This window comes from Bacteroidota bacterium (genome assembly GCA_016183775.1).
GTDB lineage: Bacteria > Bacteroidota > Bacteroidia > JABDFU01 > JABDFU01 > JABDFU01.
In genome coordinates, this window is sequence record JACPDY010000002.1 from 1 (window position 1) to 57671 (window position 57671).

The 57671-nt window shown below is 40.0% G+C and carries 38 protein-coding genes, 1 tRNA gene and 2 pseudogenes (1 of these 41 running past the window's edge); 22 read left to right on the forward strand and 19 right to left on the reverse strand.

Translation table 11 applies throughout. From position 1 onward, the window contains the following. The first annotated feature begins 134 nt into the window (after nucleotides 1-134). The 9 genes and pseudogenes from HYU69_00280 to HYU69_00320 all read left to right on the forward strand — a co-directional run bounded on the left by HYU69_00280 (nucleotide 135) and on the right by HYU69_00320 (nucleotide 10488). Nucleotides 135-851, forward strand: a complete 717-nt coding sequence (locus tag HYU69_00280; GenBank protein MBI2268775.1) for a DUF4136 domain-containing protein — start codon at nucleotides 135-137, stop codon at nucleotides 849-851. Nucleotides 852-855: 4 nt separating this feature from the next. After that, on the forward strand, nucleotides 856-1416 hold the full coding sequence (locus tag HYU69_00285; GenBank protein MBI2268776.1) for a hypothetical protein: 561 nt from the start codon (nucleotides 856-858) through the stop codon (nucleotides 1414-1416). A gap of 50 nt (nucleotides 1417-1466) precedes the next feature. Continuing rightward, a complete protein-coding gene (locus tag HYU69_00290) occupies nucleotides 1467-2969 on the forward strand; it encodes a multicopper oxidase domain-containing protein (GenBank protein MBI2268777.1) in 1503 nt (500 codons plus the stop codon). Between the two features lie 13 nt (nucleotides 2970-2982). Then, nucleotides 2983-3669 (forward strand): hypothetical protein, encoded by a 687-nt coding sequence (locus tag HYU69_00295; protein ID MBI2268778.1) that lies wholly within the window; start codon nucleotides 2983-2985, stop codon nucleotides 3667-3669. Nucleotides 3670-3675: 6 nt separating this feature from the next. After that, nucleotides 3676-4532 (forward strand): annotated as a pseudogene (locus HYU69_00300) (restriction endonuclease). Further along, entirely contained in the window at nucleotides 4519-7149 is a 2631-nt protein-coding gene (locus HYU69_00305; GenBank protein MBI2268779.1) for a cation-translocating P-type ATPase, read from the forward strand. Before HYU69_00300 ends, HYU69_00305 begins: the two are co-directional and overlap by 14 nt. Next, nucleotides 7146-7763: an SRPBCC family protein gene (locus HYU69_00310; GenBank protein ID MBI2268780.1), complete on the forward strand. Its 618-nt coding sequence runs from the start codon at nucleotides 7146-7148 to the stop codon at nucleotides 7761-7763. The genes HYU69_00305 and HYU69_00310 overlap by 4 nt, the downstream gene beginning before the upstream one ends. A gap of 64 nt (nucleotides 7764-7827) precedes the next feature. Further along, the gene (locus tag HYU69_00315; GenBank protein ID MBI2268781.1) at nucleotides 7828-8607 is read left to right on the forward strand and encodes an RteC domain-containing protein; all 780 of its coding nucleotides are present in this window, start codon (nucleotides 7828-7830) and stop codon (nucleotides 8605-8607) included. 3 nt (nucleotides 8608-8610) lie between these two features. Continuing rightward, a complete protein-coding gene (locus HYU69_00320) occupies nucleotides 8611-10488 on the forward strand; it encodes a hypothetical protein (protein MBI2268782.1) in 1878 nt (625 codons plus the stop codon). A gap of 8 nt (nucleotides 10489-10496) precedes the next feature. Here the strand turns inward: HYU69_00320 and HYU69_00325 are convergent, their stop codons facing one another. Next, nucleotides 10497-12155, reverse strand: coding sequence for a DUF1016 domain-containing protein (locus HYU69_00325; GenBank protein ID MBI2268783.1), 1659 nt, complete (start codon nucleotides 12153-12155; stop codon nucleotides 10497-10499). 3 nt (nucleotides 12156-12158) lie between these two features. Further along, nucleotides 12159-14411, reverse strand: a complete 2253-nt coding sequence (locus tag HYU69_00330; protein MBI2268784.1) for a hypothetical protein — start codon at nucleotides 14409-14411, stop codon at nucleotides 12159-12161. 671 nt (nucleotides 14412-15082) lie between these two features. Here HYU69_00330 and HYU69_00335 point away from each other — a divergent pair. From HYU69_00335 to HYU69_00345, 3 genes are all read left to right on the forward strand, one after another. Then, nucleotides 15083-15328 carry a hypothetical protein gene (locus tag HYU69_00335; GenBank protein MBI2268785.1) on the forward strand — a complete coding sequence of 82 codons (246 nt, stop codon included), beginning with the start codon at nucleotides 15083-15085 and terminating at the stop codon, nucleotides 15326-15328. Nucleotides 15329-15346: 18 nt separating this feature from the next. Continuing rightward, a complete protein-coding gene (locus HYU69_00340) occupies nucleotides 15347-16414 on the forward strand; it encodes a hypothetical protein (protein ID MBI2268786.1) in 1068 nt (355 codons plus the stop codon). Nucleotides 16415-16600: 186 nt separating this feature from the next. After that, nucleotides 16601-16870 carry a hypothetical protein gene (locus HYU69_00345; protein MBI2268787.1) on the forward strand — a complete coding sequence of 90 codons (270 nt, stop codon included), beginning with the start codon at nucleotides 16601-16603 and terminating at the stop codon, nucleotides 16868-16870. Between the two features lie 8 nt (nucleotides 16871-16878). Here HYU69_00345 and HYU69_00350 read toward each other — a convergent pair whose 3' ends face one another. After that, complete coding sequence (locus tag HYU69_00350; protein ID MBI2268788.1) at nucleotides 16879-17265, reverse strand: hypothetical protein; 387 nt, start codon at nucleotides 17263-17265, stop codon at nucleotides 16879-16881. 105 nt (nucleotides 17266-17370) lie between these two features. On the opposite strand from HYU69_00350, the pseudogene HYU69_00355 reads away from it, so the two are divergent. After that, nucleotides 17371-17709: pseudogene (locus HYU69_00355) on the forward strand (recombinase family protein). Between the two features lie 745 nt (nucleotides 17710-18454). Here the strand turns inward: HYU69_00355 and HYU69_00360 are convergent. Continuing rightward, nucleotides 18455-18539: transfer RNA gene (locus tag HYU69_00360), tRNA-Ser, on the reverse strand. 1067 nt (nucleotides 18540-19606) lie between these two features. Between HYU69_00360 and HYU69_00365 the strand changes: the two genes are divergently transcribed. After that, nucleotides 19607-20053, forward strand: coding sequence for a hypothetical protein (locus HYU69_00365; protein MBI2268789.1), 447 nt, complete (start codon nucleotides 19607-19609; stop codon nucleotides 20051-20053). 20 nt (nucleotides 20054-20073) lie between these two features. On the opposite strand, the gene HYU69_00370 is transcribed toward HYU69_00365, so the two are convergent. Beyond that, nucleotides 20074-20955, reverse strand: a complete 882-nt coding sequence (locus tag HYU69_00370; GenBank protein ID MBI2268790.1) for a CPBP family intramembrane metalloprotease — start codon at nucleotides 20953-20955, stop codon at nucleotides 20074-20076. 109 nt (nucleotides 20956-21064) lie between these two features. On the opposite strand from HYU69_00370, the gene dusB reads away from it, so the two are divergent. Further along, a complete protein-coding gene (gene dusB / locus HYU69_00375; GenBank protein ID MBI2268791.1) occupies nucleotides 21065-22057 on the forward strand; it encodes a tRNA dihydrouridine synthase DusB in 993 nt (330 codons plus the stop codon). On the opposite strand, the gene HYU69_00380 is transcribed toward dusB, so the two are convergent. The 4 genes from HYU69_00380 to rbfA all read right to left on the reverse strand — a co-directional run bounded on the left by HYU69_00380 (nucleotide 22045) and on the right by rbfA (nucleotide 25772). Further along, nucleotides 22045-23271, reverse strand: a complete 1227-nt coding sequence (locus HYU69_00380) for an ABC transporter permease (protein MBI2268792.1) — start codon at nucleotides 23269-23271, stop codon at nucleotides 22045-22047. The genes dusB and HYU69_00380 overlap by 13 nt on opposite strands. A 349-nt stretch (nucleotides 23272-23620) precedes the next feature. Next, on the reverse strand, nucleotides 23621-24388 hold the full coding sequence (locus HYU69_00385; GenBank protein MBI2268793.1) for an outer membrane beta-barrel protein: 768 nt from the start codon (nucleotides 24386-24388) through the stop codon (nucleotides 23621-23623). Between the two features lie 109 nt (nucleotides 24389-24497). Continuing rightward, nucleotides 24498-25304 carry a class I SAM-dependent methyltransferase gene (locus tag HYU69_00390; GenBank protein MBI2268794.1) on the reverse strand — a complete coding sequence of 269 codons (807 nt, stop codon included), beginning with the start codon at nucleotides 25302-25304 and terminating at the stop codon, nucleotides 24498-24500. Nucleotides 25305-25433: 129 nt separating this feature from the next. Further along, on the reverse strand, nucleotides 25434-25772 hold the full coding sequence (gene rbfA, locus HYU69_00395) for a 30S ribosome-binding factor RbfA (protein MBI2268795.1): 339 nt from the start codon (nucleotides 25770-25772) through the stop codon (nucleotides 25434-25436). A 289-nt stretch (nucleotides 25773-26061) separates the two neighbouring features. Here rbfA and HYU69_00400 point away from each other — a divergent pair, with 289 nt between their 5' ends. Beyond that, complete coding sequence (locus HYU69_00400) at nucleotides 26062-27906, forward strand: ABC transporter ATP-binding protein (protein ID MBI2268796.1); 1845 nt, start codon at nucleotides 26062-26064, stop codon at nucleotides 27904-27906. Nucleotides 27907-27941: 35 nt separating this feature from the next. Here the strand turns inward: HYU69_00400 and HYU69_00405 are convergent, their stop codons facing one another. From HYU69_00405 to HYU69_00415, 3 genes are all read right to left on the reverse strand, one after another. After that, nucleotides 27942-28331 carry an XRE family transcriptional regulator gene (locus HYU69_00405; protein ID MBI2268797.1) on the reverse strand — a complete coding sequence of 130 codons (390 nt, stop codon included), beginning with the start codon at nucleotides 28329-28331 and terminating at the stop codon, nucleotides 27942-27944. Between the two features lie 3 nt (nucleotides 28332-28334). Further along, nucleotides 28335-28520 carry a type II toxin-antitoxin system HicA family toxin gene (locus HYU69_00410; GenBank protein MBI2268798.1) on the reverse strand — a complete coding sequence of 62 codons (186 nt, stop codon included), beginning with the start codon at nucleotides 28518-28520 and terminating at the stop codon, nucleotides 28335-28337. 131 nt (nucleotides 28521-28651) lie between these two features. Then, complete coding sequence (locus HYU69_00415) at nucleotides 28652-29815, reverse strand: ATP-binding protein (GenBank protein MBI2268799.1); 1164 nt, start codon at nucleotides 29813-29815, stop codon at nucleotides 28652-28654. A 158-nt stretch (nucleotides 29816-29973) separates the two neighbouring features. Here HYU69_00415 and HYU69_00420 point away from each other — a divergent pair, with 158 nt between their 5' ends. The 5 genes from HYU69_00420 to HYU69_00440 all read left to right on the forward strand — a co-directional run bounded on the left by HYU69_00420 (nucleotide 29974) and on the right by HYU69_00440 (nucleotide 39001). Next, complete coding sequence (locus HYU69_00420; GenBank protein ID MBI2268800.1) at nucleotides 29974-30912, forward strand: T9SS type A sorting domain-containing protein; 939 nt, start codon at nucleotides 29974-29976, stop codon at nucleotides 30910-30912. Between the two features lie 168 nt (nucleotides 30913-31080). Then, nucleotides 31081-32724, forward strand: a complete 1644-nt coding sequence (locus HYU69_00425) for a L,D-transpeptidase family protein (GenBank protein ID MBI2268801.1) — start codon at nucleotides 31081-31083, stop codon at nucleotides 32722-32724. A gap of 83 nt (nucleotides 32725-32807) precedes the next feature. Next, nucleotides 32808-34616: a DNA polymerase III subunit gamma/tau gene (locus HYU69_00430; GenBank protein MBI2268802.1), complete on the forward strand. Its 1809-nt coding sequence runs from the start codon at nucleotides 32808-32810 to the stop codon at nucleotides 34614-34616. 38 nt (nucleotides 34617-34654) lie between these two features. Continuing rightward, on the forward strand, nucleotides 34655-37660 hold the full coding sequence (locus HYU69_00435) for an insulinase family protein (protein ID MBI2268803.1): 3006 nt from the start codon (nucleotides 34655-34657) through the stop codon (nucleotides 37658-37660). Between the two features lie 111 nt (nucleotides 37661-37771). Beyond that, a complete protein-coding gene (locus HYU69_00440) occupies nucleotides 37772-39001 on the forward strand; it encodes an isocitrate dehydrogenase (NADP(+)) (protein ID MBI2268804.1) in 1230 nt (409 codons plus the stop codon). 176 nt (nucleotides 39002-39177) lie between these two features. Here the strand turns inward: HYU69_00440 and HYU69_00445 are convergent, their stop codons facing one another. Genes HYU69_00445 through HYU69_00455 form a run of 3 tightly spaced genes read right to left on the reverse strand, consistent with a single transcriptional unit; the run spans nucleotide 39178 to nucleotide 48499 of the window. Beyond that, entirely contained in the window at nucleotides 39178-42645 is a 3468-nt protein-coding gene (locus HYU69_00445) for a hypothetical protein (GenBank protein ID MBI2268805.1), read from the reverse strand. 27 nt (nucleotides 42646-42672) lie between these two features. Continuing rightward, nucleotides 42673-45651 (reverse strand): SBBP repeat-containing protein, encoded by a 2979-nt coding sequence (locus HYU69_00450; GenBank protein ID MBI2268806.1) that lies wholly within the window; start codon nucleotides 45649-45651, stop codon nucleotides 42673-42675. A gap of 28 nt (nucleotides 45652-45679) precedes the next feature. Further along, entirely contained in the window at nucleotides 45680-48499 is a 2820-nt protein-coding gene (locus HYU69_00455; GenBank protein ID MBI2268807.1) for an SBBP repeat-containing protein, read from the reverse strand. A gap of 614 nt (nucleotides 48500-49113) precedes the next feature. Here HYU69_00455 and HYU69_00460 point away from each other — a divergent pair. Further along, nucleotides 49114-50670 carry a hypothetical protein gene (locus tag HYU69_00460; GenBank protein ID MBI2268808.1) on the forward strand — a complete coding sequence of 519 codons (1557 nt, stop codon included), beginning with the start codon at nucleotides 49114-49116 and terminating at the stop codon, nucleotides 50668-50670. A gap of 6 nt (nucleotides 50671-50676) precedes the next feature. Here HYU69_00460 and HYU69_00465 read toward each other — a convergent pair whose 3' ends face one another. The 4 genes from HYU69_00465 to HYU69_00480 form a co-directional block, all read right to left on the reverse strand. Further along, nucleotides 50677-53463, reverse strand: a complete 2787-nt coding sequence (locus tag HYU69_00465; protein MBI2268809.1) for an SBBP repeat-containing protein — start codon at nucleotides 53461-53463, stop codon at nucleotides 50677-50679. 5 nt (nucleotides 53464-53468) lie between these two features. After that, nucleotides 53469-54827, reverse strand: a complete 1359-nt coding sequence (locus tag HYU69_00470; GenBank protein ID MBI2268810.1) for a PKD domain-containing protein — start codon at nucleotides 54825-54827, stop codon at nucleotides 53469-53471. Between the two features lie 398 nt (nucleotides 54828-55225). Further along, nucleotides 55226-56380 carry an SDR family oxidoreductase gene (locus HYU69_00475; protein MBI2268811.1) on the reverse strand — a complete coding sequence of 385 codons (1155 nt, stop codon included), beginning with the start codon at nucleotides 56378-56380 and terminating at the stop codon, nucleotides 55226-55228. Beyond that, on the reverse strand, nucleotides 56371-57671 hold the 3' portion of the coding sequence (locus tag HYU69_00480; GenBank protein MBI2268812.1) for an AMP-binding protein. The gene runs 415 nt beyond the window's last position; the window shows 1301 of its 1716 coding nt (coding positions 416-1716); its start codon lies off the right edge, out of view; the stop codon is at nucleotides 56371-56373. Before HYU69_00480 ends, HYU69_00475 begins: the two co-directional genes overlap by 10 nt.

Sequence of the window (57671 nt, forward strand, 5' to 3'; positions counted from 1 at the left end):
CGTTTACAGGTTAAGCACCAACCGTTGTTACCAAACATACAAGCAATTGTGTGTGGGAGTACGAAGATGAAAATTTACGCTCTTAACCTGTTCTTAAAAAATTGAATATCAATGCTTAACTAAATTATATACAGATGAAACTAATCGCAAAAATTATTACAGGGATTATCGCAGTGGCAATTGCTGGCTGCAACATTTACACTGCAACCTATTCCAATTATGACAGGAGTGTGGACTTCACAAAGTATAAAACCTTTGCCTGGCTGCCCGACAGCGGAATAGTCACAAAAAAAGATTCTTTCACAAATACTCCTTATGACAATGACATAATCCGCAACAACACAAAAAATTATATCATTCATTGTTTAGGTGAACGCGGATACCGCGTGCAGGTTGACACCCCGGATGTATTGGTACAGTTGGTCTTGCTCAATGAAAAAAAGGAACGCATCGTTTCGTACAATTATTCTCCTTCCTACTATTATTCATACTATCCCAACTATTATAATCACTATTACTACCCCTATTACTATCCCTATTATGACTATTATACTTATTACGGGTGGGGATTGCGTAGTAGTTATTACGGTTATACTTCTACATACAAAGAAACTTATGTAAAGGGGACGATTATCATTAACATGTTCGACAGGAAATTAAAAAAACTTGTATGGACGGGAAGCGCGGAGGGAGATATTTATGACCCTGCTTATATTATGGAAGAGGTGCATCCTGCTGTGCATAGCATTATGAAAAGTTTCCCCATCGAACCATTGAAGAAACCTAAAAAAGGAAAAGATAAAAATGGTGTAAAAAATGGAAATCTCCTATCGAAAAATCAAAGCAAATGAGCGTATGATTTTAAAAACTCTGCTTTTTTGTCCGGCATTGTTCTGCACATTCATTGCAATGAACCTTTCAGCGCAAACTTCAGCGCAGGTTTACAAAACAGTTGAAGGAAGCGTTGGAATAATCGGGGCATACAAGGGAGAAAAGATTCTGGCTTCGAGCCACCACTTGTTCGCACGAATAAATTATCAAACGGCAGAAATAGAACTCCAGCTCGACCCTCTTACGCTTCGCACCCAAACCGATTTGTTAAACGCCAAATTGCTGAATTCAAATGTCGGACTGGCAACGCTCAAAGGGAAAATGAATATTCCTTATGTAAACACACTCAGCCATCCACCTCATAATTTAAAGTTTGAAGCAGAGTTTCAATTGAACGGTGTTGTCAAAAAAATAATGATAACCGGATTGCTCAAGCATATTTCGAGCGGTGGAAATTATTCCTGTCTTCTTACGCTTGATTTCAAAATTTGTCTGAAGGATTTTGGCGTCACTGTTCCTGGAGGGTACTCGGATGAGATTTCAATTGCTGTTTCACAGGCTGTATTAAAACCGGACAATCAATAATCAACTATGGATATATGTCAATATTTGAATATATAGATAAATGAATGCTTATGAAGCGAAGAAATTTTATACGAGTAGGTGGAATGGCAACTGCTTATACGATGTTTGGAGGGGCTGTTTCATCCTTTATTTCATCATGCAGAAAAACCAATATGATGGATATGCAGGGAGAGCCCGTTACAGTCATAGAAGGAAATTTTGATTCGGTTTTATCCATTCCGCCAGCAGTCGGTAATTCTCCGCAATTAACAGCGCAACAAACTACGCATTCTATTTTTCAGAATAAATATTCTATCGTACTCGGCTACCAAGACAATAGTATTCTCGGCCCTACAATAAAAATAAATTCCGGGGAGACAGTAAATGCACTTCTTCAAAACAATCTTTCCGAGCCCACAAATATTCACTGGCATGGGTTAATGACACCCGCTTCGATGGACGGACATCCCGAAGATGTAATAAGTCCGGGTAGCTCATTCAATTACAATTTCCCTGTGTCGCAGCGGGCTGCAATGCATTGGTATCACCCCCATCCGCATTGTTTCACAGCAAAACAGGCATTCAAAGGACTGGCGGGTGTCTTTATCGTGAATGATACAGAGGAACAGATATTGAATCTTCCTTCAGGCAGTTTTGAAATACCTCTTGTCATCCAGGACAAACGTGTATTTCCTGATTACGCGTTGGATTATTCTCCGAATCAGGGAGAAATCATGTCTGGCTATATGGGGCCGTATGTTACCGTGAATGGTGTTTATTCCCCTTATCTGAACGTGAATAAGCGCAACTACCGGGTAAGAGTTCTGAACGGCTCTAATGCGCGAATTTATAATCTTGCTCTCAGTAACGGTGCTCCTTTCTCAGTGATTGGCTCGGATGGAGGATTGCTTACAACTCCGCAAGCGGTTTCATCTCTTTTACTCGGCCCTGGAGAACGGGCAGATCTGATAATAAATTTCGGAGCATTTTCTGTCGGCACAGATGTTCATCTTATCAACAAAACATTTTCTGGTGGTACAGCACAAGGTATGCAGGAATTCAAAATAATAAAGTTCACCATTTCGCAAAATGATACAGACACATTTGTTCTTCCGGGAACATTATCAGTAATTAATCTTATTCCGGCAACTTCTGCATCGCAAACAAGAGTATTCGAAATCGGAACCATGAACATGAATGGAATGGGAGGACACGGAGGAATAAATATGGGTGGAATGATGCATACGATAAATGGGAAGACATACGACCCGGACAGGATTGATGAAACGGTTCTGGCAGGTGCAACGGAAATATGGGTTTTTGACAATTCCTCTGGCGAAGAGCCGCACCCGATGCATATTCATGGAATACAATTTCAAGTCCTCGACCGCACGGGTGGAAGAAATTCTATTATTGCTACGGAATCAGGCTGGAAGGATACAGTTTTGGTTATGCCGAGAGAAAAGGTGCGGGTGATTATGACTTTTTCTCAGAATAAAGGAAAATATGTTTTGCACTGCCATAATCTTGAGCATGAAGATAACGGCATGATGCTTCAATTCGAAATCGCATAATAAAATAATAACCATGAAAAAAATATTTTTTACTTCCTCAATTATCTGTTTGGCAATTTCAGCCATCGCACAGAAAGAATTTTATTTCGGGCCGTCTTATACGGCAGGAATGTCGACTATCCTTAAATCCAATAATAATATGGATATGAATGGGGGTATGATGAACGGGAACGGAATGAATTCTGATCTGTCGTTTATGCCTGCTTTCGGAACAGGAATCCGCCTTGAGTATTTTCCCGCATGGAAGTGGGGATTGTTCTTTCAGTGCGGATATCAACAGCGCGGAGCAAGGTTTACGAATTACATGGATAATTTTAATCCCCGCTATAAATTTCAGCAATGCGATTTTAATCTTGGAGGACAGCTTCGAACCAAAGGATTGATCAAGAATCACCAGTTGCTTTTACAATTAGGAATAACCCAGCATTATCTGTCCTCCACAAGCCGCATTTACGACACGGGCAGCGATAATATTACGGATGATACGAGGGCCTATGATATGGGCATCTATCTTGGATTAGGCGGTAATATTCCGGTACGGCAAAAGGATTTATTCCAAATCATGGTTTTTGCTAACCAGGGTTTCACAGAGGTTTTTATGGGAAATATGGCTTCCAATAACATGACCGGACGAAACTTGCTTCTTGGGGTGCAATTAAGCTATTTGATCGGAAAAACCTGCGATAAAAAAGAAAACTAATGCCGGATGCCTTCTTTTGTAATTACAAAAGCCTCCGGTGAGCAGGCGGCTGTTCATCAAAAAAACTTATTGCCTCATTAAGCCATTCAGGGGCGGATGAAGCAACGATAAATTCTATCGTAAAAGATGTAAAAGACCGCCTTTATGATGGAATTTCCACTAAGGAGATTTACCATTTCGCTTTTGAACTCCTCAGAAAACATTCCAAGCCTGTTGCTGCCCGGTATAAACTGAAACAGGCTATTCTGGAACTGGGTCCTTCAGGTTATCCGTTCGAGAAATTCATCGCGGAGATTTTAAAACATCAGGGATTTTACACTGAGGTATCGAGAATTGTTAAAGGCCATTGTGTAAATCACGAAATAGACGTAATAGCCGAAAAAGACGAGAAGCACTTTATGGTTGAGTGTAAATACCACAACCATAGGGGTACGATCTGCGATGTCAAAGTTCCCCTTTATATACAAGCCCGATTCAAAGATGTGGAGCAGGAATGGAAAAATCTACCCGGCCACGGCACGAAATTTCATCAGGGCTGGGTAGTGACTAATACGCGATTTTCGGATGACGCGATACAATATGGAACATGTGCCGGATTAAATCTTATCGGCTGGAACTTTCCGCATCAGGCTGGGCTAAAGGATCAGATTGATACTCTGGGATTGTACCCGATCACCTGCCTTACCACTCTCACCAAAAGCGAAAAGCAGCAATTGTTAAAAAAAAAGATCGTATTGTGTAAGGAAATTTGTCGGGACACGAAGCATCTGAGCAATATTGGAATTTCCTCGTCAAGGATTGAATCCATACGTGAAGAAGGCCACCAGCTCTGCCACATACTGATTACTCATGGGAAGCATTAAGCAAAATATATCACCATACGCCACGGAAGCCGGGACAGTGATTTCGGTATTAGAATCAAATGTCGAAACCGGCCTCTCTGCTGATGAAGCGGCCAAGCGGTTAAAGGAGTATGGCGCGAATAAGATAGAAGAGAAAAAAGGGAAAAGTACCTGGTTAATTTTCTTCAGTCAGTTCAAAAGTCCTATTGTGTGGCTGCTCTGTTTTGCAGCGGGCTTATCTGGTTACTTTGGCGAATGGCTGGATGCCATAGCTATTCTCGTTGTAATACTTATCAATGCTTTCATCGGCTTTTACATGGAATATCAGGCCGATCGCTCCATGAATGCCTTGAGGAAATTATCTGCCATTCCTGCAAAAGTTCTTCGCAATAAGACATTGAACGAAATAAATTCAGAAGAAGTTGTACCGGGAGACGTTATTTATATCGAGGCAGGGGATATGATTCCCGCTGATGGAAGAATTTTTTCCGCCACCCAGATGCAGATAGACGAATCAGCATTAACAGGCGAATCTATTCCGGTTGAAAAACAGATCAGTGCAATTCAATCCGACACAACGCTGGCCGAAAGAAGTAATATGCTATATAAGGGCACCTATTCTACAAAAGGCAATGGATACATGGTGGTCACAGCAACAGGAATGGATACTGAACTTGGGAAGATTGCGAAAATGGTGCAATCGGCTGAGCAAGCAGCCACTCCACTCGAAAAAAAACTGGAAGATTTCAGCAGGAAATTGATCTGGATAACAGTGGCATTGGTTATTGTAATTTTTATTACAGGACTGTTGAACGGGCAAAAAGTACTCGAAATACTTGAGACCTCGATAGCACTTGCCGTAGCCGCTATACCGGAAGGATTGCCCATTGTGGCAACAATGGCCCTTGCCCAGGGAATGTTAAAGATGGCAAGGCAGCATGTAATTGTGAAAAAGCTCTCAGCGGTTGAAACATTAGGCGGGACAAATGTAATATGTACGGATAAGACCGGAACGCTGACTCAGAATAAAATAGAAGTTAATCAAGTCATAACGCCCGCTTCTAATTTAGAAGCATCTGAGATTATTAACCGGATTGCCGTTTTATGCAATACTGCTGAACTGCAAAATAACAATGGAACCCTTAAGGAGATCGGAGACCCGCTTGAAACCGGCCTTCTTAAATATGCAGTAAAGAATAATATTAACATACAGGAATCCCGCACCAAATTTCCTAAACTAAAGGAAGAACCTTTTTCTTCTGAAACTAAAATTATGGCTACCCTCCATAAAATCGGAGATAGTTATGGGGTTTACGCGAAAGGTGCTTCCGAAGAGTTACTGCTGTGCTGCTCCCAGATTTTGGATACAGATGGAATTAAAGAATTGGATGCCGGAAAGAAAAAATACTGGTCACAGAAAGCCGAGGAACTTGCCAATTCTGGATTGCGCGTTATCGCAGGCGCTTATAAACAAGCGGCATCACCGGATAAAAAATTATCAGATAACCTGGTATTTGCAGGATTGTATGGAATGATCGATCCTCCGCGGGAGGAAGTGTATCCCGCAATTGCAGAATGCAAATCGGCAGGCATCAATGTGATCATGATTACCGGGGATCACCCCTCCACTGCAAGAAATATTGCCCTGAAACTTGGGATTGCGGATGAAAAAAACACTGATGTAATTTCCGGCAAGACAATGAAAGGCTATGAACAACTCAGCGAGCTGGAGAAAAATAATTGGCTGAACACAAAAGTATTTGCAAGGGTAAGTCCCAAGCAGAAACTTGATCTTATAGCTGTTTTACAGGAAAGAAAAAACATAGTGGGCATGACCGGGGACGGAGTAAACGATGCTCCGGCACTTAAAAAAGCTGACATAGGCATTGCAATGGGATTAAGGGGAACTCAGGTCTCACAGGAAGTGGCGGATATGGTCCTGAAAGATGATTCTTTCACATCCATCGTGGTGGCTATCAAACAAGGCAGAATTATATTTGAGAATATCCGAAAATTCATCGTATTTCTTCTTTCCTGCAACTTGAGCGAGCTGATCGTAATCGCTACCGCCTCCGTATTAAATCTGCATTTTCAGCTTTTCCCGCTCCAGATACTTTTCATTAACCTGATCACGGATGTTTTACCAGCTCTCGCATTGGGAATAACCGAAGGAAGCCCGAACATCATGAAAAGGCCGCCAAGAAATGTAAACGAATCAATTATTGATAAAATGCGATGGAAGGCGATTTTCTTTTACTCAATTGTTATAGGTTCGATGAGCATCGGGGCTGTATTCTTCAGCCATTACACAGTCCATAAATCCGAATTATGGAACCCGGAACTATGCAACAATATTTTATTCTTTACATTGATTTTTTGCCAGCTCCTTCATGTATTTAATATGGGTGGCAGCGGATCCTCTTTTTTTCGTTCGGAGGTATTCAGGAATAAATATGTATGGAGGGCAATTATTGCTTCGCTGATTATTTTACTTGGAGTCTATGCGATTATACCGATCAGAGAAGTGTTGTCTCTTTATGAAATGTCGCTCTATGATTGGATAATTTCTGTAATGGCAGGTATAGGGTCTTTAGTCATCATTCAAACAGGAAAGAAATTTAAAATCGTTCAGCAATGACAAAGAAATTAAAAAAAATTATAATGATCTTGATAGGGACAGGAATATTCACCACCGGGCTTAGTGCACAGGATAGCTTAAGTAAGCCTGTAAAAGGCGACACCGTAAAAGGACGTAAAATAAGATATTACGAGAGAACAATGGAAATAAATGGCTCCCCGGAAGAAGTGTTCGCTTTTATGGATGATATTAAAAATACAGGCATGCATATGACTGAAAGCAGCGGGGCCATGATGGGCGGTAAGCTGCATATTCACTGGCTCACAGATCACCAGACAGGTTTGGGAACGAAATACCGGTGGACAGGCAAAGTGGTTGGAATGAAGATGGATTTTACCGTTGAAGTCAGCAAATGGATAAACGGGAAAGAAAAGGTATGGGGAACGGTTGGCGATGCAAAAATGATTGTGATTGACTGGTTTGAAATGTATCTCGCTATTTCCACTAAATCAAACGGCAAATCGGAGGTACAACTCAGCATTTATTACACAAAGCACAAGGGCTTTTTAGGCTTCCTGCTCGGAAAGAGCTATTCGAAATGGTGCGTAAAAAGTATGCTAAAGGATACCAGAAAACATTTTGAAAAAACTCAGGTTTTGCCCAAGAAAATATGAGTTAAGCCAGCTGATATAATATATTACGCCTATTATGTATTTTTACGCATAATTTGTAAAATACATGGGCAAACTCGATTCCTTGTTCAACACTATGCTGGAACGCTACATGAAGGCAATGGAGCGTGATATAAAGTATCGGCTAAGCCGGGCTAAAGACCGGGAATATGTGTATAACGAGATCAGGAAGGAACTGGACTTCATACTTGACTTGGTTAGAGCAGATGAACACCGGGAGGGATTTGTTGAAGCATTTCTAATCCATTACAGGCGGGGTGAACCGGTAGATAAGATTTTAAAGCTGCTCCGGGACTCTTATGGCGATAAGGAGGATATTCGACCCTTCAAATTACTGGAAGATGGCAAGGAGATCACACTGTATATAAGCGAGGAGGAAAAGAAATTACGTGCGCTTGCCCGGAATGACCGGGAAATGATCCGGTATTTTGTAAGGCACGTGGCTCAGATGGAGCTGAAAAGGCGGCTTCCCGCACTTCTGGAAGAAGTAAAAGCCGGAAGCAAAGTGTCTAAATCGTCTACTGCGTATAAGATACAATGGACTGGTAAAAAAGATAACCGGAATGAATTTGTGCAGTTGATTTATGGAATGCACGAAGCCGGATTTCTCAATAATGGGAAAGGCGAGATCACCAAGATCGTAGAAACCCTGGCTGAAGTATTTGACGTAAAACTCAGCAGTAACTGGCAGAGCAACCTGTCAAAAAGTATACATAACGCTACCTCCAACTACGAGCCGGAGATTTTTGATACAATAAAATCGGCCTATGCTGGATACTGCGCGAAGAAACGAAAGGAGAAGAGACAAAATAGGATGGAGCTTTAATTCATGAATTCATTAGTACACAATATTATTCCCTCAATTCGGATTCTAAAATTAATTAGTAATTCTCAAGATTATGAATTCTGGTTAAAAAAAGAATATCGCAAGCCAGTTGACGCAAAAATATTTCAAGGATATAAATTTTTTATTGAATGTGCGTTCAGCCAGCTTTTTGATCACGTGGCGGGAGAGGATTTTTTTAAGGCACAAGAAGATTTTTTGCTGCAATGTGCCAGTGGACAAAGTAAATTTATCGAAAAACTTCCAAATACGTGTGAGCGCATCATTTTTCTCAAAAACATTTACAACAGTTTCAAGCCCGTTCTAAAATCAAAAAACCTATCAGAGCTTAATAGTAATCTTCAATCTTTTTTAAATGAAATGGAGGTCTTTGAAAAGATTTTTGATGGTTACTTTAAATTTTCCCGTCGAAAAAATATAACAAGAGGGAATGCTATCGGTTTTTTACTGATGGAGAATCTGTATATTCAATTCACCCAGGTCAATAATAACGGACCGGTGGCTTATCATGGAACACTATTGAAGAACTACTGGATTGATGATAATAGACTGGAATTTTGTTTATACGGTTATAAGTATGCCCTTCAATATATCTGGCATAAAATCGTTGGTGAAAAAGTCTACAGAAAAACAAGTCTAAGGCTAATGCATCGTGCTCTTTCCTGGAGGAAATACGTTTATTTAAAACAACCCAAGGGACTTTCTCACATGGAGCAGATTTTAAACCAGCGATTCGACCTGAAGAGACAAACAAGCCTCGATAGTTATTTCTATCGAATCAAACATGAGATAATTACTCCAACTGAAAGAAAATATGACTTTGATATTTTAAGTGCAGAGAACTTTTTCAAGACCAACGACAAGCGGTTTCAAAAGAAAATTTTCAAAAAACTATTGTCTTCAAAAGGAATGGCTGATCCGTATAGCACCTTGAGCATGGAAGAGAAGATTGAAATGCTATTGTATTGGCACCCTCTATTGGTATTTGAGGAAGGAGCGGCAATGCATAATGGAATTCCTGCGTTTATTACCCTTCTTGCGGGAACAATCGCTCTTCGTAAAAATACCAGGACGTTCAGGAAGGTAATTGTTTGCAAGTTTGTTCATCCGTTAGATGAAAAGCGAAATGATTACAGTTATGGGATATTAATTGATTCCAAGGCTGCTGCTGGACACTATTACAATGGATGGCTATTGTATTACGATTGCTGCGGGGATCACTCAGGTTTTTCCGGTTCTGAACAAAAAAGGGCTGAAGAAATAATTCAGAAATACAAACGAAATGGTCGTCTGCAACTGCGGGAGATGTCAGTAGATAAAGGACTATTTAAAAAGTATGTCGCCAAGCATATGTACTCCCCCGATCAGGAGGCATTGACAGCTCAAAAGGTAAGGGAGGTAGAGGAAAGGCTTGAACAGGAATCGAGAAAGAGGAAACTTCTGGATGACGACATTCTTGGCAAAGCAAAAGCCATAATTTTGGAGCAACTTGCTTTTTATATCCACAGCAAAAACTATCATGACAAATACTCGGTTGATTTAAATATTAATAAATCTTCCGGAGAAATTGATGTAATTCTTCATAGCAATAGTGAGGTCAGGATTATTGAGTGCAAGGTTACTCCGGATAATAATAATTTGAAAATTGAAAGGAAGAAGCTTATAAAAAAATTAAAGGTATATAAGCAGAGAAAAAAGCAATACGAGTTTTGGTTCTGGCATCAGCCATCAAAGGAAAACACAAATTGGCTAAAGAAAAACAAAGTGAGATTTACTATTGTGAAAAACGGGTCAAGAGATAATCCTATACTGAAGGGGGTGGACCTGGACAATATAAAACACGTAATGGATTATTTGGTTTAGAGATGAATTTATTTGCCATTCTCCTTTTGTATCCGTTCAATCTGCCCGGCAATTTCATCCAAAATTTTTTCAGTCCATTGTTCCGCTATGCTTTCAATTTCCTGCCTGTCGAGGATTAGGTGATATAATCTTTCCGGTATTATTTTTTCCTGTTGGCCTTTTCCGTAACCGATGGCGTAATAATACAGTTGTGTTGTTATATTTATTTCCTGATTAATATAAAAGGCCTTTGTCCCGGCAGGCTTGAATCCGCCAAGCCGGATTTCGATCCTGAATTCATCAAATGTCTTGTATTTTTTTAGGTGCACCTGTGCCTGCTTGTCGGTTTTATGCCCCTGTCCGCCCGACCAGATTATTATTTCGGTACTCTCGAATTCCTTAAAGATTTTTGAAAGGGAATTTTTAACCGCATCCCGGAGCGGCAGCACGACCTGGTTAAAAATCCGTGCAGAAGTTTTTGGGCTGCGTTTTTCCTTTACCCTGGGTTGCTTGAGTCCCTTAATCAATTCCTTCACACGATCCAGTTTTTGCTCAACGGGTTTCTGAAATTCCTGGACTTCCTTTTCCATTTCCTGCTCCAGTTCCTCTACCGTAGGTAGATCACTTTGCAGGTTTTCAGGAAGAGCCTGCCCCAACGAATACTCGGCAATGCCAATCGGCCTTGAGGAATCGCGCAGGGCGTATTCCACCACGAGCCCGTCTTTTGTTTTGCAGAGAATGAGCCCGATAGATTTTTCGTCATCAACCTGTTTTAAATGTTCATCGGCAAGGCTGAGATAGAATTCCATCTTGCCTTTATATTCAGGCTTGAACTCATCAATCTTCAGGTCTATCACAATATATCTTTTCAGGCGGGTATGATAAAAAAGCAGATCGAGGAAATATTCTTTTTCCCCAGCTGTCAGCCTGTATTGCCTGCCCATGTAGGCGAAGTGCTGGCCGAGTTCAAGCAGGAACTTGGTCAGCTGGCTGGTAAGCGCGTCTTCAAGGTCTCGTTCTTTCGCCTCTTTTCCCAGGTATATGAAATCGAATTTATACGGGTCTTTAAATAACTGCTGCACTAATTCTGACTGGCCGGGCGTTATGGTATTTTTAAAATTGCTGGCGATCTTGCCCTGCCGTTTATGAAGCCCCGCTTCGATCTGGTGCACCATCACGTCCCTACTCCAGCCGTTTTGAATGGTCTCCTGGACGTAAAAAAGCCGTATTTCCGGGTCTTTGATCTTACCAAGCAGGGTGATGTGGTGGTACCAGCTCAATTGTGCAAGCGATGCCTGCACAAATTCGCCTGAGCCGGGCTTATCTAATTGTGCAAGGGACACTTGCACAATTTCAAGTGACTGATTATCAGTATTTTGATGTTTTTTAGGGGAATGCTGAAGGAATTTAGGGTATGCCTCGGCAAAGGACTTCATGTATTTCAGGTTCCTGACCGATAAGCCCTTCATATCCGGGAATTCGGTTTTCAGATCAACCGCCAGGCGGTCAATAATTTTTGCCCCCCATCCTTCCGATTCCTGCTGCTCCGATATAGCCTTGCCGATTTCCCAGTATATCCTGAGCAGTTCCACGTTCACCGAAAGCGTGGCCCTTAGCCGCGCATTCCGGATTTTTTCCTTTAGCTCATTTAAAATACCGATGTAGGAAGAAGGGGTTTTGGATTTCATGGTTTACTTTTTCCTGAATTTTTCACTTACTGGGATTACTTTGAAATCAAAAGGAACATATATGCTGAAGTTTTTTTCCTTGTATGAAGAAAATAACTGTTTGAATTCGGCAAGGTATTTCCATTTGCTTTCATCCTGCTGTAAAAGATATTCTTCAAACGCCTGCCAGCTTCCGAATAACACGCTGGGGAAATTGCTTACAGAAAAAGTAGTTTCCTTGAACACATCGAAATCAATCCATGAAAAAAGAAATCCATCTAAATCTTTTTTAATAAAATCCTTCATTATAGTTATTGCTTCTTCCGGTACGGATTCTTTAGAAGTGTGGGCGCTTCCTCCCGCTGGAACCCACTCTGTTTGTTTGCAACAATGAAATAATCGGTAAACAGAATTGTCCAGTTTGGGTACTTGGTCGCAGTAAGTTTTGAAATAATGAAGCGAAAGATTCCTTAATTCTTCTTTTGTAAGCGGAAATGAATCCGAAAACTGATGATTGAGGGAGCGAATTAAATCCGCCTCAAAGGAGTAAGGAGGTTTCGCATTATCAAATAAACCCTTTATAAAAGCTCTCAGAGATTCTTTGCCCCCATGTTGTTTATATAAATTATCACTAATCTTATTGTCATAATCACTTACCTTATGTTCCAAATCTTTGCCATCATAGCCAATCAAATTTCCATGAAAAAAATCCGTTTTGGTTCGCGGAATATTTGCCAAATGGAAAATAGCTTTTATTGTTTTTTCAAAATCGTCTTTATTATCGAACGCTTTTATTCTGGTAAAGCGATTTTTAACTTCTGATTCCAATCCCTTTTCAATCCACTCGGAAATTTTGGCATTTAAATCTTTTTGATTAAGCAATCTGGATTTGCTGAATTCAATTTCAGATAAATTTCCTTCCAGCAAATCGTAGGCGAAATACCGGTTGAATTTACTGGGATGTATAACTGATAGATGGGAGCGGTATGAATAGCCGTAATTCAATGAACCGTCAAAAATTCCATCAATAAAGTCAACTATATTTTCTATTTCATTTTGGGAAACAGAAAGTGCTTGGTGATTTTTCAGAAGAAATAATTGCAGATGGGAAGTTGCAAAACGGAATTTTTCATCCTGTATATCTTGCTGAGGATTTTTAAATCTTCTCAACTGATATGTATTGTCTCCGCTTCGCTGATTAAAATCTAAAAAATCTCCCGGATTTTTAAATAGCAATTCGTAAACAGAAGGAAATTTTAGCCTTAAAACTTCCAATCTGATAAAGTCATTAAGTTCTACCTCGCCATCTAATTTTCTTAAGTTTAATGCAAGAGAATTGGCAAGACGCGTAACATCACGCATACTTTCAAGCCAGTCATTCAGGTATTGCGGGGTAACGGAAGGCGAGCCAATTATTTCCTCATGTATTTTTTCATGTAGTGATTCGGGGAAAACCTTTTTTAACTTTTCAGCCAATTTATGCCTGAAAATGTCCTTTTTGAAATATGGTAATGTAACCTCAATTTGAAATATTTTTTCTAAAAATTGCTCGTGATTATATGGGTTATGCTGATGGAGAGCTTTTACAATATAATTTCTGTCATAAGCTACAACAAAAAATGTGTTGTGAAAATTTGCAGTATTCCGAATCAGTCGGATTACCTCTACAATTTCTTCCGTATCTAATCTATCGAGGTCATCAATAAAAATAATTATTTTTTTATTGATTTTTCGCAATGCACCGTTTATATCCTTGAATAAACTATTGAGTGATTCGTATCCTGTAAAGGCGGCAACAGATGTCTGAATGGATTTAGCGATTTTATTGTCGTTTAATGCGACAAGTTTATCTGCATAGAAAACCAACAACCGGGCGAGAGATGAATGATAGGGGCGAATCGCCTCTTGTATTGTTTCAAAAAAATCCTGAATTATTGCTTTGGGGGTATGACTATTCCAAGGATTAAAATCTACAATAATTAAATTTTCATTCCCAATCTGCCTTTTTAACAAATCAATAAACGAAGTTTTTCCTAATCCCCACTTCCCATTTACGCCTATGGCAAATGCCTTATCGAAATGACTTGCATTAATCTTATTAGCCAACATTTGTGAGTATTTTGAATACCCTAACTCATCCAATTTTGTTCTACCAAGTGGTTCATCATCAAAAAATGCTTCCTGGCCATTTTCGGGAAGTGGTTTACTTCGTATACTTTTGATCCATAAAAAAATATTACCTATAGCAGGAATGAAAAGTATATCTGTATACTTCACGTGCTCTAATTGAGCAAATGATCTAAAAACCCACAGGTCGGAGACGAACCTGTAATAAAAGTAAATTATGCAGCAAAAAATAAGCGATAGTGAAACATTCGTTGAGGGGACGTAATTATTTCGCTTAGGAAAATAAAATATAAGAATGCCTATTAAAAATACGCCAACAATAATATCATTGGGAATTGACGTGTCTACTTTAGAAAAAATATGCGCGACTAATAAATTATTTAAAAATAACTCAATTGGTTTATGAAAGAAAAAGAAACCTAATAGGGCGATAAGGAAAATAAATATGCGCTTGCCAAACATTTTATTGAAATTTCAAAGGTGGAAATTACGAAATTAAAATGGAGCTTTCCCCGCAGTAATCAGAATCTGTAACAATTCCTCCCACCCCCTCCAAGTAGGAGGGCTATGTGACCACCATTTTTTTTCTTCGCATTACGTATTTGACGGGACTACGTCTACCCCGCATGCCGCCCCTTGCGGTAGATGTAAAAGACGGCAATAAAAAAAATCCTCCCATCCCGCTCCCAGTAGGAGGTATATCTGAAAAATATGGGGGTACTTTGCATTATGTATTTTGACGGGACATCCGTCTATAACGGCACATACATAAAATACAGGCGAGAAAATAAAATTATGTCAAACCAATAAATAAAGATCAAATGAAAACACTTACAGTAGATGAAATCGAAGTGCCGGTGGACGTCATCGTGGAAGTATCCAATCTTCTGAATGAACACGGAATCACCAATGAACTCCGGGGCGGCAATGAAGAAGAAGAAACGGTTACCATACAAATACAGTACGACCGAAAGGACGTTGATGAGAAGGAAGCCGTAATGCAGATCGAGGAAATGATCAGCGACTATCACGGCTATGATGATGAAAAAGAAAATGAAGAAGACTAACCTTTAAAATAAAAAGCTATGAAAAGAAATTGTATTCGATGCGGAAAGGAATTTGAAGCAAAGCATCCAAGCCGTAAATATTGCCCCGGCTCCTGCAAGCAATATGCTTACTACGAGCGAAAGGGAATGACCTTTGGCAATGCCGTAAATGATGCCGGAGAAGAAAAAGTGGCAGAAGAGACTGAATCAGAGTTGAACGAAACCGCCATTGAAATTCCAGCTAAGGAAGAGATTAATCCGGTAAATGAAATACCTGTAAAAGACGAGCAGTCGTCCATTACGCCTGCTATCCAGGAAAAAAATCCTGGCGTCCTACCGGAGATCGAAAAACCGGAGAAAAAGTCAGCGCCTGAATCGCAAAAGCAGAATCCTGAGCCGACTATTACGCTTTCGATGAAACAGCTCGAAGAGCTATTGAAAAAAGTGGCAGTTCCCCAGCAGCCACAACAGGAAAAAGTAATTGTGATTGAGAAACAGGTTCCGGTTCAAACAGCCGTAAAAGAAGTAAAAGAGGAGATAAAGCCCCTGCCTGTTACACCTCAGCCGAGCCCGCAACTACAGGAACAAAAGCAGGAGCCCCCTCCCGAAAAAATAAGTGAACAGAAATCGGCAAGCATTTTCACAAAAGAAAATTACCCGAACTGGTATTATTCGCAATGGGAAAACGTAAATTACGTAAATGAGCGTGTAAAAAGTCATTTTAAAAAGCTGACTGAGTTCACGAAGCGGACGGTAGATATAAGTATGGTCAAATACATTTCAGAACAGATGATTGAGCTTGTAGACTCCCTTAACTTCCGACTATTGCCTTCTGATTATCCGCTCGCCAATTTTATAAAGGAAATGACCGGACGGATTAACAAATATGTCCGCTATCTGGAGGAAGAGGATTTTAAAAAAGTTAAGATCAGAATTGCTGAAGACACATTGGCTGAAATGAAATCCGTTATCGCCCGTATTGGAACCACTGCCCCGGATGTGGAGCATAGCACACCAAAAGCAGGAAATACCACGGGGCGCAAGTATAACTCCTACGAGCGCAGGGCTAAGATGCGGGAATACGGCATAATACCCAAACATAGCTGATATTCAGCTCATAAAAACTTTCAAACAAAGTTGAACATGTCAGGGTAAAGGATTATACTTGTAACACATTGATTATCAATGTAAACTGAGGTTATGGTGATCTGTTTAACACCCTGACCCCAGCATAAAAAATGGCAAAAACAGATGAGACATTTAACCTTAGTTGAACCAGCAAACACCTTTGCCATGAGTAAAGAATTACAAAACATAGTAAATGCAGAGATCAAAAGCATCAATCCGGCAAAAAAGCCGCTGACCATAGAAGTGCTTCGCACCTTTCCGGAATTCAGGAATGTAACTGATGCGGAGGCGGATGAAATTATTTTTTCGCTCCAGATTTTTACCGAGTTATTCCATGAGTTTTATGTAGAACTGGAAAAGATGAAACAGCGCGGAGAAATAAATGACATCATTGAGTATTTAATGAATCAGGAACCTTTAAAAATAGCAGCATGAGTACACTTTTAAAAAACACAGACCTCTTTGCACGGTTCGGACGGCAGAGCAAGAACAACATCAAACTCGTTACCACGAACGGGGATATTGTTTACACCCGCGTTTCCAGTAAAGAGCAGGCAGAAAAAAATCTTTCTCTTGAAACTCAAAAGAAGGCAATGGATGAATATGCCCGGAAATACAACCGGAATATCCTTGCCTATTTTGGCGGCACATACGAGAGCGCGAAAACAGACGGGCGAAAGGAATTTCAGCGGATGCTTGACTTTATCAAAAAGAACAAAGGTAAGGTCAGCCAGATTCTTGTTTATAGCATGGACCGCTTCAGCCGTACCGGAGGCGAGGCTATCAAACTGGCGGCTGACCTTCGCAGAAAATACGGTGTTACGGTTCATGCCGTAACCCAACCCACAGATACTACCAACCCAAGCGGTGTATTACACCAGAATATACAGCTCCTGTTTTCTGAATACGACAATCAATTACGTAAACAGAAAGCAATGGCCGGCATGAAAGAGAAATTTGAAAAGGGGATTTGGGTTGTAAAGCCACCGCAGGGCTATGATATTATACGTATAAACGGTGATAGGCGAATTGTCTTGAATGAACAGGGAAAGAAAATCAAAAAGGCATGGGACTGGAAGCTACGCGGCATGAAAAATGACGACATAGTTGCCAAACTCCGCTCAATGGGAGTGAATATGTACAAACAGCAGATTCATAAAATCTTTACGAATCCTTTTTACTGCGGCATGATCTCACACGGAATGCTGAACGGAAAAGTAGTGGAAGGAACCCATGAGCCAATGGTCAGCCGGGATGTTTTTCTGAAAGTGAATGGCTTCATTAGAACTTCTGCGAAATACGGGGTTCCGCATTGCAAGGAGAACGAGAATGTGCCCCTGAAGGTTTTCGTAAAGTGCTCGGATTGCGGTGAGCCGTTTACAGGATATATCGTAAAGGCAAAGGGGCTGTATTACTACAAATGCCGGACCAAGGGCTGCAAATGCAACCGGAGCGCCAAGCAGATGCACGAGCTGTTCCTGAAGCATCTGGCGCAGTATGCCGTAAAAAAGGAAGTAGCCAAAGCCCCCTTACTTTACCAACTGGAGCACACCTATGAAAAGTTAACCCAGGGCGACACCGACCAGGAACAACTCGTAAAATCCCAGCTTGCTGAGGTGGATAAGAAAATTGAAAGTATAGAGGAGGCTCACTATGTTCTCAAGCAAATGCCGAAAGATTCCTTCGACCGTTTTTACGTAAAATACGCCACCGAAAAGAAGCGAATCATCGAGCAATTGGAGAAGCTCGGCAGCAACATTTCGAACCCGCAGACCTATTTTAAGGCGGCAATTATTGTGAGCCAAAAGCTCGCTTCTCTATGGGGGAAATCAGGTATTTCCATCAAGGAGCGACTACAAAAGCTGGTATTCCCTGAAGGATTGGCGTATGATCGGGAAAAGGGGGCATTTCGAACCCCAAAAGTCAACCTGATTTTTGAATTAATCAGCTATTTTTCGAATGGAAATGGGGGCAATAAAAAAGGACTGCCCCCTTTTTTACGAGGGCAGTCCCTTTCAGCGGAGAGGGTGGGATTCGAACCCACGTTACCTTTCGGTAAACACGCTTTCCAAGCGTGCGCGTTCGGCCACTCTGCCACCTCTCCTGTACTAGTTTTTACCTAGACCACCTTTTTGCATTTGCAAGCAATTTGCAAGCGCTTTGGGTCAGTCCTGGTTAAATTATAATTTAAATTTTTAAGGTTACAAATGTAGGATTTTCAACTGAACTTCCCCCAATTAATCGTTGCATTCAGGTGTTTTATTATCTGTGAGGCTATTAATATAACGTGCTTATAGGACACCTTCTGTTCTATAAGATCACGTTATGTTAAGATAGCCTTGGATTTTTAGCTAAGGATTGCTTTTATTACCTTGCATTAGGATTTAACATCATGGAATCATTTGATAAAATATATAAATACTTGCCATTGTTTACTTTGTGGGCTTTAATCCTATGCTCAGTAAGATTAGTGCTGTATTATATGCAATTTGGAATAAACATTATTCCATTCGTTTCTTTAGGAGAAATAACTAAAAGCATACTTGATATTCTTGTCCCAATTTTTTTAACATGTTTACTTTTTTTCGGCCATTTATATTTTTACATTATTACCCATAAATCTTACAATGAAAAGAAGTCAATAAAAATTCAAACGAGCGCCTCGATTTTTAGAAAATTAAATATTTTCAATTTTGGCAATAAGTATGCAACACTAATTTTCACTAACATGATGTTGTTACTGTATTCATTTTCTTCAATTTATATAAGCTATTTCCGTAAATCTGAGTTGTTGAAAATTCTAATTTTCGCAACAGGCATATTATGCATTCTTAAACTAATACTTGATTTATTTGCGGTTAATAAAGATGACCTTGATGCATATGTAAAACAAGGCCGAGATCTCAGAACTTTAGTCTTTATATCCTTTTTACATATAAGTTTAGCCCTGGTTCTAATCTCTCCTTCCATTGAAAAATGGACGTGCCTTAACTTTCCAGATAAAGTTTCATTTAAGTATGCTTCTAAAGTAATAAGTAGTGATGTCATAAACTATTACATTGGTTCTACAGAAAATAATTTATTTATGTATGATTTACTTTCAAAAAAACAACCGTATATAAAATGGATCACATAGACAGTTTAGTCTTTTCAAAAAATACACAATAGCTAATGGACAAGAACATCTACATACAGGCCTTAGAAATTGGAACAAAAAACATGACCAATGGGATTTCTTATAATGAATTACTGGAAAAGTTAAATGCATTTGGCCTAAAGCCACATGGCGAATTTCAAAAATATTTTCATTTGTGGTTTTACAAAAAATTTTATTACCCAGCATTATTCAGATACATAAACTTACCTTCAAATGGAGGTGCTGTTGAAGAAAATGAACTTGAGGGGCATGATAATCAATTCGCAATATTAACAGCAGAAGGATATACTGAGTATCTTGATTTTCTAAAGCTGGAACAGGCTAAAATTGATACTCAAAGAGCACATGAATTATCTATGACAGCAATTAAATGGTCAAGGATAGCCGTATATATATCCGCAGGAATGGCGTTAATTCAAATTTTACTTCAATTATTTCAATCAAATAATTCCTGTCATTAAAAATATCTGTCACATAAAACTCAGGTAACATATTGTACCGGCTTCTTTAACCTGTATAATAAAAACATACTCATTAAAACCATTGCCAAACTTGATAATGCCCAGCTTAATGTTACTTTATCGCTTTCCATTCCCATTTGTTCTACCTCCTTTGGTAAATATCCCGTGTTCACCAGATAAATGAGCACCAAAACCAGCCCGTTGTTCAAAAAATGAATGATTATACTTGTCCATAACGAACCGCTCCAAACGTAAGTATATCCCAATACAGCCCCCAGCAATACCCTTGGTATAAATCCGTAAAACTGCATATGAAAGGCGCTGAATAAAATTGCTGTGATCCAAACCGATAAATGAACATTTTTTGAAAGGTTAAGCATGGATCGCTGAATTAGTCCCCTGAAAAATAACTCTTCGCTGAATGCTGCCATAAAGGCAATAACAAAGAGGTTCATTAACAGATCGCCGACAGATTGATCCTTCAAAAATGCTTCCTCAATCTGTTGTATCTTCAATTCGCTGGCCTTCATCCAGGTCTCAATTTCTGAAAAAACGGCCGGCATGGTCACAGCCTTATTTAGCCCTTCCAGGTACGCAATGAGCGGAAGGGCTGTAATAATTAAAACACAACTTATAACAACAAAAAGAAATGGAGGAGACCTGTGTAATAAAAAATAGTGCAGTTTATCAGTGGAAAAAAACAGGACAAACATGCATGCAGGAAGAATGAACACCATAATAACACTCACAGCTTGCGCAACCTTCATCAGGAACAGGGTTTCCTTGTTATCCATATCCAAAGACATATCGCCGAATGAGCTCCAGATCGTGATCCCAAGCAGCAAAACAAAGTAGATCATAACAACTACAAAAAAACGAAGCGGGCTCAACGCCTTGAACATGCGGTTAATATTAGATTTTATACCTTTGTTACATAAAAAACAGGTTTCACTGCAATTTTGTGAAGCCAAAGTTAAAAATTAAGGGGCACAAACTATTTAAATTACTACGTTGATAAAAATAGGTAATATAGAACTTGGTGAATTCCCTCTGCTCCTCGCGCCAATGGAAGATGTGAGTGATCCTCCCTTTCGTTTTGTGTGCAAACAGCACGGTGCCGACCTGATGTATACTGAATTTATTTCTTCAGAAGGCCTGATCCGTGACGCGGTTAAAAGTGTACATAAGCTCGATATATTTGAATACGAACGCCCCATTGGCATACAACTTTTTGGCAGCGATATCAATTCTATGCGCGAAGCGGGAAGCATTGCCGACAAAGCAAACCCCGACCTGATCGATATTAACTACGGTTGTCCTGTTAAAGCGGTGGCCTGTAAAGGTGCAGGTGCCGCATTATTACAGAATGTTCCGAAAATGGTGGAAATGACGAGTGAGATCGTTAAGATCGCCACCCGACCTGTAACCGTTAAAACCCGATTGGGATGGGATGACAATACAAAAAACGTGGTTGAAGTGGCCGAACGGCTGCAGGATGTGGGAATAGCCGCTTTAACCGTACACGGACGCACCCGTAAACAAATGTACAAGGGGCAGGCCGACTGGACACTTATAGCGGAAATAAAGAATAACCCGCGCATACGCATTCCCATATTCGGCAATGGCGATGCGGATTCTCCTGAAAAGGTGAAGCTGATGAAAGATACCTATGGAATTGATGGAGTAATGATCGGTCGTGGCAGCATTGGCCACCCGTGGATATTCAACGAAGTAAAGCACTTTTTAAAAACAGGAACACACCTTACTCCTCCCACCATTGAAGACAGAGTAAGTGTTTGCAAAACTCACCTTCAAAAATCAATTGAATGGAAAGGTGAAAAGCTTGGCGTAATTGAAATGCGCAGACACTACGCGAATTATTTTAAGGGACTCGATCATTTTAAGGAATACAGAATGAAACTGGTGACACTGTATGATGCAAATGAAATTTTTGGTATTCTGGAAGAAGTCGTGAATCACTATGGCCAGCTTCAGGCTGTTTGAAAGACAGCGAAATAACGCCTCGTAAATAATTTTACCGGATACCACGCTGCCAAAAGCCCTATAAACAGTACAACAGCGAACACCACTATATAATCGATCGCCAGCATTTTTACCGGATAAGCCGACACAACAAATGATTCGTTGAATGTTACCCAGGAAAATTGCTGTTGTCCCAAACAAATAAGCGTACCCAGCAGCAAGCCGCTGAATATTCCGATCAATGTTATAAGCGTACCCTCAATTAAAAATATTTTTTGGATCAGTCCAAGATCGGCACCCATATTCCATAAAATACCAATATCCTTTTTCTTTTCAATGATGAGCATAGTGAGTGAACCTATCACGTTAAATGTGGCCACAACCATAATAAATACAAGTATGATGAAGGTCCATAGCTTTTCGGATTTTAATGTTTTAAACAACAGCTCATTTTGTTCGTATTTATTTTTCACCACAAATTTTTTTCCTAACATGTCGCTGATCTGTTGTTTAATTAATTCAGCATTCACGCCGGAACTGAGCCCCAATTCAACAGCACTTACTTCATTCGTATAATCAAATACCCTGCGGGCGAAATCAATTGGAACAAGTACGTACTTATAATCAAAATCATCATTAATGCTAAAAACACCTGAGACATAGATATGCTGTTTGTTAAAACCATCTTCAGGGTTCAAAGAGGTGCTTATTCCGCGTATAGGCGCGTATACTGAAACGGGAGTGAGCAATTCCCCCGGCCCCACATTGAGCAGGTAGCTGATCCCTTTCCCGATAACAGCCATATTTTGCGGTCCGCTTTTCAAAATAAAATTACCTTCCTTGACAAGCGTATCAAAACGCGACATTTCCTGATAGTCGTCACTTACACCTCTTATCGATGCCAGGCATTGCTGATCGTTATATTTTAACAAAGCATTTTCCTCGAGTACTTCGGTATAAAAACGAACACCTTTCATTTTTTTCAGCCGCCGGATATCAAGATCGTTCAGCTGAAACATCTTCCCTTGTTTATGCGTGATACGGATATCGGCATTGAAAGAATTATAAAGTGATTTAACAAGGTCAGAAAGCCCATTGAAACCCGAAAGCACAATAATAAGTGCCATAGTTCCGATACAGATGCCACCTATCGACACAGCCGAAATTATGTTAATGGCATTATGCGATTTTTTGGAAATAAGATATCGCCTGGCTATGAAGAGAGATAAATTCAAAATGCTACAAATTACAGATCAATACAAAACAGCAAACACTCATGAATTCTTATAAAATTAATTAAAAGAATCAGAGATTATATCGAATAAGATAATTAAATAGATTTTAAAAACATATTTAGCGGATACTGCCGGCAGGCAGGAACACTAAAGCCCACCAAAAATTCTTAGTCGACATAAAGCTCTATTGAGTAATATATGAAATCGATATCTCAGGAAACAGGTAGTCCGCGATAAAGATTATAGTTGAAAAGATCTGATCGAAGATGTGTTGATACTTTATAAAATCAACTGTATAAATCTGCGCCTCCTGCTATATCACAATAAAGTGCCGGAAATGAATTGGTCTTTAAAAATTGATCGAAATGCCCGCTGTAAAATTAACCAGGCCAACCACCTGGGCGTATTTTTTTGTATCAATATAAGTGGAGTTGGCAGTAATTCCATTTACGAACTTCACCTCTGTCGACTCCGTTTTGTCGGCATACTTTACAACAGTTCCCAGATAATCAACATTTACCAATAAGCCGATCTTGCTTGCCAGCTTGTAATTTATACCCACACCAACATCATATCCAAGCCCCCTGGAGGAGGGCACTTCAATATTTTTTTCCTGCGTCCACCCTGAAGAAGATGATTCAGAGGTTATGATCGGGAACTTTACAGTTGCAAGACCTGCTAAGATCCTCACCATAATATCATAGCTTTGACCATCGCTGAAATATACAAATGCACCGCCAAGATAATTGCCAATCAAATACTGCTTTGCACTCCAGCTGGTTTTGATTGAAGCTGTATCCAAAAATTGCTTTCCATAATCATCGGCATTAAAACTATTCAAAGTCCCGCCTACCATAGCCATTACACCCAAAAAGGGCATTACTTTATAGCCGACAGTTCCGTTAAAATGTATACCCATTTTAGCATACCCCGATCCTTCTATTGTATCCGATTTACCATAATCCGACATAGGCAAGCCCCCGCCCACAGAAACGCCGATAAATCCATTCGACCATTTTCTATGGCTATGTGAGCCCCTTCTTCCGGGAGGTTCGGCATTTACAATTGAAGCTGCTAAAAAAGCTGTCAATAATGTAAGCAAGATTTTAGTCTTCATGCCAATTATGATTTTGAAGTTGAACAGATCAAATATAAAGTTAAATTTTTATACCACAGCTAAATGAGTTTGCGGAAAGAAAATCAGCTAACCCTGCTCGTCTACATCCCTATTTCCAGGCCTTTACAATAAGACCGGTACCTGTTTTGTGCTTAAAAACAGTATCCATGAAATTCAGCACAAAAGCCACAGGATAGGTTACTGCATAGTAAAACGGAAGAATAATAAAAAACAATTTGCTTGTTCCCAGCATTAAAATCGGGTATTTCATGGATAAACGCCATGATATTTTTCCCGGTGTGCCATAAGAATAGCGTACCTCCACCTTTGAAAAACCGACAGACCTCAATTTATCCTCAATTTCTTTAATGTTATAGCCATCCCGCACATGCTCTTCAATAAATGAGGCTTCTCCATCGCCCTGAACATCTGACCCGCCCTGATCGGAAGGTGTAGAAATAAGTAACATTCCGCCCTGTTTCAATGACGCATAAATGTTCTGAAAAACCAGCACATCCTCCAGTATATGTTCCATCACATCAACCGACAAAACCAGATCGCAGGTATTTTCCTGCCTGAACTTTGTGAGATCGGCCATTTCAAATTTTACGTTTAACCGACCGATCTGCCTGAAAAAATTATTACAATCCTCCACCTGTTCCTGCTTCACGTCTATCGCAAGTATTTTCCAATTGGCGTTGATGGTCGATAAGTAATACGAATACTGTCCATAACCCGCGCCCGCATCTAAAACCGATACATTTCCCGGAGCTGTTCTCAGCCAGACTTTGATCTCTTTGTGAATGTGCCAGGCACGCAGCAGTAATAGGTCGAGCAGGTTGTAAAATACTTTACGCAGAAAAGGTGAACGGTTAAATACGTTGCCAAGTGTACGTTTTATAGGGTCGTAATGCATCTGCTATAATTCTATTTATACAAATCAGTACAAATAATTAGGATTTAGGATTAGGGATTTAGGATTTTAAAGTTTATTTGCGGGCTTAGCAATGTATTTCATTTTTTGATTCCTTTAATCCTTACAATACTATTTATTCAGCAACTCATTTATTCGTGCGGCATAATCCATCGAATCGTCAATATAAAAATTAATTTCAGGAATTATCCGTACTTGTTTTCCTATGCGCTGACCCAATTTCTTTCTTATTTCGGGAACATTTTCTTTTATTAAAGTCAATAAAGCATTCCGGTCCTTAGTACCATATAAACTCAGGTATATCTTCGCAAACGACATATCCGGACTTATACGCACTCCCGTAACAGTGATCAATGCACTGCCAAAATAATTTTTGCCTTCACGCAGAAAAATATCAGCTACTTCCTTTTGTATAAGGCGAGCTACCTTTAGTTGACGGGTTGAATCCATTGCCTCATCCGTTCTCCGGAAACCTTCTCCAGCCGGAGAAGTATGTATTGAAGAATCGGTCTGCAAAGGTATCAAAATAATGTTTAGAGGAAACGTTCAATTTACCACATCAGGACTTTCTTATAAAAAACATAAGGTGCGGCGCACCGCAATATATAATGTGTCGGTGCGCCCCAGCTTACATTTAATGCTGTAAAATCTAAACCTTGCAAATATTCCGCGACTCTGCCGCTTTTTATAAGAAAGCCACACATACTAAAATCTAAAGTATAGAGTTATATTTGTTCTGATGAAGAAGTTATTCGGGGTGTTAAAATATGTGAAGGGCTATTGGAATTATGCAATTCTAAATATTGCATTCAATATTCTTTCTGTTATTTTTTCGGTTTTCTCCATTATTATGCTGTTCCCTTTTTTGCAGATCCTTTTTTCTGATAACAATGAAAAGTTAAACGAGGTCATCAACAAAGGAGAACCAACCCTTCACCTTTCCACCGATGCCGTTATTAACAAGGTAAATTACATCCTGGCCAAAGGAGTTGTTGATCACGGAAAAATGCAGGTGTTGGTATGGATATGCGCCTTTATAGTAGTCACCATTTTATTGAAAAACATTACACGATACTTTGCCATGTTCTTTCTTTCGCCGATACGGACGGGGGTTATACGCGACATGCGTAATAAAGTGTTTGAGAAAACCATGGAATTGCCTCTCTCCTATTATTCCGATGAACGCAAGGGTGATATTATGTCGCGCATGACGGCCGACATGCAGGAAATTGAATGGAGCATCATGCAATCGCTGGAGATGATATTCCGTGAGCCGCTTAACATTATCCTGTTTCTTGTAATGATGATCGCGATGAGCCCAAGCCTTACATTAATAGCGTTTATAACACTTCCCGTAACCGCCCTGCTGATCGTGTGGATCGGGAAAAGCCTGAAAAAATCGGCGACAAAAGGAAAAGAAAAAATGGGAACGCTGCTTTCCATAATGGAAGAAACACTGGGCGGACTCCGCATCATTAAAGGATTTAACGCGGAAAGTCAGGTAGCCGGTAAATTTCTTTCCGAGAACAGGCAATACACCAACCTTACCAACCGTGTAAACCGCCAGGTTGACCTGGCATCACCATTAAGCGAGTTCCTGGGAATCTCTGTATTTGTGATCATATTATATTTCGGCGGGGCAATGGTATTGAATGAAAAAAGTATGGAAGGAGCGGTATTTATTACTTATCTCGCTATGTTTTCGCAGCTTATTACCCCGGCAAAATCCTTTACCAACGCTTATTATAATGTACAGAAGGGTCTTGCCTCGGCAGAACGTGTCAATAAAATTATAAATGCCGAAGTGACAATAAAAAACACAAACAACCCAAAACCGATCAGAAATTTTGAGAAAGAAATTGAATTTAAAAATGTTTCTTTCGCTTATACGTGCGGTGATAATGGCTGGGCTTTACGCAACATCAATTTAAAAATTGAAAAAGGAAAAACCATAGCCTTAGTCGGTCAGTCCGGTTCGGGAAAAACAACATTGGCCGATATGTTACCGCGCTTTTACGATGCTACCGAAGGAAATGTATTGATCGATGGCTGTGCCATAAAAGAAGTGAACATAGCCGACCTGCGCAAACTGATGGGAATTGTTACACAGGAATCCATCTTATTCAATGATACCGTGTTCAACAACATCGCATTGGGCCTGGCGCATGCGAAAGAAGAAGATGTGATAGCAGCCGCCAAAGTAGCAAACGCGCATGAGTTCATCATGCAAATGCCGCAGGGTTATCAGACCAATATCGGCGACCGCGGGGGCAAAATGTCGGGCGGACAGCGCCAGCGACTGAGTATTGCCCGGGCAGTTTTAAAAAATCCTCCGATACTTATTTTAGATGAAGCCACCTCTGCGCTTGACACAGAATCGGAACGACTGGTACAGGATGCCCTTAATAAATTAATGAAGAACCGTACATCAGTTGTTATCGCGCACCGTCTTTCAACTATTCAGCATGCGGATGAAATTATTGTACTTCAAAAGGGTGAGCTGGTTGAACGGGGCAGCCACATACAGCTTTTACTCCAAAATGGAGTGTATAAACGATTGTATGATCTGCAGGCGTTTGTGTAAGGATTTATAACTCTTACCGAATTTCAAACTAATAATTACAATAGAAGTCGAATTTCTGCAAGCTCCCTTCCTACTTGTTGAATACCGCTTAAAATTCGTCCTATTTGAGTAGAGGAAGGCGTTTTATTGCCCTTGATGTATTGCGCCAAAAGACTTTGGTTCATACCTATGCGTTCTGAAAGTGCCTTAGCATTAATTACCTTATAAAACTCAAAAAACTGAGGCAAATCCAGGGTTATTTTTAAATTCTTTTCAGTAATTTTTTTACCCTTTTCTACAAAGTTAAGATTTAAGGCCTCAACAATATTTTTCTTAAGTTCCGACAAACTTTTTCCTGTAGTCGCAACAGCGTACTTTTTCGCAAACGCCGAATATCCTGTTCTCGTGCGTTCAACAACTATTTCAATTTTCTTCATAATCAGTATTTTTTATTCCAAGCCCGCGTCTTTCAGAATCTTATTTTGTAACCCTTTGCCGACTTCCTGACTACCATGACTCGGCACCACAATTTGCCCGCTTTTTGTAGGATGCCTCATGATCATATGGCTACCCGCTTGCCGTATTACAAACCAACCATCCTTTTTCAATGTTCTGATAAGCTCACTGCTTTTCATTGATCGAAGGTAATAAATTTATTACCTATATTAAAATAAAATAATGAAATTCTCAGAGGGGTCTTTCCTTTTACGTTCTAAGCCCGAACCGGTAAAGAGGACGTTTGTGTGAAACTGACATAGGAATTTTTTCAGATCTTTTCCAGGTACTTCTCCAAAAAAGTTCTTAGTGAGCACACCCTGACATTTTCTTTGAGAAAATAATCCTCACTTTCCTTTGTAATTATAAAATTATTTTTCGCTTTCAAATCATTAATTGAAATTGTATTGCCTCGGGATAATGTTGGCGTTGACGTATGCTTAATTTCGGCTGTTGCAACTACGGTATTCGCTTTAACAAACACAATATCCAATTCGCTCCCATCACTTGTACGATAGAAAAATAATTTAAAATCATCTGCCAAAAGCTGATACACTTGTTCAATAACATAACCTTCCCATGAATTGCCTATTAGTATGTTATTATAGAGATCATCATACGAATAAATTGCATTTTGATAATGCAGCAAACCACTGTCGCGAATATAAAGCTTGGGAGATTTCACCAATCGCTTTTTTGTATTCATACTATAGGGTTGCAATCGCCTGATAAGAAAGGCCTGCTCCAAAAAATCAATGTAAGTTTTTACACTTGTAACTGAAATTTCAAGGGATTTGGCCAAATTTGAATAATTTAATTCCTGGCCATGCAGATGTGAAAGCATTGCCCACAAACGCTGTGTTAGTATAGGTGATGCAGGCATTCCCAACATAGGAAGATCCCTTTCAATATATGTTTTAACGAAATTACTGACCCACTTTTGCCACAAACTTGCCGTAGGAGCAAGAAGAGCATCGGGAAAGCCTCCCCTTAACCACAACAAATTTGAATTCGCTTTATTTTTTATTTCTGTTATGTTCAAAGGAGTTAATTCAATATACCCAATCCGTCCCGCAAGTGATTCCGAACTATCGCGAATTAAATCCGGAGAAGCCGAACCTAATAACAAAAATCTGGCCGGGACCCTGTTCTTATCAATTAATGCACGTAATAATGGGAATAACTCCGGCATGCGCTGCACCTCGTCAATAATCACACATTTATCCACATACTGCTCCAAAAACAATTGAGGGTCCTTAAGTTTGTTGTAATCCGAACTCAACTCCAAATCCAGGTATACGAATGGCTTTTTTATTTTTTTAATGAGCAATTTTGCCAATGTTGTTTTACCCACCTGCCTTGGCCCAACAATAGCTACTGCGGGGAAGTACCCTATAAGTTCTATTAAATATTTTTCCGCTTTTCGCCTTAGCATGGTACAAATATACTATAAATTAATGCAGCAAATTTAAAATTAAATTTTAAATTTGCTGCATTAATTTATAGGCAAATTACGGCCATTACGTATATTAAATCCCGCTTTGAATTCCCACCAATATTTATTACATTTACCTACCATAAAAACTCAAACCTATGTTTAAAAAATTACTTTCAACGCTTCTTATAGCTTCAGTTAGTGTAACTATTGGTTTTGCACAACAACCTCCTAACGCCGGGTTTGAATCTACCTGGGTAGCTCAAAGTGGATACTCCGAGCCTCCGGGATGGGGAACTCCAAATTTATTGAGTAGTAGTACTTCCATTTTTGGCCCTAATGCGGTATCAGTAACTCAGGCAACATCACCGAATGTGAATGGTGGTACTTATGCTGTAAAAATATCAACAATTAAATATACTCCCGGATTCGTTGATATTAGCACCTATCTGCCAAATGATACATTTGGTTTCGTTTTTTCAGGTAAAATAATGCCTTCATCGCCTTATTTATTTCCAGGCTATACACAAACTACGCGCTATGCACAACTTGATTTTTACGCTAAATACACACCGGTAGGAAGCGACAATGGAACATGCACTGTGTTTTTTCAAAGGAGAAACGGAAGCAAGGTTGACACTATTGCTTATGGCGCAACGGTTATTGCAAGTAACGCATCTTTTGCACAACTTTCTGTCCCTCTCATCTACAAATCGGGTTTAGCTCCGGATACGGCAACTATTATCTTTAATTCCAGTTATACTAAACCACAGATCGGCAGTGCTCTTTGGATTGATGATCTTTCTTTTTCGGGCTTAGTGGCAGGAATTAACGAGCGCAATATGCTTATTAACGCTATTAAAGTATTCCCAAACCCTGCGACCGACAATATTACATTTGCTGCTTCAGTGGCCAACGAAAGTCTTTCAATGGTTGAAGTTTTTGATGCTACTGGCCGCAGAATTGACGGAGTTGCTATTCAAAACAACCGCCACGAATTGAACGTAAATAAATATGCTGAAGGCTTATATATGTACAATGCCTATAATGGTAAGAAGGAACTGATCGGCATTGGTAAATTCAATGTAACAAAGTAATTTTTTAATCTTAATACTTAAAAGCCCCTTCCCAGGTAAATTGGGGAGGGGTTTTTTGTTTGCCCGCTTAAATAAAATGGAACGCTGATATCGGGTCATTACGATTGTCATGATTAGATCAGCCTGGATCATAACAATCATAACAATCTGCGTTCCATTGTGTACTAAATGAGAAAACATTTTTATATTTTATTTATCGCATGCGCACTTACTTGCTGTAAGCCTGCAACTGAGCAAGTACCCAAAACCGAACCCGTAAAAAAAACGGAAAATATAGATGCACACGTTTCGAAACTGTTAAAAAAACACCTGCAAAATATTGATTCGGCTTCAATAATAGTTATTGCCTCCGATACGCTTGCAGCCCCGGTACAATTGGCCAGACTTTATGCCGGATTTGGATCAAATTCCATCTGGACGAGCAAAGGTTTCCTCAATAAAAATGGAGATACGCTCCTTAATATACTGAGGAAGACTTATATGTATGGACTTATCCCCGAAAATTATTACACAAACCAGATCGATTCCTTTTTAAAAACGGCTGCTGATAAGCCAGGGACAATTGATGCAGTCAAGATCACGAATGCGGAACTGCTTTTATCTGACGGATTATTTAAACTGGCCGTTCACCTGAACAAAGGGCGCCTGAACCCTGACAGTCTCCGGAGAGAATGGAAAATAAAACAGGTTGATACCGCGATCGTTTCCACGTTCACAAAAGCCATTCATGAAAACACATTACATGCCGTGATCGATTCACTGGAACCAAAGCACGATCAATATAAAAAATTAAAACTCGCACTAAATGCATTTCGTAAAGAGTTTGCAAACAGTAATTGGGACAGCCTTCCACCTATTCAAAACGATACGATCGCATTTTATAATCTGCTCAAACAAAGGCTCATTGCAAGTCACCAATATGATTCCACATTAAAGATAAACGATGAAAAAAAACTGATCAGAGCCTTAAAAAAGTTTCAGTTGCAGCACGCGCTTAACGATGATGGCCGCATCGGTAAATATACCTACGCCGCACTCAACGTATCTAAAGAAAATAAAATCCGGCAGATCGAGGTGAACATGGAACGCTGGCGCTGGGAAAATAAGCCCGGCAAGCGTTACCTGTGGATAAACATTCCTTCTTACATGCTGAAACTGATCGATGCCGACACCATTCATACCGAAGTAAAAGTGATCACGGGCAGCCCTAAACACCCTACTCCGCTTTTAAAAAGCAGCATTACCTGGTTCATCATTTATCCCTACTGGAGCGTGCCTTACAAAATTGCCTCCGAAGAAATTCTACCCCGTATTAAGTGGGACACGGCTTACCTGCGTAAGAATAATTTCGATGTGTTGGATTGGAACTACCAGGTGGTGGATCCCAGATATATAAAATGGAAGAAATACAACAAAACCAATCTGCCATACAAATTCAGGCAGCGCGAAGGAGAAGACAATTCACTGGGAGTAATTAAATTCATGTTCAAAAACAGGTTCGGGGTATACCTGCACGATACAAATTCAAAACGATTATTCAATAAAGAGATCAGGGCCTTAAGTCATGGCTGCGTTCGCATGCAAAACCCATGGGTGCTGGCCGAATACCTTATTGAAGACGACAAACGCTACACTACCGATTCGTTGTTTAACTATTACGAAAAAGAACAAAAAAAGACAATTGCCATAAAAAAGCCTCTGCCCATAAATATTAAATATTTTACCTGTGAAGTGGATACCAATAACACCTTGTTTTTTTATACAGATATTTACGAAAAAGACAAAAAAATGTTCAAAACCCTTTATAAATAATAGTTACCATTCCACCCGTTTAAACTCGCTTTTTTGCCTAAAAAATTTATCTTTGCTACCTCTCATTTCAGGATAAGATCAGGATGGAAAATTTCGTAGTATCGGCCCGTAAATACAGACCTGCAACCTTTAATACAGTTGTAGGCCAGGCCTCTATTACAAATACCCTTAAAAATGCCATTAAAAACCATCACCTGGCACAGGCCTTTTTATTCTGCGGTCCGCGCGGGGTTGGAAAAACCACCTGCGCCCGCATTCTGGCTAAAACCATCAATTGCCAGAACCTGACTGAGAATACAGAAGCCTGCGACAAATGTGAATCGTGTAAATCATTCAATAGCGGCCAATCATTAAATGTATATGAGCTGGATGCGGCTTCCAATAACTCGGTCGATGATATTCGTAACCTTGTTGACCAGGTTCGTTTTGCACCGCAATTAGGAAACTACAAAGTGTATATTATAGATGAGGTGCACATGCTGTCGCAAGCCGCCTTTAACGCCTTTCTTAAAACACTTGAAGAGCCCCCAAAACATGCCATTTTTATCCTGGCGACAACCGAAAAGCATAAAATAATCCCGACCATACTTTCACGCTGCCAGATCTTTGATTTCAATCGCATACAGGTTGAAGATATTGCCAGCCACCTGGCATTTATCGCCAAAAGCGAAAATATAACCGCGGACGCGGATGCACTTCACATTATAGCTCAAAAGGCAGATGGAGCGTTGCGCGACGCCTGTTCCATATTTGACCAGATCGTAAGCTTTGCGGGAAACAACCTCACATACAAAGCCGTGATCGACAACCTTAATATTCTCGATTACGATTACTATTTTAAAGTAACGGATGCGCTTATAACTGAAAATATACCGGCGGCACTGCTGCTCTTCAATGAAATTTTAAACAATGGTTTTGACGGACATAACTTCATAACAGGACTTGGCGAACACCTTCGCAACCTGCTGGTATGTAAAGATGCTTCAACATTATCATTATTAGAGGTGAGTGCTAACATAAAAGATAAATACAAAGAACAAAGCGGGAAATGCCCGCAGCTATTACTGTTGAGGGGCCTCAACATCATTAACCGCTGCGATACGCAATATAAATCCAGCAAAAATCACCGGCTGCAGGTCGAACTTGCCCTGATGCAACTGTGTTCTATCAATACCCCTGATACTGAAAAAAAAAATGACAGTATTAAGGTAAATACTGCTAATACAGCCATACAGAGTGATGCGCCTCCGGCAAAAACGACTACAACTGCTTCAACCGGCTCAGATATTCCGGGGAACAATGGCAAATCTGCGTCGGTTAACGCTGCTCCTGCTTCAACAGCAGTTAAGACTACTCCCACTCCAACCGCAGCCATTACTTCGCCAACTGTTGCAACAATCAAGAAACCGGGGCTAAAAACATCTTCTCCTTCCATCAACCAGTTTATCAATCAAACAAAAACTGAGACAAAAAAGATAACCACTGAAGCAAATGAGGCTGCTCCTGATTACGAAAAACCGGCTATGGCTTTCTCCCAGGAAATCCTGGAGAATACCTGGAATCTTTATGCGAAGAATATCCAACAAAAAGGCAAGATCAATTTATACAGTACACTTTCTTTCCGAAAACCATTACTGAAAGAAAATTTCATCATTGAATTTACCATTGAAAACAAAGTGCAGCAGGAAGTACTTGAACAGGAACGATTGGATCTGTTAAGTTTTTTAAGAAAAGAGCTGAACAACTACAGCATAAACCTTAAAACGATAATAAACACCATTGAAAGCGAACGCAAACCTTATACAACAGGAGATAAATTTAAACGCATGGCCGAAAAAAATCCGGCTATAAATAAATTAAAACAATTGTTCGATCTTGATATTGACGGCTGACAAGCCGCATTTGTAATAATACCTTTCAGACATATAATATGTATAAACATTTTAAGCAGGATTCATCAGCTCAATCCGGCACAAAATATTTTCAAACCAATTTGAGGAACAACTTTGTTTACACCTTCATTGTTTTGGCATTTGTTTTATTTTCATGTAATCCATCGAAAAAATCAAAAGCCGCGTACGAGGTTGTAGAAAATGACCCCCTTAAAGCACGCATCTATACCCTTGATAATGGTCTTAAAGTATATATGACCGTTTATAAGAACGCGCCCCGCATTCAAACCTGCATTGCAGTTAAAGCCGGCAGCAAAAATGATCCGGCAGATGCTACAGGCCTCGCTCATTACCTTGAACACATGTTGTTTAAAGGGACAGACAAGTTCGGATCGAAAGATTTTGCAAAAGAAGAATCCGAAATAAAAAAAATTGAAACCTTGTATGATGAGTACAGGCAGGTGAAAGATACTGCTTTGCGAAAAGCCATATATCATAAAATAGACAGTGTTTCCGGTGTCGCTTCAAAATATGCTATCGCGAATGAATTTGATAAAATGATGGCTTCGATCGGCGCGGTCGGCTCCAACGCGTACACTTCGCACGAACAAACTGTTTACATAGAGGATATTCCCTCCAACCAGTTTGAAAAATGGGCAACTATTGAGGCGGAGCGCTACAGGAAGCCGGTCATGCGTTTGTTTCATACCGAACTGGAAGCTGTTTACGAGGAGAAGAACCGTGGATTGGATAACGACAACTCAAAAATATGGGAAACATTGCTTGCCGGACTATTCCAAAAACACACTTACGGTACCCAAACTACGATCGGCACTATTGAGCACCTTAAAAATCCATCTATAACCAAGATCAATGAGTACTTCAATACCTATTATGTTCCAAACAATATGGCCATTTGCCTTTCAGGCGATTTTGATCCCGACTCGGCTATAAAAGTAATCGAACAAAAATTCTCAGGATTTCAAAGCAAGCCTGTACCTGTTTTTATACCCGCCAAAGAAGATCCCATTTCAAAACCAATCATAAAAGAAGTTGTTGGTCCAAACGCGGAAGAGGTGAGCTTCGCCTTCCGTTTCGAGGGCGCAGGATCGAACGATGCGAATATGATCACGCTCATCAGCAAGATACTTGCAAATGGCAAAGCCGGTCTTATCGATCTTGATCTTATTCAAAAGCAGGAGGTTTTGGCCGCTTACACATTTCCACTTATTCTGAAAGATTATTCCGCATTGATCTTCGATGCACAGCCCAAAAAAGAACAATCCCTTGACCAGGTAAGATATCTTTTGCTTCAGCAGATCGAAAAAATAAAACAAGGTAATTTCCCTGATTGGCTGCTTCCTGCTATCATCAACAATATGAAACTGGAAGAAATAAAAGCTTACGAAGATAACTCGAGACGCACCGATGCTTTTGTAAAAGCATTTACCACTGGTATCAATTGGCGCGATCATGTTGAAACCATGAACAAATTATCGCAGGTAACCAAACAACAGGTCATTGACTTTGCTAAGGCAAACTTCAAAGACAATTATGTGATCGTTTACAAACGAACAGGGGAAGATAAAAATGTGCAAAAGGTTGAAAAACCCGCAATCACACCCGTAGAGGTGAACCGTAACGATCAGTCGGAATTCGTTAAAAAGATCATTAACTCTCCCTCCCCGGCTATTGAACCCGTTTTTATTGATTACAGCAAAGACATTAAAAAATTCAATGTAAAAAATAATATTCCTGTGCTGTATAATGAGAACAGCGAAAACAAAACCTTTGATATGCATTTTGTGGTTGATATGGGAACCAACCAGGATAAAAAATTAAAGATCGCCACTGACTACCTGAATTACCTGGGCACATCAAAATATTCGCCCGAACAGGTACAGCAGGAGTTCTACAAACTCGCATGTTCATATAATGTGTTCAGTTCGGAAGACGAAACACGCGTTAGCCTGAGCGGCCTGTCGGAAAATTTCGAGAAGGCCCTGGCACTTTTTGAAGAACTTTTAAGCGACGCTCAGCCAAATAAAGAAGCATTGGTTAATTTGGTTTCTGACGTACTTAAAAAACGACAGGATGATATGCTTGACAAGAACACCATCCTGTTTGACGGAATGGTTTACTACGGAATGTATGGTCAAACGTCTCCTTTCACTAACATATTAACGGAAGCTGAATTAAAAGTCCTTCAGCCGGAAGAGCTGATCAGCATAATAAAAAAGTTAAATGCATATGAACATCATATTTTATATTACGGAACGCTCCAGGAAGAAGAGCTTGTCTCGTCAATTAATAAATATCATAAAGTCCCGGCGAAGTTAGATCCCGTTCCTCCTAACATCCCATTCCCGTTCAAAACAACAGATAATAATGTGTATGTTGTTAATTATGACATGAAACAGGCGGAGATCATTATGATATCGAAAAGTGAGTTGTACAACAAGGATATTGTTCCGGGCTCAGTATTATTCAACGAATATTTTGGCGGGGGCATGTCATCTGTCGTATTCCAGGAATTACGTGAATCCAAAGCCCTTGCATACAGTGTTTTCGCCAACTTCCGCACCGCTAAGCGAAAAGATAAGAACAACTATATTCTTTCATACATTGGCACTCAAAGCGACAAGCTGCCGGAGGCCATGGCCGGTATGACCGGACTGCTGAACAATATGCCCGAATCGGAAAATGCATTTAAGTCGGCGAAAGAATCTGTTTTACAGGGATTGCGCACAGAACGCATTACACGATCGGATATCCTGCTTAATTATGAGAAGAACAGGAAATTAGGTGTCGATCATGATATCCGTAAAGATATTTACGCGAAAGTTCCTGCCATGACAATGGAAAACATTAAAAAGTTTCAACAGCAATATGTAAAAGATAAAAGCTACAATATTCTCGTTTTAGGTAAAAAAGAAAATCTCGACTTCAAAACACTTGAAAAATATGGTAAAATAAACTTTTTACAACTGAAGGATATTTTCGGGTATGATAAAACGCCTTCGGCTGAAAAGGTTTTGAATTAGTCTTGAGCCTGGCCCCTTCGACTCCGCTCAGGGTGCCGCATAAATCAATACGAACGGAGGCGAATACTACAAAGAAGAAATAAATATTTTTAATTTAAATACTTAAACAATATGCAAAAGATCAAAGTAGCAAATCCTGTTGTGGAACTTGATGGGGATGAAATGACCCGTGTGATATGGAAATATATTAAAGACAAACTGATCCTCCCCTACCTGGATCTCGACATTAAATATTACGACCTCGGTGTTGAGTATCGTGATAAAACGGATGATAAAGTAACCGTTGAATCAGCGGAAGCGATTAAAAAATATAATGTCGGTATTAAATGTGCCACTATTACGCCCGATGAGGCCCGTGTGAAAGAATTTAACCTGAAACAAATGTGGAAATCGCCAAACGGCACTATCCGGAATATTCTGGATGGTACCGTTTTTCGCGAACCCATTGTAATGAAAAATGTTCCACGGCTGGTTCCTAACTGGACAGCGCCTATATGTATAGGCCGTCACGCTTTTGGAGATCAGTACCGTGCTACAGATTTTCTGACCAAAGGAAAAGGGAAACTGACTATCACCTATTCTCCCGAAGACGGAAGTACTCCTCAATCATTCGAAGTATTTAACTATAAGGGAGACGGCGTTGCAATGGCCATGTTCAATACTGATGAGTCGATTCGCGGATTTGCCAATGCGTGTTTCAATACGGCATTACTTAAAAAATGGCCCTTATACCTTTCAACAAAAAATACGATCTTGAAAAAATATGATGGACGGTTTAAGGATATTTTCGAAGAAATATTTGAAAAAGATTTTAAAACCAAATTTGATGCTGCAGGGATTACATATGAACACCGTTTGATTGATGACATGGTGGCAAGTGCATTAAAATGGAATGGAAATTTTGTTTGGGCCTGCAAAAATTATGATGGTGATGTACAAAGCGATACTGTTGCACAGGGCTTTGGTTCATTAGGACTTATGACTTCAGTACTTGTTACACCCGATGGAAAAACAATGGAAGCGGAAGCCGCACACGGCACAGTAACACGCCACTTCCGCGAACATCAAAAAGGAAAGCCAACCTCAACTAATCCTATAGCTTCGATCTTTGCATGGACGCGTGGCCTTGCTTTCAGGGGATTGCTCGATAAAAACCAGCAGCTGACCAATTTCTGCACCACACTTGAAAAAGTTTGCGTTGAAACTGTCGAATCAGGTAAAATGACCAAAGACCTCGCTGTTTGTATTCATGGCAACAAAGTAAATCACGGTGAACATTATTTGTACACTGATGAGTTTCTTTCGGCTATTGACAGTAATTTGAAAGCAAAGCTTAAGTAGCCACCCCTGAGTCTTCGATTCCGCTCAGACTCTCACACCCGGGCACACTGAGCGGAGTCAAAGTCCACTTCAGATTTACGATTGAATTATACAAATATTTTTATTAAAAAATCCACCAACTATTTTTGGCATCATTACCGTATTTTTATTATCCAAACCCTCATTCGTTCCATTATCTAAGGTGTACTTAAGTTAACATTTACACTACACCCATTCTTATCTTTAATATTTATTGTGTATGTACCTGGACAAAGCTGATTCTTGTATCTGTTAACATAACCATCGAGCCAGGAATAACTGTAAGGACTTGTACCACCCATAGCATTTACCATTATCCATTGTTTACAACCGCATCCTGTGCAGCCTGCAGTTCCTTTGACAATTTGTCCAACTACTGCGGAAGGAGAAATTATTGCAGCCATTGACATTGCGCTGCAACCTTTAGAATCAGTAATGGTTACTGAATAATTACCTGCTATAAGACCCGTTGCTGTTTGTGTTGTTTGTCCGTTACTCCAGCTGTAGGTATATGGAACTGTGCCACTACCCGGACTCGCAAGTATAGTACCATTGGAACTTCCATTACAGGTTATATTGCCAGATGAAGTGGTTAAAGTAACGGACGGATTGACTGTTACTACAGCTGTTGAAGTTGATGTATTTCCACCGGCATCTTTTATTGTTACTGTATAAGTTGTGGTTGACGCAGGACAAGGATTTATATTTTGTGTTGTTGCACTATTGCTCCAGGTATAAGTATAAGGAGTGGTTCCGCCCGCACCGTTCGAAGTTATTGTTGCGCATGCACCCGGACACACTGAACCACCAACGGCACTTACCGTAGGAGCATTGCAATTAACTACCACTATACTTTGGGTTACAGAATTATTACATGTTCCGTCTTTGACTGTATGAACAACACTGTAAGTTCCTGCAGTTAAAAAAGTATAAGAAAAATTAGTGGTGGTACCGCTTACGTTTGCAGGGGCTATAGTTGAAATTAGCCAGGTATACGTTATGCCTGAACCGGGAGGAGTACCGGTATTTGTAAAATTCACTTTAGTTCCAACACATGCCGTGGACACATTAAATGTTGCCGAAACGGGAGAGCTTCCTGTAATTGTAAAAGTCTTAGTAATGACACAACCCAAATTATCGGAAATAGTTAATGTATAACTTCCCGCAACCGCGTTTGAAAGTTCGGAACCATCTAAAATACCGATCTTGGTGCCTGTTCCTGTTTGACCTGTATTCCAGGTATAATAGTAAGGAGCGGTTCCACCGACAATGGTCGCATAAGCCCTTCCGCTTGTGGTACAACTGATATTTGCACTAGCAGTATTTACAGTTGGCGATGATTTAGTAACTAAAACAACTGTGGTTCTTATGGTACATCCTGTATTATCTGTCACAGAACACGTATATGTACCAGGAGGAATACCCGTTGCATTTGCACCCGTCTGACCCGAAGGAGACCACAAATACGTATATGGACCTGTTCCGCCTGTAACTACCACTCCTGCAGTTCCATTTGGCGCCCCCGGACATGCCGGGTTGATAGAAGTGGTCGTTAATGTTAGGCCTGTTGAAGTTTCTATAGCAACGGTCGTTACATTAAAACCTCCATTACATCCGTTAACATCAGTCACGGCAACCGTATAAATACCCGGAGACAAACCTGTTGCCGTTTGCCCCGTTTGGCCAGATGGATTCCACAGGAAACTGTATGGGCCAGTTCCACCGGCTACCGAAACTGTGGCAGTTCCATTGTTACCGGCACCACAACTAAGGGGCGTTGGATTAACGCTCAAAGTTAACAGCGGCTGACAATTAACAACATTGAATTGAATTGATGCAACAAAGCCATCACCGCAGGCAAGTACCTCGCCCGATATGCCTAATGCCACATCATATACAGTATCAGCGGTTGCGACAGATGCCACATAATTCAATGTTGAATCGAATTTGCTCACTCCGTCATGTGTCCCAACATATACATTCCCACATCCATCGATTACTATGCCACTGTTATTACCAACACTTCCATTACTTACAGTTACAGAAGAAATTGCAGCACCTGTATTGATGTTTCGTTTATAAATAGTTTTACCATCATAGGTCATGATAAACTTATTGTTTACAGTTATACCATTGAAGCCCTGGAAAGAGCCTGCAGCTTGTACATAATTCATACCGGCCGATTCCGCGATCAGGTAACCATTACCTACATTATAAATCGGAGCAATGGCAGGAGTTGAAGCCGCCAGAACATTTCCTGCTGCTGTTGCTACGCCAAGCCAGTCAACATGCAGACTGTAGATCCGGCCCGTAAAAGAAACCGCTAAAGACCTTAATTCACGGCCTGTACCCGTACCCCCCACAGGCTGGATGCCTGTCACAGCACCGGTAACCGGGTTTACGCGTCCGATGCCTCCTGTTCCATCAAAATATCCTCCGACAATTAAATTATTATAATTGCAATCGAATCCGATCCGCCAAAGTTCAGTACGGTCCCGAACCAATCCTGTGGAAGAAAAATAAACTAAATTCCCGGATGGATCTACTTTAACAATTCCTCCCTTCCAGGCCCCGTCACACAGGTAGGTATTTCCATTTAAGTCGAGTGCAAAATCACCATAATATGATGCACCTAATTGAACCGGAGTAAAAGTCCACAGAAGAGTGCCAGCAGAAGAATATTTCTTTAATTGATAGGGGCCCTGCCATCCGTCACCACCACCATAAATAAAGACATTCCCTGCCGCATCACGCGCAATATCATACGCCTGATTTGCAATGGTCATTGCAGGATTGGCTGTCCAGGGGTCAATGACCACTGCTTTTGACCTGTCATAGCCATCAAGTCTGAAAGCCACGTTATTGCCATCCAAAACGGAGAATTGTGAATTGATCATCCCGCCATTTTCCGAATAATATGTTTGTGGCGCATGGTCAATTATTGTTCCTGCCAAACCATTTATATGTATATTCCCATCTCTATCCAGGGAAACTTCTTTTGCATTACCATAGTGCATTCTGATGTCAGAAGGATCAGCTCCGGGATGCAGAATAAAAGAATATTTTATTCCTGTTGTTTTATGAAACACATACTCTACATCAATTCCCGGATAAAGATCTTTATAAGTGAGCTTCTTATATCCGAAAGCCTTAACCGTTTTATTATTTTCTTTGAAACCATAAGTAAAATAATCGGCGGAAATATCTTCAGCAACAATTTTTACATCCGGATTTGCATTTAGCCAGTTCATGTCAAGGCCGTAAACTTTACCTCTTCTCTCTTTCATCTTCCCTCTTTCGGCAGCTTCTTCATTCTGATCTAAAATATTTTCTGTACTAATTTTTTCAATACTCTCCGAAGACTCCTTCTCATACAATTTATAGGTCAACCCCTTTGATGTAAAATATGCCTCTATGCCATTACTATTTATGCCATATTTTATTTCGACTCCTTTCTCTAAACCATTTTCAAAAAACTGTCCGCTGTTCTCAATAAAAACATTGTCTTTAAAAATATCCCTTCTTATCCAATCTGATGAATAGCTTCCAGAAACCCGGCTGAACGACTGAGCGCACAAGAATTGACCTGATAGCAAAACCAAAATGGCAAGTGTTCGTATTTTCATTGTCCAAAATCTCTTTCGTACTAATATCTATGGTGTACTTAAATTAACATTTACACTACACCCGTTCTTATCTTTTATATTTACAGTATAATTACCCGGACAAAGTCGGTTTTTGTATCTGTTAACATAACCATCAGGCCAGGAATATGAGTATGGGCTCGTCCCACCTGAGGCAGTTACCATTATCCATTGTTTACAGCCGCAACCTGAACAAACTGCTGTTCCCTTGGCAAATTGACCGACCATGGGCGGTGATACAATTACAGTGGCTGTAGCGGTAGATGTAGCTCCTCCCGAATCAGTTATTTTAACTGTATAGGTTGTTGTCACTGTTGGGCAGGGATTTATGTTTTGTGTTGTAGCGCCAGTGCTCCACGAATAAATATAAGGTGCTGTGCCTCCCGTTACATTTGACTTTACCATCGCACAAGATCCTGAACAAAGGATTGTATCTGAGGCATATGCTGTAATACCTCCGCAGGATGGACCGGTGATTGTAAATGTTGCTGTTTGTGTTTGATTACAATTACTGGTTGCTGTTACTGTATAGGTTCCGGCGCATAAACCCGAAATGCTGCTTGTGGCTGACGTAACGCCGGATTGTATTGTTCCATTACTCCATTTATAAGTGTAAGGATCAACGCCGCAGCTTAATGAAACAGTAGCCGTGCCATTGCAAACACACGAAGTTGAATTAGCCTGGCTTTTGTTAATTGTGGATGGTATCGGGCTGAATTTGTAAATAGCAAATCCGGCATCACCATTTCCTGTGTTATCAAAATAGGCTCCACCGCCCGGGTTTACAAATTGGGTGTTTACGGTAGTGAGGTCGCTGCTGGAGCCGATAAAGATATTACTTTGATTGTCAATAACAATTGTTGGTACGTGATCGTCCCCATCTCCTTTAATGTAGGTTGCCCAAAGTATATTATCCATTGGGGTGAATTTGATCAGGAATAAATTACATTGCCAGGATATCCCTTTGGGATTTGAAAATGTTGACTGAAAATATCCCATATTGCAAGCATCTTGCTTAGTGAAAAGATTAGGAGATCTTGTGGAGAAGCTTAGATAAACGTTTCCGCAAATATCCGTGTTCAGATATGGGGACCAATAAGACTGCGTCGCTTCCTGGCCGGATCCGCCAAAAAGAGTTGCCCACAAAAGTGATTCCGAACTACTGAATTTAAGAATGTAAACGTCAGACCTTCCTCCGGGTGTATTATCATAATATCCGCCCGAATTTAATGTGTTAAAATCTGTCGGTTGAACGACGCCTCCGCTCATTGAAGTGGAACCAGCCACATAAAGATTCCCATTCGCATGTTTCAATAAATAGCCTCCCATTTCATCTCCCGATCCTCCGTAATAGGTTGACCATAGAAGCAGATAGGAAGCACTAAACTTAAGAATAAAACAATCTGATGATCCATTCAGCGTATTATCGAAATAACCTCCTGAATTTAACGTAGGCAGATTAGTAGAATATGTCATACCCGATATGTAAATAGTTCCTGCACCATCACAAATAATGGACCAAGGGTCTTCATATCCCGTCCCACCAAAGTAGGTGGACCACAGAATCGCATTCGCTGCATTAAACTTCACAATGAAAAGATCATTGCTCCCCGCATTTGCATTATCAAAATATCCTCCCGAATTTACAAGCGGCAAATCAGCCGAATTGGTTAAGCCTGTTACATAAATTTGGCCGCTGCCATCTGTTGTTATCGATTTGCAGGTTTCCATAACAGTACCTCCATAGTAGGTTCCCCATTGCCTTACCCCTGATAAATTGAATTTAATTATAAAACCATCGGAAGATCCGCCAATTGCATTGTCAAAGTAGCCCGTAGAAGCCTGTACGGGAAAATTCGCAGACCGGGTGGTTCCTGCAATGTATAAATTATCAGAAATATCGCAGACCATGCTGAATGGATAATCATAGGCTGAGCCCCCATAATAAGTTGCCCACAACAAAACACCTGCATTAGTAAACTTAAGTATGGCCAGGTCAAGATTTCCGCCGTTGACAAGCTGCATATAATATGTTCCGGAATTGAATGTTGGAAATCCTAAAGATTGTGAATATCCGCATGTGTAGAAGTTTCCAAAACTATCCATTGTTGACGATGCAGCCCACTCCGCAAGCTCACCCCCGTAATATGTAGCCCATACAAGTTGGGGATCTATAATAATAGTTTGCGAGTTGGGGAATTCAGTATACGGAAGCTGAAAAGTAACCTCTACATTGTAATCATCAATTGGCTTTTTATTGAACCGGCTTTCTATTTTAGTTTTTTCATTTTGAATATATGAATATGGCGCGTTTTCAGTTAATGTGCCAAGTTTTGTTTTTATCCGGATATCTCCATCAATTGCAAGCGGTTTTTCGCTTTCGTAAATAAGCTTAATTTTATTTGGATCTGCGCCCGGATGAATAATAAAATCGTACTTCATTCCTTTTTTATCCGAACTATAAAACACCCAGTCAATTCCCGGATAAACATCTTTGATTATAATTTTTTCGTATTGATAAACATCATAAATACCTTGCGGACAATGCCCGTAGAAATAGTTTTGATGTTCTTTACTTTGACCTTCTTTAACAATATTTTCACGATTAATGCTTGCGTCCTTTAAAAGAACATTTACCCAAGCCATTTCTGTTTTCGTGTTTTCTCCCGGCAAATGAAATTGCCCTGCTTTATTTATTTCGTGTTCTTCCTTTTCATTCCTTTCTGATCTTACAAATACATAGGTGAGGCCCTTTTCGGTAATGTAAACATTCATGCCAGGCGCTTCAGCTTTGAAAAGCACAAAGGGAACTGCATTAAAATCTGTATTCATTATCTGGCCTTTGTTCTCAATAAATTTTACCGGCATGCTCTGCAATTGCTGCAGGGCAGGATCGTTAGCCCGAAATTCTCCCACTACATTTTCTGCAAAAAGTGAAATAGATAGTAAGAGTAAAACAGCAATAGTGATTTTAATTTTATCCAACATAAATCTAAAAAATAGTTAGTCTTAAATTCTATGGCGTACTCAGGTTAAGATTTACACTACACCCATTCTTATCAGTAATATTTACAATATAATTACCAGGGCAAAGATGATTCTTGTATCTGTTAACATAACCATCAGGCCAGGAATATGAGTATGGGCTTGTGCCGCCTATTGCGTTTATCATTATCCATTGTTTGCAGCCGCAACCCGCACAGTTGGATGTTCCTTTGGTAAATTGTCCGGCCAAATTACACGTAACACAAGAATTAACTGTTATATATGCAATTTTTTTCAACGAATCACAGGAGGTATATAGTTTGACATCATACGTACCTGGAGTATTGTACACTATTCCTATTGGGTTTTGAGTTGTGGACGTATTAGGTGTGCCACCCGGGAAACTCCAGGAATATGCACTTCCGGATGAATTACAAACAGGATTTATGGAAGTATAATTAACTGCCTGGCCGGCACAAAAAGATGTTTGGCTGGCATTGAAATCCAAATTACCTGCATTACCACCGCAAGTATTGATGTTTAATTTGGCTAAAGCAATATCATAACTTCCATCGCAGGTAGTTTGATATGCTCCGGCCGTTACAGGATAACCGCAGGCTGTCATTACCACCATGTAAACAGAACATCCATCTATTGCAATGCTGCCACCTAATACATCACCAAAGACAGATTCATTATTAGCATTATTTGTACAGGTCAGGCCCATATAACCAGAACATATCAATGTTCCATTCGGATCAAAGGTTGTTATGAATTGATCTTCTGATCCCTTAAATGTTGTTTGATAGGCACACGACGTGACCGGAAAATCAATTGAATAGGTATCCCCCGAAACGATCACATTATTATTTGCATCACAGGCAATGCCGGTACAATTTTCGTCATTGATGGACGTTGCAGTTGCTCCTCCTCCTAAATAGGTTCCCCAAAGCCGTTGTCCAATGCTGTTGAATTTAACAACAAAAATATCGTAATCCCACCCCCCCGGACTATTAACAAGTGTAGTTTGAAAAGCTCCCGAAGTAGCAATAGGAGAAGGAGTTCCCCCTGCAGGTGTCGAGGTCAATCCTCCTGCAACTACATTTCCAAGTCCGTCCGTTGCCACACACTGTATCATCCCGGAATAATATGTAGCCCAAAGTCGGGCACCGGTCGGATTAAATTTAAATAAATAGCCTCTGGATATTGGGGCAGTTGTAAGAAACGCTCCAGGACTTACCGGAAAATTCACACCATTAGTCCGTCCTCCTATGTATATATCTCCATTCAGATCACAAGTAATGCCACCACAGAGTTCTCCGCACGAACTGCCAACATATGTTCCCCAAACACGGGCCCCATTTGACGCGAACTTAACAACAAAAATATCGCTTTGAAGACTGCCGCCACAAAATCCACTATTAATTGCCGGCTGAAATGAACCGCCGGTTGAAATGGCAGTTGTGGATTTGGTATTCCCGTATAAATAAACATTACTTCCATCCGTTGAAACATCATACCCCTTGTCCTCATCAGTGCCCCCATAATAAGTTCCCCAAAGGCGGATTCCTCCGGGATCAAATTTTACAAGAAAAGCGTCATTACCGGCTACGGCCGCATAAGTACTTTGATGAACTACATTACCTGCTGTGGCTCCTGCAATGGCATTGGTAGAAAATGTGTATCCGGAAACCAGCACATTATTTAAGTTATCGGTAGCAATGCCTGTTCCCCATTCACAACCTGAACCTCCGTAAAAAGTGGCCCATAAACGGACACCACTGCTATTCATTTTTACAACAAACGCATCATTCAAACAGGCACCCATTACAGTTTGATGAGCGCCCGGTGATCTGGGAAAATTGGCGGAATATGTTTGTCCTGTAAAAAGCACATTTCCCAAATTATCTGTTGTTACTGACCCTGTCATTTCAGTGTTATTGCCTCCATAATAAGTTACCCAAGGGTCAACCACTAATGCGAAGGAAGGGTTAAAAGTTGAAAATGAAAAATGAACAATCACATCACTATTTGACAATTGTTCGAGTCTATACTCTGATTTTATGTCAATAATTTTTCCGTTTATATTCTGGTAAATTTTGGGCAACTGTTCTGTTATTTCATGGACTGAATTCTTAATTCTTAATTCTCCTCCCGGACCTGCCGAAGGATTAATTGTCAATCCACCTGTTCCACGGTATTTTAATTTAATATCATCAGGATTTCCTCCGGGATTAATAATGATATCGTATTTCAAACCTTTTGCTCTGCTTCCACCTGCATTGAGCGAAGCCGAGCCGTAATATTTCACATCAATATTTTTATAAATATTCTTTACTGTTACTTCATTGTAGGAATTAACACGGGTTATGCCTTGCGGGCATTGACTGAGATAGTAATTTGTATAGCCCTCAATCCTTTCGGCTGTTTCGGTACGGGCATTTAAATTGGCATTTACAAAGTCAATATCTATACGGTGTAATTTAATAATTTGTTTTTCATACAAGGCTTGTTTAAACTCCTGCTCTTCCTCTTCAGTAATCAGCCCGGTTTGTTCCTTTGCTTCAGCTTGCTCATCAATTTCATGCATTATTTCATTTGCATTACTTAACACAAAGCTGAAGCCTGCTTTTCGTATGTATACATCCGCCCCGGCGGTCTCCCCTCTGAATAAAACATCAGAACAAAAATGTTGTTCCATATCAGCAATCTGACCTTTGTTCTCTGTAAAAAAAAGATCATTCCCTTTAAGAGATTGCGCATTCGTGTGGCTAACGAAAAAAACAACAGCGGCAAGGGGTATTAAGCAGATGCTTCTGTTTATTTGTTTTATGTGGAGTTGTGGTATCATGTAATCAGGCAAAATTTTGCAAATCAAATATTGTGGTATACTCAGGTTCAGATTCACACTGGTCAGAAAACTTAGGCCCGCCAGCTTTGACGTCACCAATGGCCTGAGAAAAAAGTGTACCTGAAAAAAATATCTGAAAAAAGAGATTTAAACAAAATGCGCAATGAACAAATCCGTTTTTGAACCTTAATAAATTTTTCACTTTGCCCATTTTTTAAAGGTATTATGATGCGATACGGAATCAAAAACATATATTTACAAATATAGTTTGTTTGAAAATACAAAAATGCATTTAACATATTAGTTATCAATAACTTAAATAAACATTTAATAATGTTAGTAAATTTAAATTAAGGAAGGGTTTAAGCCAAATAAATACAGGGTTATTGAATTCTATTTTTTTTTGCCACCAAAACACGAAAGCACAAAACCTGCCTGCCTGCCGGCAGGTTTCACCAAACGCATTTCGTGGGGTTTAGTGTTTTGGTGGCTTGGTGGCAAAATTTATTGCTTTTATAACGTTATACCAATTTGATTTTAATTTAAGCCCAATCAATACTGGTATAATGCCGATGTGATTAGAATTTAACAACCCTGATAAATACACAAGATTCATGAAAACAAATTCTTCCGAACTATTTGACACGATCAAATCTCTAAGCACACAGGAGAAAAAACGAATCAGAAAAGAAATGTCTCAAAATAACAAAGACAAAAAAACACTATTATTATATGATCTTATCGACAAACAAAAAAAATTTGACGATGCCGCTATTCAAAAAAAACTGGGTCATCCTAAATGGTACCCGCAGCTAAAAAAATATTTACTTGAACGTCTTACCGATAAAATATTCAGCGGAAATCCCGATAAAAAAAACTACACTTATGTGCTCAGGTTAATAACCATTGCCGAACAATTTTACGCGAAAGGATTGTTTAAACAGTCACAAAAGAAATTTGAACAAGCCGCCGACACCTGCAAAAAAAACGACTGGCTGGAATATATCCCGATCATCAATGCCAGGCTTAGCAATATTATAGGCACTAAACACGAGCAAAGAAAAAATTACATTTTTTATACAGAAGCCTACCAGGCTTTAAATCAATCCTATTTGGAAAAAAAATACTCGCTCTTGTTTCGCTGTTTGGAATTCTCAAACAAAACAATGCAATCAAAACAACTTATAAACAATCTGAATATAAATGAATGCTTATCTGATGAAACGCGCCTGACTACCCTGCTTCAAAAACTGCATTACTACCAATTTTTAGCTTCCTATTATAAAAACATTGAAATCAATCATAGCCAAAGCTATTTCTATTGCAAAAAATATCTCGATGTTGTAGTGAAAAAAAATCAGGAAGATGAAAATAAAAATGCGGCTTCCGAAAGCCAGAAAACTTCGCGCGAAAGAAATAATATTGTAGGCTTGCTTAATGTAATCGTCGCGGCAATTAATGCAAATTTATTTGAAGATTTAAATGCCCTGTATCTATCATTCCTTGACCTGAAAAATAAGTTCAACATAAAGGATGATCACAGTCTGGCTCTCCTGTTCGAGGAAAGCCGTTTAATTCTTTACCTGTTAATTTCCACTTCTAATATCACAAGACGAGGATTGGAACATCCGGATTTCGATTTCTATCTCAGGCAATTTTATCATAATGAAAATAAACTACCCCGGCCAACATCAACATCCTGCAATGAACTCATCGCTTTCACCTTCTTTATGAAAAAAAAATGGGCCGATTGCACCGCTTCAATTAATAAAATAGTAAATGACAACGAGATCTACAAAATTTATTCAGAAACATACGCTAACATACTTCTTCTCCGGCTATTCGTGAATTACGAAACAGGGGATCTTGATATCCTGGATTTCAACCTGAAGAAAACGGAACGATATTTCGGGAAGCGCTATTGGGCTTTGCCATACGAAAATCTGATATTGTCATTTTTCAACGAAATAACAATCAACGGTCAGGCTGCTCACTTCAACATATTGAAGAAATACAAGAGCCATCTGGATCACTTACTATTAACTGACAGATCATTCGCAGCAACGTATTTAGCTGAAAGAATATTTATTGATTTCGGCTGTTGGCTCGATTCCAGGATCACCAATAAGCCACTTAGAGATGTGTTAAAAGAAAAATGGAATAAGAATTGAATTGCATCAAGGCACGGCAAGATCAATATTTATGCTGCAGCCGTTTTTATCTTTTATATTTATAGTATAAGCACCCGGGCACAGCTGATTTTTATATCTCCTGGCAGATCCATCGGGCCACAAATAAGTGTACGGGCCGGTGCCGCCTGTGGCAGTTACAAGTATCCATTCTTTGCATCCGCATGCTGTACAACCAGCGGCACCTTTGGCAAACTGACCAATTAAATTACATACAGTGCAAGGGCTAATAGTTATGTTTATGCTTTTGCTGCTGCTATCGCAGGTGGTTTTTGCTTTAAGCTGCACAGTGTAATTGCCTGGTGTTGTATATACTATACCTGTTGGGTTTTGGTTAACTGAGGCAGCGGGGGTACCGCCCGGAAAACTCCAGGTATAGCTTACAACGCTATTATCGCAACTAATGGAAAAATTGCCTGTGAAATTTATTGGTGTGTTGTTGCATAAAGGGTTAGTGCTTGTTGAAGCGACGAGTGCGGTTGTTTTATCAAAGCCACAACTGTTTTTGTACAATTGGGCTACAAAGGCATCACTGGTTCCGCCCCCATAAACCGTTTGATGTGCTGCGGGAGTAACGGGATAGCTACCCCCGACATACCCCGTCATATATACAAAGCAGCCATAAAGGGTTATAACACATTCTTCATCATGAGGTATTGCCGGACTGCCTACGTAGGAGGAACAAATGAGCTGTCCAGCCTGACTAAAGTGAGTAACAAAGCCATCTTCTTCACCTCCTAATGTTTGCTGCCACGCGCAGGAACTTACGGGAAAGTTTAAGCTATAGGTATCTCCCGATACATAAACGTCATTTGTAAGTTGATCCACCGCGACAGACAGCGCATAATCACGATCCGATCCTCCCAGGTAAGTTGCCCAGATACGACTTGCAGCGCCTCCGGCACTGTCAAATTTCACAAGAAAGGCATCATAAAAAACACTGCCACCAAAAACATTTTGAAATCCACCGGCAGCGATACCAATAGCGCTGGTGGTCTGGCCAGCCATATACACATTTCCTGCTACATCGGTGGCCACGCTGTTACCCCCATCATAAGCCGTTCCTCCATAGTAAGTGGCCCAGAGGCGTCCGCCTGAGGTGGAGTTAAATTTCACAAGAAAAGCATCAGTACCACCGCCCAAAACATTTTGAAACCCACCTGAAGCGATGCCTGCAGTACTGGGAGTATTTCCGGCAAGATATACATTTCCTGATGCATCGGTGGCTACGCTTTTACCCATATCATCACCTGTTCCTCCGTAGTAAGTGCCCCAGACACGGGATCCAGCCCCGCTAAATTTCACAAGAAAGGCGTCAAAAGTTCCGCCTCCAAAAATATTTTGAAATCCAGTGGAAGCGATACCGGCAGTGCTGACTGTATATCCGGCCAGATACACATTTCCCAATGCATCCGTGGCTATGCTTTGACCATAATCACCACTCATTCCTCCATAATAAGTAGCCCAAAGGCGGGTTCCTGACACAGAATTAAATTTTACAAGAAAGGCATCAAAAGTACCCCCAAAAATATTTTGAAATCCGGCGGAGGCTATACCTGTAGTGCTGGTGGTTTGGCCGGCAAGATAGATATTTCCTAATGCATCGGCAGCTACACTTTTACCCTGATCACTACCAGTCCCTCCATAGTAAGTGGCCCAGAGACGGGCTCCGGCCCCGTTAAATTTCACAAGAAAAGCATCCGCGCCTCCGCTCTTAACATTCTGAAATCCAGCGGAGGAAATGCTTGCAACGCTGCTGGTCCAACCGCCTAAATATACATTTCCCGATGCATCGGTTGCTATGCTGGTCCCAGCATCACCACCTGTTCCCCCATAGTATGTTACCCAGGGGTCTACCACTAAAGCATGTTCCGGGTTCCAGGTTCCAAGTTCAAATGTTACAAGCCCCTCTCCGGCTCTCCCCGGGAGGGAGAGAGTTAAATTGTAGTTAGCTTTTACATCAACAATTTTCCCGTTTATGTTTTGGTAAACTCTGGGTATTGATTCGGTAAATTCGTTTACACTTGTTTTAATTACCAAACTGCCTTCGCGATTAATGTGTATGCTTTCGGCTCCGCTCCAGCGAAGTTTAATTTGATTGGGGTTGGCATGGGGTTGTACTACCAGATCATACTTTATCCCCTGCCTGTCCGTCAGGCAAGCATTTTGCTTGTTACCATAATAGGTTATGTCAATACCATCATAAATATTTTTGTACGTTACTTTGTTGTATTGCTTTACGTTTAATACTCCATTGGGGCAATGCGCGTAGTAGTAATTGTTGTAGCCCTCTATTTCATCTTCATTAACAAACCTGCAGTTAGCATTGGCTCCGGCAAAATCCATATCAACCCTATTTACTTTAATTTTTTCATCACGCATTAATTCATCTTGTTTCGTATCCTCATCGGCTTCGGTTAATGTTCCGGCATTAATTAATGCTTCCACCTTTTCGTGAACTTTGTATTGGACTTCGCCCATATTGTTGTACACATAACTAATGCCGCTTTTGCGTAAATAAATATCAGCACCCCTGCTTTCACCTTTATATAAAATATCGGGACAAAGATTACCATTCATATCAGCTACCTGACCTTTATTAGGGATAAAACATAATCCGTTGCTACCCAATAGTTTCCCGGTTTGGGCATTTCCCAAAGCATATGTTTGTTGAGCATGGCTATGACTCACCATTAACCCAATCCCAACAAAAAATAAAATATTTTTTATCCCCGACGAGAGGCCAAGTCGTTTATTTTTGCTTTTTGATTCCATAATACTTATGGTGTTGTAAGGTTAACATTTACACTACAGCCATTTTTATCTTTAATGTTTATAGTGTAAGCGCCGGGACACAGATCATTTTTGTACCTGTTAGTATATCCATCCGGCCATAAATAAGAATAAGGGCTTGTTCCTCCTGTTGCAGTTATCATTATCCATTGTTTGCAGCCGCAACCGGCACAACTGGAAGTTCCTTTAGTGAATTGCCCGGCAAGCAAACATCCACATGAACTTACTGTTATATTTTGTTTCAATGTATCAGTGCCACAAGCATAACTGAGCACCAGCTTAACAGTATACGTTCCGGCACCACTAAATGTATGATTTGCACTATTAACAGTGGAAGTATTGTTTATACCAGAGGCCGGGTCGCCAAAATTCCACAAAACAGAACTAATAGCATTTGAAGATCCGGAACAGTTCGTAACATTAACTTGTGGCGCCGTAAAAATTCCATTCAGACAATTGACAGATGCCGTAAATGGTGGCGGTGGTGGCTTAAAATAATAGTTTACAAAATTCGGGAACCCATTCCTGATTATCCTTCCTGATAAAGCAACTCCATTTACTACAAAATTACATCCAACACCAAGCGTGTTCGGATTATTAATAACTCCTGCCCAGCTTCCTTGCAATAAGGCAACGTATATTTTTTTATCCGGACCTAACTGAAGAGCACCCCTGAAAGCAGCTGGTGTGTTGATCAGAATTCCGGAATTAGCTACGGCTGCGTTAGAGCCTGCGCAAAGGTTAAACTGGTAAATATGACCGGAGACACAAGCCCCATACATTTTTGTACCATCAGGTGAGAATTCTACACCATATAGAATACTGCCGCCGGCAGATAACGGCAACACGATACCGTTGGAAACCACTCCTGTTGAATTATTAAAATCAAATAACTCAAAACTCATACCCTGTACCGCGGAACCAAGCTTTTTTCCGTTCGGAGATGCTTTTAATTGTCCGTGTGTATTCAGAACAGAGCCATTAACCACAAGACCGGCGTTGCTCACAACCGGCACTGTGTTAACACCTGCAGATGTAACGAGATAAGTACGGAAAGCGTTTGAATTCCAGTCATGTGTTACCACCCATACATCTTTGTTATTGCAATGTCTTACTCCCGCTATTTTTTCACAAGAGGGCGTGTTAAGCAGAATGTTTTTGTTGGCTGTTACATTACCAAGCCCCGCGTTCAGGGTCATATCAACTTCTGAATATCTTATCCCTCTTAGTTGTGCTTCATAGTCTGCTGTAAATATATAATAGATTGTGGTACTTCCCGGTTTTTGGATAATTACAGACGATTGTGTTGAGGAATTATGACCCATCAAACCAAATCCATTGGGCATCTGGATGTGATTTTTGTTCCAGACAAATGTTCCATCGGTATAAAAGAGCAGGTTTCCAGCCACGTCAGATATGGAGGCACACCCTTCTGATGCAAACATTTGACCATCAGTAACTGCAACGGGAGGCCCAAAATTAAAATGCAAACCCGCATTCTGCCCAAAATACCACCAGTTTGCTTCACCCTGTGCATATACTTCATCATTAATTCTCAGAAAAAAAGGAGAAAAGTAAAGGAAGACAATTGCCAAATGAATTTTAAAAAATTTCTTATGGTAAAGGCATCTTTCTATCTTCATGGTCATAAATAATTTTCATTTTCATAAAAACTTATCGGTGTGCTTTCTTTTACATTGCCATGTTGTATGATCCAGATTGTTACATGTTCCTTATGAAATAACTATTTCAATTTAACATTTTTTATTGTGTGAATATGATCCGGCTGTTTTTTTACATGATAAAAATCAAGCACATTTCCCAAATAAGTATCCGCCTTAGGCAACGGAACCCCGACAATATCTAATATACGTCTCGTTTTTTTATTTTCAAAAACCTGTTTATCTGCTATAAACTCTAAAAACATAGACAGATTTTGTAACTTTTTTTTATTCTTTATGTTAGAAAATATACTAAAAATGAACAGCAGAAATTTAAAAAGCCTTAATGGAACCAACCTGGTAGTTGGGATAGCGTAGTTCTTGCTTTTGTAAAACTCCTGAACTTTTTTTGCAAGTTCCTGAATTTCGATGGATTGCCCGGGCCCCGAAGTAAGGTGAAGTATTTTTCCAATCGTGGACGTTTGCTGCGTTGACCAGACAATAACTTTAGCCACATAATCAGAAGGCACAGTATCCAGTTTTACATTTTTTATTTGGGGAAGAAAGCCTGCGGTATATTTCCCTGTTAAAAAATCTGTTAAGTGATAAAAAATCTGGAAATGAATAGTTTTTCCTGTAATAGAATCGCCAACCACCATGCTCGGCCTGTGAATAGTTATCGGCCAGCCTATATTTATTTTTTGTAAAACCAGTTCTTCCGCTTTTGTTTTTGACGACTCATAAGTATTATGAAAGGCTCTTGGCGTAATAAGCGGCGTTTCAGGGATGCTGCCCGGCATTTTACCGGCAATACCTACCGTGCTTATATATTCGATTTTTTCAAGTGTGCCATTTTGTAAACATAAATCAGCCAGCTGCAATAAATTTTCTGTGGAACGTACGCTTGAGCGGTGCGCCTGCTCCTCCGTCATATTCATTTTAACAGTGGCCGCACAATGAATAATATGTGTTATAGAATGAATGATCTCTTTAAATATAGTTGGATTTATGCCAAACCCATCTTCAGTAATATCGCCACGGACCGGAATTAGTGTTGGTACATCTGCATTGAAATCCCAATACGCTAACAGGTCATTGAAACGTTCTGCCAACTTTTCGTCAGATTCAGCACGCAGCAAAAGATAAACCCTGGATGGATTAAGTTCCATCAGGAAAGGCACTATGCTGCTGCCCAGGGCTCCAGAGGCCCCTGTAAGAAATATAGTTTTTAGTGACATAAAAAATAGTATCCCTTTTTGTTTTTAAGTTCTTCGAAAAAGTAATCAAAGCTCCCGCGCGACAGTTCTATTTTTTTGTATAACTCCTCGATTTCGCTTTGATAATTTTCCTCAATTGCTTTTCTTCTTATTTTTAAGCCGGCTGTAAGTTCTGCTTTTTCAATGGAAAAGCTATTTTCTAAAATAATTCCGCCTCTTATTTTTTCGTAAGAGCTGCGGTTTAAATTAGTTTTTTGAATTGAATGAACGGTATCATCTACAATGGTACGAATATTTTTATCCTTACTGCTTTCTTTGTTAATTGTAACCAGGCAAGCCAGGCAGGGCCTGTTTGCGCCAACCAGTACTACCTGGTTTAAAAACGGACTGGCCATTAACTGCTCACCAATTGCTCCGATTGAGATCTTGCGTCCTGTGGACATTTTGATCAGATCATTTTTTCTTCCGGTAAGAAATAAAAAACCTTGTTTATCAAAATAACCAAGGTCTCCTGTAGGGAAAAATCCATCATCACTAAAATGGGTTTTTGTGTCTTTGTCAATATACCCATTAAAGAGTCCAGGGCCTTTTATGAAAATTTCTCCGTCAGCTGCAATTTTTACCTGGTTAGGAAGCAATGGTTTTCCAACACTCCCCAATTTATATTCTTTGGGTCGATTTAATGCAATTGGAAGCACATTCTCACTCATCCCGTAAGCTTCTATAAGAGGGATGCCAATGGATTCAAAAAAAGTTAATACCTCTAATCGGCATGGGGCGGAGCCTGTAAGCATATACTGCATCTTTCCACCGAAAATAGCGGCTATTTTTTTTAACAATAAGGTATAAACAGGTTTGTAAAAAACATTGCTTTTTTTAATCCTTAAAAGCCGGTTAAGCAAAAGCCTGATTGAGAACGGTTGGGAATTCATTTTCTGTTTTACCGAGGCGTACACCTTTTCATACAATAATGGTACACCAATTAATACGGTAGGTTGAATTGTTGGTAAAACATTAATTATGTCCTTTGGATTAGTAACAAAGTAAATGGAAGCATTCGTGATAAGCGCACAAAGATTAACCATTCGTTGAAAAAGACTTGCCAATGGCAGCCAGCAAATTGTTCGTCCATTTTCCTGGGCAAATGCGATAGAAAGCGTTTGAGCCGCCTGTATAAGTTGCCTGTGTGTGTATGCAATTCCCTTTTGTTTGCCTGTACTCCCGGAGGTGAAAATGATGGTAGCCACTGTATCTGCTGATACAATGGGCCAAACAGTTCTTTGGGTAACAGGCAAATCCACCCAGGTATTTT

Excerpts from the sequence above, each read along its gene's own strand:
- HYU69_00305 (MBI2268779.1), top strand. The coding sequence starts at position 4,519 with ATGGGAAGCATTAAGCAAAATATATCACCATACGCCACGGAAGCCGGG.
- HYU69_00310 (MBI2268780.1), top strand. The coding sequence starts at position 7,146 with ATGACAAAGAAATTAAAAAAAATTATAATGATCTTGATAGGGACAGGA.
- HYU69_00390 (MBI2268794.1), bottom strand. The coding sequence starts at position 25,304 with ATGCATTACGACCCTATAAAACGTACACTTGGCAACGTATTTAACCGT.
- HYU69_00445 (MBI2268805.1), bottom strand. The coding sequence starts at position 42,645 with ATGAAAATACGAACACTTGCCATTTTGGTTTTGCTATCAGGTCAATTC.
- HYU69_00335 (MBI2268785.1), top strand. The coding sequence starts at position 15,083 with ATGAAAACACTTACAGTAGATGAAATCGAAGTGCCGGTGGACGTCATC.
- HYU69_00295 (MBI2268778.1), top strand. The coding sequence starts at position 2,983 with ATGAAAAAAATATTTTTTACTTCCTCAATTATCTGTTTGGCAATTTCA.
- HYU69_00290 (MBI2268777.1), top strand. The coding sequence starts at position 1,467 with ATGAAGCGAAGAAATTTTATACGAGTAGGTGGAATGGCAACTGCTTAT.
- HYU69_00340 (MBI2268786.1), top strand. The coding sequence starts at position 15,347 with ATGAAAAGAAATTGTATTCGATGCGGAAAGGAATTTGAAGCAAAGCAT.
- HYU69_00460 (MBI2268808.1), top strand. The coding sequence starts at position 49,114 with ATGAAAACAAATTCTTCCGAACTATTTGACACGATCAAATCTCTAAGC.
- HYU69_00420 (MBI2268800.1), top strand. The coding sequence starts at position 29,974 with ATGTTTAAAAAATTACTTTCAACGCTTCTTATAGCTTCAGTTAGTGTA.
- HYU69_00440 (MBI2268804.1), top strand. The coding sequence starts at position 37,772 with ATGCAAAAGATCAAAGTAGCAAATCCTGTTGTGGAACTTGATGGGGAT.
- HYU69_00365 (MBI2268789.1), top strand. The coding sequence starts at position 19,607 with ATGGACAAGAACATCTACATACAGGCCTTAGAAATTGGAACAAAAAAC.
- HYU69_00350 (MBI2268788.1), bottom strand. The coding sequence starts at position 17,265 with ATGAACCGTAACACCGTATTTTCTGCGAAGGTCAGCCGCCAGTTTGAT.
- HYU69_00455 (MBI2268807.1), bottom strand. The coding sequence starts at position 48,499 with ATGATACCACAACTCCACATAAAACAAATAAACAGAAGCATCTGCTTA.
- rbfA (MBI2268795.1), bottom strand. The coding sequence starts at position 25,772 with ATGGATTCAACCCGTCAACTAAAGGTAGCTCGCCTTATACAAAAGGAA.
- HYU69_00400 (MBI2268796.1), top strand. The coding sequence starts at position 26,062 with ATGAAGAAGTTATTCGGGGTGTTAAAATATGTGAAGGGCTATTGGAAT.
- HYU69_00280 (MBI2268775.1), top strand. The coding sequence starts at position 135 with ATGAAACTAATCGCAAAAATTATTACAGGGATTATCGCAGTGGCAATT.
- HYU69_00285 (MBI2268776.1), top strand. The coding sequence starts at position 856 with ATGATTTTAAAAACTCTGCTTTTTTGTCCGGCATTGTTCTGCACATTC.
- HYU69_00410 (MBI2268798.1), bottom strand. The coding sequence starts at position 28,520 with ATGAAAAGCAGTGAGCTTATCAGAACATTGAAAAAGGATGGTTGGTTT.
- HYU69_00435 (MBI2268803.1), top strand. The coding sequence starts at position 34,655 with ATGTATAAACATTTTAAGCAGGATTCATCAGCTCAATCCGGCACAAAA.
- HYU69_00345 (MBI2268787.1), top strand. The coding sequence starts at position 16,601 with ATGAGTAAAGAATTACAAAACATAGTAAATGCAGAGATCAAAAGCATC.
- HYU69_00430 (MBI2268802.1), top strand. The coding sequence starts at position 32,808 with ATGGAAAATTTCGTAGTATCGGCCCGTAAATACAGACCTGCAACCTTT.
- HYU69_00470 (MBI2268810.1), bottom strand. The coding sequence starts at position 54,827 with ATGCCCAATGGATTTGGTTTGATGGGTCATAATTCCTCAACACAATCG.
- HYU69_00370 (MBI2268790.1), bottom strand. The coding sequence starts at position 20,955 with ATGTTCAAGGCGTTGAGCCCGCTTCGTTTTTTTGTAGTTGTTATGATC.
- HYU69_00315 (MBI2268781.1), top strand. The coding sequence starts at position 7,828 with ATGGGCAAACTCGATTCCTTGTTCAACACTATGCTGGAACGCTACATG.
- HYU69_00415 (MBI2268799.1), bottom strand. The coding sequence starts at position 29,815 with ATGCTAAGGCGAAAAGCGGAAAAATATTTAATAGAACTTATAGGGTAC.
- HYU69_00320 (MBI2268782.1), top strand. The coding sequence starts at position 8,611 with ATGAATTCATTAGTACACAATATTATTCCCTCAATTCGGATTCTAAAA.
- HYU69_00425 (MBI2268801.1), top strand. The coding sequence starts at position 31,081 with ATGAGAAAACATTTTTATATTTTATTTATCGCATGCGCACTTACTTGC.
- HYU69_00465 (MBI2268809.1), bottom strand. The coding sequence starts at position 53,463 with ATGGAATCAAAAAGCAAAAATAAACGACTTGGCCTCTCGTCGGGGATA.
- HYU69_00475 (MBI2268811.1), bottom strand. The coding sequence starts at position 56,380 with ATGTCACTAAAAACTATATTTCTTACAGGGGCCTCTGGAGCCCTGGGC.
- HYU69_00450 (MBI2268806.1), bottom strand. The coding sequence starts at position 45,651 with ATGTTGGATAAAATTAAAATCACTATTGCTGTTTTACTCTTACTATCT.
- HYU69_00325 (MBI2268783.1), bottom strand. The coding sequence starts at position 12,155 with ATGAAATCCAAAACCCCTTCTTCCTACATCGGTATTTTAAATGAGCTA.
- HYU69_00385 (MBI2268793.1), bottom strand. The coding sequence starts at position 24,388 with ATGAAGACTAAAATCTTGCTTACATTATTGACAGCTTTTTTAGCAGCT.